Genomic DNA, 57671 nt, shown 5'->3' on the forward strand with positions numbered 1-57671 from the left:
ACCGCCGGCATGCAAAAACTGGCCCAGGCCGAAAAAGGAATCTACGGCCTCACCGTCGCCAACTCCGGCTACGAATTCACAAGCGGCCGCGACATGTTCGGCAACAAGCTGACCGAGGAACAGCGGAATAACGCCATGTGGGAAAGCTTCGGGCTAGTGGGCTCACCATTCCTTGCCCGTGGCGTGACCAAGCTCACCAGCAAACTGCCGCACAACCCGGCGTTCGTTCAGAACCAGATCAATAAGGCAAAGCAAGCCGTGCCAACCCCGTCCAACTGGGTCAGCCAGCCGCACCGGAATACGTTTGCGAAGCCTGAAGTGAAAAAGCCGGTTGTAAACAATATCGGGAAAAGAACCACTCCGAATGCTTCAGCTGTTAGTCCTCCTTCGGCAAGCATTAATAAGAGCATAGCGGATTCGGGTGCAGCTCCTGTAAACAAAGTTGAAAGCAAACCTCAGACTGGCCCTGGCCTCGGTAAGAAGGTTGATCCGGTTAAAGAGCAGGAAGTAAGGTCCCAGCCGAAAGTGGTGAATGGTAGGGATGTTCCTGTGGTAGGTCCGGTGAAGCCGGAGGTTAAGGAAGTGCCGAAAAGTTTGGGAAATGGTAAAATTGAGGTAGAGCAAGTTGTGCCTATTAAGGGTACGGGTGAAACTAGTATATCTAAGCCAGCAAGACCTAAAGCAAGTAGCGTGAAACCCGGGGTAAGAGAGAAACCTTCTGCTAGTAAAAAACAGAAGGGAAAAAGATTGTCAAATGAGCAATTAAATAATCTTGTAAAAGGCAATTTTGTTAAAGAAACCTCTAGGACTAGAACCTTTACACCAGAAACTATGCCAGGAAGTAAAGATTTTGCAAAATGGTTTAATGAATTGAGCATAGATGAATTTGAACTAGCCTGGTCTACTCCAAAATTAAGGACCATAATTGAGAGTAGGATTCGTTATCCCGGTGGCTACCATGAATGGCATCTAGTATCTCGAGCACCAATTTTTAAACGGTGGGGCGTAACGGCTGAAGATATAGCAGAAATGAGAACGTTAACGAAAGACGTTGAGTTTATAAACCCAGTAGGAAGACATGGGTTTGATGGTTCTGGAAAAGCTCATAGAGAGCTTCTTGATCTGATTGATCACTCACTTGATTATGAAACATTTAAAAGGAAATTAAGAAATTGGGCACATTATAGGTTGAAAGGCGGAATTGATTCATTACCTGAAGGGCTTAGATAATTAGAAATGGGGGATTAAGATGGAAAACCCAGGAGCTGTTTCTCTTTGGTTTGGAAATTGTAGTAATGAGGATTTGCTAAGCAAGTATGTAGAAATAAAATATGATAATGAGGGAGACAGAATTCCTTCAAGCTTTATGAATGATTTTAAAATAGACTTCCTTGAGTATAACCAAGATTTATTAGAATGTACTTACAATGAATATCCTACGTCTTCTTTGTCTGAATTACTAAAGAATGCTTCTTATTCTGACGCACTTATAAGTGAACTTAAAGACTTTTATGGTGAAAGTTTAGAAGGAAAGTACAATATTGTTATTCGGTTATATGATTTTGAATATGAGGAACTTGTTGAGGAAGCAAAACTTGATGGTAGGAACCTTAAATATATGGGGTCTGTTATTTATGAAGATTAGTAACTGAATATGATAATTAATATAGTATTTGAAGCCGCGATGCACTTTTTGTTAGTTGACAAAAGGTGCTTTTTGCATGTAAAAAGTTTGGTTGAACACAGTAAAGTATAACTTCTGTAAAATAGAGACCTCATGGAGTATCTGGTAATATTTTGTCTATCGAGAAAAGTGCGAGAACCGAACGAGATGATGTTTTATAAGGTAGGGATACTTATGATACTGAGAAGGTTTGCCTTCCACTTTGTTTACAGGAGCTGCACCCAATTCTGCTATGCTCTTCTTTATGATACATAAAGATAGTGAATAATAAAAAGTGAAGATTTATGAGTGAGACAATAAGAATGTGATTTGTTTGAGAATCGAGTTCTGACTTCAAAATGGCAGCCCAAAACTTCGGGGAATTTCTAGATATTCCTACATCAACTAGTTCTAACTTGAAGTTTTCATTTGTATCTTTTTCAATATATTGAAGGACCAATTGTTCTGCTCTTTCTCTCGATACCTTCATTATCGAATACTTATAAATTGTGTTATGTACCACGCTTTACGAATATTACTGAACTGGTCCCATAAATTCAGTAATCATAAGAATATGTTCCTTCAATTTGACTTTTTTTAAATTCTCTACTTTTTCTCCTCCACCTAAACCTAATAGTGGGGTGTAACCAAAACATTCGTCATAGTTAGGGGGGCTGTATTTACTAATCGCTTCAGGATAAGGCTGCCACATTAATTCATCGTTCATAAAGTCAGTATCTTTTAAGTCATCAAAAAAGAATTCCTAACGCCAAACGAACAATTTGATGGTTGGCATGGGGGGATTTGAAAAAAGTCTTCCAGGAAAAAGAAGTAATCCAATAAATGATATATAAGAAAGGAGAGGTTGAATTGGCTAAAATTAAAATGAAGATAGAGAGAGATGCTAATGAGATAAAGTACATTTCTATTTTAAGAAAAGAGGTTAATAAAAGTATTTCCGAAATAAAAAAATTAATTAGTAATAATGACTACATTTTATCTTATAATCTACTTGATATGGATGAAATGATAGAGATAGAAAAAATCGTAAGTTTATTATTGAAAGCTGATGCTAAAGTTCATTTATATGAAAATAATAGAGAAGTTAGTATTGAATTTCTGAATAATTTAATAGAATCTTATCAAGACACAGAAAACTACATGGAAGAAATTGATGAGCAAATGGATAAATATTAAACTTATGTTTTTGTTCAATCCTTAAGGGAAAAAGAGAATGAACTGCTTTTATAATATCAGGGACAAGGGGACAGGTCGCTTGTCCCAAGGTAACAAGAGAATGCGTGAAGCAGTGACAAAGGAAACAAAGTCCCTCCCCATTGTTTAGTTTTTAACGGGACGATGAACCTGTCTCTCTGTCTCACTAAGAAAAGCACAAATAGCGGTTTTATCCGCTATTCGTGCTTTTTTCTTTCTATTCTACCTTTATTAAGGGTCATCCGGCATATGCCTTTTTGACCTCGAATACGACATCACCACCGTCCCGGGGAAGTGACCGGTGTAAACGACATCATCCGTGCGACGACCGGAGTGGACCCGGTGACGGGTAAGAAGCTGACGGAGGCAGAGCGGGTCAAAGCTGCGGGGCTGGCCGCTGCCGGATTCATCCCAGTCGTAGGTTGGGGAGGCCGTGCAGCCAGAGGGGTATACAAAGGCGGAAAAGCGATCGAAGGCATGGTAACCGCAGACCGTGCCCTCGATGCCTACAAGACCACCGCCGGCATGCAAAAACTGGCCCAGGCCGAAAAAGGAATCTACGGCCTCACCGTCGCCAACTCCGGCTACGAATTCACAAGCGGCCGCGACATGTTCGGAAACAAACTGACCGAAGAACAGCGGAAAAACGCCATGTGGGAAAGCTTCGGCTTGGTGGGCTCACCCTTCCTTGCCCGTGGTGTGGCCAAACTCACCAGCAAACTGCCCCACAACCCGGCGTTTGTTCAGAACCAGATTAATAAGGCAAAACAAGCTGTGCCGTCGCCGGCTAACTGGGCCAGCCAGACGCACCGGAATACGGTTGCGAAGCCTGAAGTGAAGACGCCGGTGGTGGACAATATCGGGAAAAGAACCGCTCCGAATACGTCATCTGTTCAAAAAGTAGATGTCAGACCCCCTTCGGCGAGTATTAAGAGAGGCTCAGCAGACTCGGGTGCAGCTCCTGTTAACAAAGTGGAAAGCAAATCTCAGACTGGCCCTGGCCTCGGAAAGAAGGTTGATCCGGTTAAAGAGCAGGAAGTAAGGTCTCAGCCTAAAGTGGTGAATGGTGGGGGAATTCCACCTGTAAATCCAGTGAAACCGGAGGTTAAGGAAGTGCCGAAGAAGAACGGAAATGGTAAAATTGTAGGTGAGGATGTTGTAGCGGTTGGGAGTACAGGGGATAAAAAGATAGATTCTGATACAATTAAAAAATATATCAGAGATATAGAAGGCCGAACTGGCAGAGAATTACCTAAAAACCAGATAGAAAAGTTAAAGGAAGCCTTGAGAAATAAAGAGTATAAAAAAATGTCACCAATAGAAACAGCTAAACATAGGGCAGAATTTGATAAAGTTAGAAATAATGTAATTAAAGAGTGGGAAGAAAATACTGAGCAAAAGTGGCCCGTATATAATGAAAATGTTATTTCAGAAAAAACAGGTAAGATAATTAGGAAACAAGGAGATAAATATGATGCTCACCATATAATTGAAAATACTTTTGGGGGAGAACATGAATGGTGGAATATGCACCCTGCAAAATTCCCAAATGAGCATCAAGCGGGTATTCATGGAACAGGATCACCAGCAAATACACTTTTAAAAGGGAGGTAAAAAATAATGGGCTATGAATTTATCAATGCAACCGAAGAAAACAGTTTTTTTTCAGTGGCTGAAAACGAAATAAAAGAGGCTGAGAAGGAACTTGATTTGAAATTTCCTAAGGAGTTAGTTGACTTTTACATAGAGGTTGGCTATGGGTTCATTAAAGGTTCGGAGTTTAATATTAATCGTATTATGGATCCTTATTCCGTAAGAGATTTTCGGTTAAGAGTAAATGATTTTGAGTTTTATCCTGACATAGAAATATATGATGAATTTGAAAACAATAAACTAATATTTTTTGAGGGCAGTGAATCAGCTTTAATGTCAATCGAATTGACTAATAAGGATAGCAATCCAATTTATTATTATGATATTCAAATTGCGGATTCTCTTGAAGAATTTTTAAGGAAAATTGAAGAAAATGATCAATATTACTTGGAGTTACTAGTAGACTAAGATCATGTTCAAACTCATACCTTATTGGCTAAAAGCCTTTCAAAAGCATCGGGACGGGACTCATGCTTCATGAACGGAATCCGTGACATTATTTTCATTTTCTCTTTTTGATCAGTGTTGTTGTTGGGGACTATTGTAAGTTTTACTCTAAGAAAAGCACGATAAGCTGTTTTCTCCGCTATTCGTGCTTTTTTCTTACTATTTTTTCTTTATAAAGGTATAAAGGTTCATCCCCCTAGGCCTTTATGGCCCCGCTCAGCAACCTCCACCATTGACGGCACAATCCAGCCCATCAATTTCTGGAGTGACCCTCGACAACTCCGGCTACGAATTTACATCCGGCAAGTACATGTTCGGCAAAAAGGTTACCGAAGAACACCGCAATAGTACCACGGGGGAACCTTCGGCCAGGTAGGCTCTAGGTTCCTGAATAAAGCCCTCACCAAGCTCCGGCATAACCCGCCGTTTATTCAGAACCAGATTGCTTCGCAAACGTATTCCGGTAAGTGTTGGACGGGTGGGCTGGGATTGGTTTGCTGTTATTTTAAAACCGCTCAGAGAGGTCTTACAAAATATAGATAATAAAATCTCTTCTAAACGGAGATGCTTATTTCAATAATTCCATCAAATTTTTAAATCATTTTAACTTTTCTGAAAATTCTATTGTCCACCTCCTGATTGTTTGTTAGTATTGTAAGCATATTTTCTAACAATTACCGTCATTTACGGTTAGGGGGCTATATTCATGCTTACGTTTCTGGCATCGATCGCACTGCTTGTACTGGGTTATTTGGTTTATGCAAAGGTGGTGGAGCGGATTTTTGGCATCCAGCCTGAGCGGAAGACGCCTGCTTATACGAAAGAGGACGGTTTGGATTATGCTCCAATGCCCTGGTGGAAGGGGTGGCTGATTCAACTGCTGAACATTGCCGGATTGGGGCCGATCTTTGGGGCATTGATGGGGGCGCTATATGGCCCTGTTGCGTTTATCTGGATTGTGTTTGGCTGTATTTTTGCCGGAGCAGTTCATGATTACTTTTCCGGGATGATGTCTCTCCGCCACAATGGCGAGCAGTATCCTGCAATGATTGGACGGTATCTTGGGAAAAACATGAAGCATATCATCAATGTGTTTTCTCTCATTTTAATGATTCTGGTTGCAGCGGCGTTTACAGCTGGTCCTGCTCAGCTGATTGCACAAGTTACCCCTTTATCGTTCGGGGCTGCACTGGCCATCATTTTTGTCTATTTTTTAATCGCGACGATCCTTCCTGTAAATAAAGTGATCGGCAGGATTTATCCGTTATTCGGGGCGATTTTGATTTTTATGGCGGTTGCCATTGCTCTCGCCCTGCTCTTCGCCGGGAAGCAGATACCCAATCTGACTTTTGAAAATTTACATCCGAAGGAGCTCCCAATCTGGCCTCTGCTCATGGTGACCGTCTCGTGTGGAGCCATTTCCGGATTTCACTGTACACAAAGTCCGATTGTAGCAAGAACGCTTAAAAATGAAAAAGACGGCCGGAAAGTTTTTTACGGAGCAATGGTTGGGGAAGGCATCATCGCTTTAATCTGGGCCGCTGCCGGGATGACGCTTTTCAACGGCACGGACGGACTGCAGGCAGCCATTAATGCTGGCGGACCTGCGGGAGCGGTGAATGAAATCTCGACTTCTCTCTTGGGAACATTCGGTGGCATTCTTGCGATTTTAGGGGTCATCATCCTGCCGATCACGACAGGAGATACCGCCCTTCGCTCCTCGAGAATGATTCTGAGCGAAATGGCCGGGGCGAAAAAGAAAGCGGACTGGAAGCAGGCCCTTCTCTACTCCATTCCAGTCAGTATCCCGGCCCTGTATTTATCAACGATTGACTACTCATTCCTATGGAGGTATGTCGGCTGGTCCAACCAGGTCGTAGCTGCAGTTACTCTCTGGGCAGCCACGGTTTACTGTCTGCAAAAAGGAAAGTTTCATTGGATCTGCGGGATTCCGGCTATGTTCATGACAGCTGTCGTAACAGCTTATATCTTTTACGCACCGGAAGGATTCGGTTTAGATTACACACTCTCTATGACACTTGGATCTATTCTTACTGTGGCAGTCGGGATCTGGTATGTGTACCAGATCCGGCGCTATAAGCAGCCGCTGGAAACTGAGGCAGCCGCATAATGCTGAGCAGGAGCCGCTTTCAAGCGGCTCTTTTTTTGGTTTGAGAGAAATTTGCTGGAACGAAAACGCACTGCCCATCCGGCATTCATCTAATGGAGAGAGAATGCTTTTCTAGCGTACTCACAATGTGAGGCATACTTATTTTACCGGACAGGATTGGTTTGGCCAGGCATGGTTGTTCATGTGATATTGCAATAGTAATTCATACGGTATTTTCCCATTTTTACAAGAATGTGAGATGAGAGAGCGGTTTATGTATCCCCAACAGGGGTAAGGAAATAGCTGTAAGACTGTTTGGAAAATTTTTGATGAAAAAGTTAGGGTTAGTAGAGATAGTCTGCATATGGAAATGTATTTGAAAGCACAGTGTCAAGTTTAAGCTGATGGTGCAGTTCCGGGTGTGAAAATGGAGATGGCATTGAATCAGATTGATCATTCGAACTGTAACGATCCCCGGTGCTCTTTTTTGTTCAGACGATAAAAAATGAATCAAAGGAGTTAATAACTATGACTCAAGTTTTCGACAGAACTGCAGATCAGTACCTTCGCCCGCTCGGCGCGTTCGAGCGCATCATCGATCTGTATATGCATCGCAACCCTGTCCAATTCTCCCTGGCAGCTGTGCTAGCTCGTGATGTCTCTGAGAGGGAGTTGACTCAGGCGCTGCAAAAGCTGCAGCGGGTCCATCCGCTGCTCGCCGCCGAAGTCCGTCGCCCTGACCAAGAAAATCACCGAGCCATAGGCGCAGTGTTTCACTCCTCCGGCAGAGAGATTCCCGTCCGTATTGCGCGCGAAATGACGTGGGAACGCGAAGCAGCTTATGAGCAGACAACACCAATAAAGTCTTCTCCGGGCCCTCTGGCGCGTGCGGTCCTAATCCCCGCCGGGAATGGGCTTGCAGGGGCCACTATTGTGATGACGTTCGCTCATCAGATTACGGATGGACGCGGTGCCTTGCGCGCCATACAGGACCTGGCGGCAATCCTCGCAGGAGAATCCCTGCTTCCATCGGACCTTCCTATGGCGCAGGAGGATTTACTAGCCAGCCCTGCTCCAACGGCCGCCACCGTCGAGAGTGCCGCTCAAAAACCTGCGGAACCGGCCGGGGAGCAGGAAGCAATCTTATCGCCTCCGGGACGACTGCGTCCCTTCGACGGAACGATTCCGCACATTCAAGCTAAAGACCTTGGTGCTGCGGATACCAATCAGCTCATCGAGCGCTCACGTGCCGAATCTTGTACGGTGCAGGCCGCGTTATGCGCAGCGGCGGCTTTGGTGTTAGTTAAAGCGATGAAGCGAGAGCAAGTACGCATCAACGTTCCAATTGACCTCCGCCAAGCTGCCGGACCCGAAGATGTCGTCGTCCGTTTCGCTGCCACCATGGTCGTCCTCGATCATTCAACTGGCTCGGGGTTCTGGGATCTCGCGCGGAGTGCAGCCGCTCAGCTTAAGGCAGCACGTAATCCGGAGACGATTCGAGACTCAGCTCTGATGCTTGCGCAGCTTTCTCCGTCAACTGCAGATGATGCAGAGTTGGCGATGCTTGCCGCGACGAACGCAGACATTGAGATCACAAACCTTGGGGTAACGACGGGAATCGCCGAGGAGGGGGACGTGCTCGCAGTGTGGGGCCCAACGATGACGACGCAGGTCGCTGGAGAACAGATTCTTGGCGTGGTCACCCACGGTGCCGTGCTGCGTATGGTGAACGTAACCCATGACCCGATCGCAGGACTTGTCGAGAAAATCAGCCTCGAACTTGAAGCAGCCTGCCGATAACGTGAATGGCAGGCGGCTTAAAGCAAGGCCATATCAGCCACTTCAAGAAACATCGGGATCTGTATATTCAGCCTGATCCCAAGATACCTGCTTATCCTGAGGTGGATAGGCAGCCGCATAATGCTGAGCAGGAGCCGCTTTCAAGCGGCTCTGTTTTTTTGCTGAAGAGAAATTTGCTGGAACGAAAGCGCACCGCCCGTCCGGTATTCAACATTCCCCCCTCTCTTCATACACTATCCTGAGGTGAGAAAAAATGGGCAGAGTTAAATACACGGATGCCGATGTTGCCTTGATGGCAAGGATGATGAGAGCCGAGGCTGAAGGTGAAGGAAAGCAGGGCATGCTGTATGTGGGAAATGTGATTGTAAACCGGGCGAAGGTGAATTGCTCGGATTTTAAAGATGTGCGGACGATCCGGCAGGTTATTTTTCAGGTGCAGGGCGGAAATTATTCATTTGAGGCTGTGCAAAAGGGGAATGTTTTTTATAACCGGGCAAGATCCGTAGAAAAAAGACTGGCCAGAAAAAACCTGGAATTCTGGCGGGAGCATCCGGCTAAATATTCCCTATGGTATTTTAATCCTTATGCCCCGTGTCCTCCAACTTGGTACGGCCAGCCGAAAGCAGGCCAATTCAAAAAGCATTGCTACTATGAACCGAAGCCGGGCACTTGCGCCAGCGTGTATAGCGGATGAAGTGATTTAAGCCTCTCCTAACAGGAAGAGGTTCTTTAACTTATACCGACCCGGATCACCGGCTTATAATGCCCCCGGCACGTTTTCACAATCGCTTGAAGCTGGATCAGCTTTTTTAAGGAAGGGTTCAAATAGCCAGCTGCATCATAGCTTGTTTTTCCGAGCCTTTGGCCGATTTGGACCGGCTTGATGCCATACTCATCCTTCAGGATCAGGTCGAGTTCTACAATTTTGTCATATATTTGGATATCCTTTTCGGTAATTCGAATCTCCATCAGAACACCCCCGGAACGAAGTAGTTTTATTTTACCCTTTATTTCTTCGTGATGATCTAGTCTGGAGGATGGGATTATTTCTGTACATATAGTCCGGGAAAAGAGAAGCCCGCCGAAGGTAAAAGTGGCGGGCTGCAAAATCAGTTGCGGCTTTTTTCAAAATTCAGATCCCAGATGACTCCGAAGCCGTCCTCCACCTTTGCGTAGCGCGCACCCCAGAAGGTGTCCTGAAGCTCCATCAGAATGTTGCCGCGCTCACTCAGACGGCCGTAGATCGTTTCGATTTCTTCGCTGCTTTCAAGTTCAAGGGTAAGAGTGATGTTTGACCCGATTTCAACAGCCCTTCCCGGAAAAGCATCGGAAACCATAAAGAAAAGCGGGTCCTGTCTGAAACGTGCATGAAGAATCAACTCTTCAGCTTCGGGCGGTGTCGGAAAATCGGCTTGTCCATACGTCTGGACATTCGTTATTTCTCCGCCGAAAACTTCCTTGTAATACGCCAGCGCTTCTCTGGCATTGCCGTTAAACGAAAGATAGGGCACCGCATTTTGTTTCATTTCAAGCACTCCTTTTCGCAAAATGACTTCTTCTATTCCTTCGCTTCTCCCTGTTCATTTTCCTCTATTCTTACAGGCTGGTAAAAACGAAATCGAATGCCTTAGCCTTCCGGAACATAGGATAGAGTATACAAGCTGTGAGAGGAGGCTGAAGCGATGAACGGTTCCGTTCGGATCTTATCTCCATGCGGGATGCTGGGCTATGGATTCCCGGCTGCTTCTTTTTTAAAGGGGCTGGAATATGAGGTGCATGGAATTGTTGTCGATGCCGGCTCAACGGATGCAGGTCCTCATAAACTTGGAGCCGGGGTGCCGATTGTGAGCAGGAGGGCGGCGAAAAAGGATTTGGAACTTCTCCTTATCCACGGTCTTCCGAAAGGGATTCCAATCGTAATTGGCTCTGCAGGTGGAGCCGGGGCAAAGCCGCACGTGGATTGGACGCTTGAGATTATTTACGACATTTTAGAGGAGCACGATTTGTCCGCCAGACTCGCGGTTATCCCGGCAGATCTCTCTCAGGAGCTCGTTCTCCGCTCCTTCACAAAACCGCTTTCCCCTAACATTCCTCCTTTAAATGAAGAAACCGTCCTCGGGACACAATCCATTGTTGCGCAAATGGGACACGAGCCAATCGTCGAGGCGTTGAAGAATCGTGCGGAAATTATTGTGTGCGGACGGGCCTATGATCCGTCTCCTTTTGCGGCTGTCGGCCTTTTTTACGGAAAAGACCCCGGACTCAGCTATCATCTCGGGAAAATCCTGGAATGCGGAGCGCTTTGTGCCGAGCCCGGCACTACAAAAGACTGTATCCTCGGGACACTGACAGAAGACTCGTTTACTGTCGAGGCATTGAGTGAGAAAAGAAGATGTACACCGATCAGTGTAGCGGCCCACACCTTTTATGAAAAAGAGCATCCGTATTTGCTTCACGGACCTGGTTTTGTCCTGGATCTGGAGCATTGTACGTTTGAGGAAAAAGAGCTTGGAATCGTGGAGGTCCGTAACAGCCGTTTCCTGCCAGCCGAAGATTATTTTGTGAAGCTTGAAGGGGCACGTAAAGTGGCGTATCGGACCTTTGTTATTGCCGGCATCCGTGACCCGCTGCTGCTGGAGAGGCTCGAGCAGGTGGAGGAAGAGGTAAAACGGCAGACCGCTGTTTATTTTGAAGAGATTCCACAGACCGATTATACGATCCGTTTTATGAATTATGGAATGAGCGGAGTGCTTGGGGAAAAGGAACAGACCCCATTTACCGGTCATGAAGCGGCGGTGCTGTTCGAGGTCACAGCCCGGACACAGGAGCTCGCGAGCACCATCTGCGCGGCGGTCCGTTCGACCTTTCTGCATTACGGCTACGAAGGCCGGAAATCCACTGCCGGCAACCTGGCCTTTCCTTTCGCGCCCAGTGATATTGAGTTCGGACCGGTCTATGAGTTTTCCATCTATCATTTGATGAAGACATCGAGAGACCTTTTTTCGGTCCGGTATGAGGAGGTGCGGCATGGCAGGCCTTTATGAACTGGCAAAAATCATCCGGAGCAAAAATTCCGGGCCGTTCGAGCTGACGCTGGACATCTTGTTCGACTCCAGTGAAGCCTATCAGAGGGTAAAGGCATCCGGTGGAGTGACAAAAGAGAGAGTCGCAGCGCTTTATAAAATCGCACTCTCAGACATTCACCATTTTGTGTTTTTTGACCAGGCACTCGGGATCAAGATCACGATGGCGCGTCCTGTCTCATCCGGAACGCTCGGAGACAGGGATGTATACGGAGCCCAGCAGCATGCTCCGCTGTTTGCGATCGACATCGAATAGGATAGGAGGACTGGACATGGTTTCTTTTGAAAAGCGGGTAAAGGGCGCCGTATTCGGTGCAGCACTCGGTGATGCACTTGGAGCATGTGTGGAAAAACTAAGCTATGAGGAAATCAAAGAGCAGTACGGTCGGGTGGAATCACTCAAGACTGAATGGTATAAACCGGCTAAAGAGCGGCAGGGTCGGCAACGGGGGAACGGCATCGTCACAGATGACACGCTGATGATGTGTGCCTTGATGCGCGTCTATATAAAGGAAGAAAAACATCTGGATGCCTATGATCTTGCCGGAGAGTTTGTAAAAGAGATCGCTTACCGGAAAGCGTATATCCCTGAATTCGGCAGGGAGGCCTTTTTAATCGAACGGCTTTTTTACCCCGAGAAATACATTTTTACCCGGCACACCCTCGCAAACTGCGAGCCGAGGGAAGGCGGAATCGGCAATATGGTAAACTGCGGGGCAGCCATGTACATCGCCCCAGCCGGGATCGTGAATGCAGGGGATCCCCTTGGAGCCTATAACGAAGCGATTTTGTTCGCAAGCGGTCATCAGAACAGCTATGGGCTGGAAGCGGCGGGAGTGCTTGCAGCATGTGTGGCGAAGGCGTTTGAAGAAGGAGCGACGATCGAAGGGATTATGGAGACGGCCTTGTCTGTAGCGAAGGACGGTACGAAGCAGGCGATAGACGCGGTCCTTTCCGCCGCAGCCCATCTGAAGGGCGCATACATGGATGAAATCATTTTTACTCTTCAAAAGACCATCCTTCCGTTTTCGCCGATGGCCGATGATGTGCACAGGCGAATTGGAAAAGCTGGCATACCAAGCAATCACTATACCCCGAGCCGGCTGTTTTCCATAGAGGAACTGCCAATGGCATTGGCCTTCATTTATTTGAATGAGGGAGAATTTTATCCGTCCGTCTATGACGGAATCAATTCCGGGAGGGATACGGACTCCATCGGCGTGATGGCTGGGACCATCCTCGGAGCTCTATACGGGGAAGAGGCGATACGGACGGAGGACCGGATCATCCTGGAGGAGGCGAACGGCCTTCAGCTCGCTTCCCTGTCTGAAAGATTTGCTGACACAGCAAAAAAAATCATATGGAATGACCTCGATCTGCATATGGATAGAAGGAAGTACCTGACCTGACAAAAGGGAGGGATCGGCTTGCAGGAAGAGGAGTATTTAGAAAAAGTGTACGCTGGTTTCCTCGGTATGAACATCGGCATCCGGCTCGGTGCACCTGTTGAGCCAAAGGAATGGACGTATGAGCGGATCAGGGATGTTTATGGCGAGATTCATGGTTATATAAAAGATTACCGCATGTTTTCAGCTGATGATGATGCGAACGGGCCGGTTTTTTTTATCCGCGCGCTCAGCGATGATGCACGGGGGAGAGAGCTGCAGCCGCAAGATGTCGGGAGGGCGTGGCTGAACTACTGCCGCGAGGGAATTGGGATGCTATGGTGGGGAGGCGAGGAAAACAGTACCGAGCACCGGGCCTATGCGAATTTAGCCAACGGCATTCCGGCTCCGGATTCGGGTTCGGCGGAACGAAACGGAATGACGCTTGCCGAACAGATCGGCGGGCAGATTTTTATCGATACATGGGGGCTCCTTTTTCCGGGAGAGCCATCAAAGGCTGCAGACTATGCAGAGATGGCGGCGAGCGTATCCCATGACCGGAATGGACTGTACGGTGCGCGATTCATTGCGGCCTGCATCGCACAGGCGTTTGAAGCAGGAAGTATCAATGAAATCGTATCGGCGGGACTGCTCGAGATTCCGGCAGACTGTGAATATGCGAAGCTCGTATGCTCGGTTCTCAGCTTTCATAAACACCACCCGGAGGACTTCCGGCTCTGCTACCACTTTGTGGAGGAACAATGGGGTTATCACCGGTATCCTGGCGATTGCCACATCATCCCAAATGCAGGGATTTGCGTGCTGGCACTGCTTTATGGAAATGGATCAATCGACCGGACAGTTGAAATCGCTGTCATGTGCGGATGGGACACGGACTGCAACGCAGGAAATGTCGGAACGATCGCAGGTGTTTTCGCCGGACTCGCCGGAATACCGAGGCATTACCGTAAGCCGGTGAACGATACAATCGTCACCTCTAGTGTTTCCGGCTTCCTGAACATCGTTGACATTCCGAGCTTTGTTAAGGAACTCGCGGGGCTCAGGCTTGAGCGGGAAGGCAAACCCCCGCTTCCCGTTCCCCGGGGAGACATCCGCTTCGATTTTTCGCTCCCGGGTTCAACGCATGGATTTTTAACAGACAATCCATTCAAGACGATCGTAAAAGCTGCTCCTGCAGCCTTGGAAGTCCTCTTTGACCGGATGACAGCCGGAGAGAGGAGCCGGATTTTCTGGAAATCGTTTTACCGGCGGGCAGATTTTAATGATGAAAAATACAAGCCGGTCTTCTCGCCGAAAGCCTATAGTGGCCAAACCGTCCGGGCACGGATCTTTCTAGACCAGTGGCGGGGAGAACGGATCCTGCTCACCCCCTATGTGAGAGATACGTTCAGCAAAGAAGCCATTAAGCTCGCCCCCGTCGCAATTGAAAACCAGGCAGGATCGATTGCAGAGTTTACCATTCCGGATTTAAACGGCTCTTTCGCAGACGAAATCGGATTTGAACTGACAAGCCATTCCCCTTCCTATAACCGGGCATTCGGCAGGCTCCTCATCAAGGAATTTCAAATCTTCGGACCCTCGGCTTACTCCATCGACTTTCGGAAACAGGCAGCAGAATTTCAATCCGTCACCCCGTTTTCCCATCATAAAGGAAAATGGAGGCTGCAGGAGGACTGCCTCCTCAGCGAATCGGCAGGTGAAGCCTCCTCCTATACAGGCAATTACTATGAGAGGGATTACACCTTCTCAGCAGAAGTCACCCCTCTGGAAGGTGAGAGCCATCTTCTTTTATTCAGAGGACAGGGGACGCAGCGCCACTATATGGCAGGCTTCAATGGAGAAGGAAAGGTGTCCATTTTCATAAGAGATTTCGGTTTGCGGCACCTGCAAACCGCGAAATACGAGTGGCAGCATCACACTGCCTACGAGTTTAAAGCAGTGTGCATCGGAGAGGAAATTGCTTTCTCCATCAACGGTGAAAAAGTTCTAACAGCAGCCGATCCGGCATTTACACACGGAATGTACGGATTCGCCAGCCTCTCAGGCGGAAAAACAAAATACCGGGAAGTCCGATTTCAATCCGGTGCGCCAGCTGACTAAAGCAGCTGACGCACTTTTTAGTGAGTCAGCAATTAAGTTTAGAAAGTCAGCAATTAATGGCGGAAAGTCAGCAATTAATGGAGGGAAGTCCGCAATTAGTGGAGGAAAGTCAGCAATTAGTGGTAATAAGTCAGCAATTAATGAAAAAAGTCAGCAATTAATGGCGGAAAGTCAGCAAATAATGGAGGGGAGTCAGCAATTAATGGCGGAAAGTCAGCAATTAATGAAGGGAAGTCAGCAATTAAGTTTAGAAAGTCAGCAATTAATGAAGGGAAGTCAGCAATTAATGGCGGAAAGTCCGCAATTAATGAAAAAAGTCCGCAATTAGTCATGAAGAGTCAGCAATTACTTACGAAAAGGTTTCTAAAACCTGTAAAATGGTAATAAGTAGGTTAATATAAAGTGATAATTACCTGATTTAGAAGAAATTATAAACTCAATCCAGTCTCTCTAAACATCACCATGAACTTAAATCTAAAAGGAGCCCTTAATATGGACAATAGGCAGATCATACCTGTCAGATCCCAATGGATACTTGTCATTTGGATGCTTATTGCATCTTTAGGAGTTTTTCTGTTTTGCATATGGGTTATGATGGATGCTCTACAGTTTGATTCTAAATACAGCTTAATAGCTATCATGGCTAGCTTAATAGGAATAATATTTGGTCTTTACTTATTTTTGCATGCACTTCCTGGGTTTTTTAAAAAAGGAAGAGTCATCTTTGAGATTGTTACTGGTCCTGATGGCAGAATACAATCTCAGAAGAAGTCGGTATTGCTAAAGGATATTAAGGATATTACGATTGACCGAAAAGGATTTACACCAAGATCTATTTTCTTTGAAGATTTAATTATTTATACTCAGCAAAATAAAACAGTCAAGATCCCTACATATAATATGGTGAATGATGTAGTATTCCGAAAACAGATAATCGAATACATTCTCCCGTATATGTCTGTCCATGCACAAGAAAGCTACAAAGCTAAGTTTACTGACTTTCCCGGTGAGCGGGAGAACAAAATAGAGTAAGGAGAGAATTCTTTTGCAAAACACTGGCCACCCTTCAATACAAGTTAAAGCATTCCCAAAGTTTATAGGACTTTTCTTTTTTTCCTCAGCAGGAGTTTTTTTAATCTGTTTATGGGTTTTTGTTGATGCTCTCCAATTTGGGTCAAAATATAGTCTTATAGGGATTGTAGCAGGATTTGCTGGAATGATCTGTGGACTTTATGTGTTTTTACACAGTTCTCCAGGAGTTTTTAAAAACAGGAGAGTTATTTTTGAAATCATACCAGGGCCCGAAGGAAGAATTCAATCCAGCAAAAAATCAGTGGCAATAAAGGACATAAAGGATTTAGCGATTAAAAGAAGAGGGATCTCTTTAAGGTCCATCTTTTATGAAGATCTGGTTATTCAAACACATCAAGGAAAAGTTGTTCAGATGAAAACCTATAATTTGGTAAATGATTATCTATTCAACCAGCAAGTTGAAGAATACATCCTTCCTTATATGACTCCTGATGCACAGGCAGCTTATAAAAGGAAGTTTTCTCAATTTCCAGAAGAGCAAGTGAAAATCTAAAATGGTTAGGAAGGAGAATATTTTGAAGACAGAAAGCCAACCATTAATAATTGAAATAAAAGGTAATCAGAGGTTAATAACAATAGGGTTAGTTGTTTCAATAGCCGTTATACCCATCTGTGCACTGATCACATACTATGCTTTTAAATCAGGTTATACTACCAGTCTTTTGGGGGTTCTGGGAGGGGTAACAGGTCTGTTTTTTGGATGCTATTTTCTATTCCATTCTTCGCCTGTGTTCTTTAACAAAAACAAAGTTCTTCTCAGAATAATATCTGGAGCCGATGGAAGGATAGTATCTGATAAAATATCAATTCCATTTAATGAGATTAAGGATATCAATATTGAACATAAAGGACTCACTTTAAGATCCTGGCTTTATTATGATATCGTAATAAGGACAACCCAAGGTAAAAAAATTAGGATCCCTACATATAATGTGCTTGATGCAGAAGATTTTAAGCCCTACATAGAAAACTATATTCTACCTTTTAAAGCATCCAGTTCTAATTTTTCCTCATGAAACCTCCTATTCCAAAAGGAGGTTTTTTTCCTCTTAACAACTCCGGGATATAAACCAGGTTTGAGGGGGTGGCAGCAGAATATCGATACAAGGGTCAGCAAATCCCGAAGTATCCGATAAAGAGACAGGTGGCGTTAAAAAGACCGCGTTTCAACAGCGCGGTCTTTTTATGAAACTTCCGGTTTCTTCAATAATAGGCTTTTCGTTGGCGGATAAAGAGCATACTTAAATAAAATCATCACAGCCAGGATAAAAACAAATCCGCCTGCACCCATGAGAGCTCCCCATGAGAACCTTGATTCTTCAAATAGATAGTAAATCAAAAACCCAACCTGCAGCAGTAGAGTCAGGAAGGCAAATGAATAGAAAAAAAGAAAAAGTCCATTTGCAAAAATTAAGAACATATAAGGAAAAACCCCTACATCCGGCCGCCGTTCTTCTTTTCTTTCATGGGAGAGCTGTCTCATTTCTCGGAACACACCCGGATAGAAGAGGAAAAAATGTTTCATAAAACCCGTCCTTTTCTATTTTTTATATCCATTTAACAAATTATATTTAAGTTTGGGGTAGGCGTGCTTACGGATAAGAGTTAAAAACAATAGAAACAAAAACAAAGGAATGAGCAGAATATATCCGATAGGACTAAAAATACCAAAAATAATAACATAGATTCCATATAAAAACAGCACTGTGAGAACTACCAATGATAAAACGTTTAGGTAAAAAAGTGCAAACCTCTTGGATTTAAGCGACGCGCTAATACCAGGAGATTTAAATTGTGACCAGTTTTCTCTGATTTCATTGATGCTGTCCTTGAAAGCGAAGGAAAGAAAATTCATGCGTTTTTATCCGCCTTCTTATCTTGCTCCTTGATATAATTTCTTAAAGCAATCTCGCCTTCTGTTTCAAGACCTTTAAAAATAATGGTAATTATGGAAGAGTGATTAAAAAATATGTTAGTATCATTATTTAAATGTCCTTCTGGATAAGGACATGAAACATAATCCCATATTCTTTCGTTCCCTTCCTGTTTTTGCTTCCTCCCATATATCATGATTAGTTTTTCTAAGTTTTCTATCTTCACTATTGACCCAATGGGAAGTAGTTCTTTTCCTATCGGAATGTTTAGGGATTCAAAATTGTTTTCCATATCGACTACCTCAATTCAAAATTATTTTGGTTGTTCTTCAAAACTAAATCCTAATTTAATACCTATACCAGCAGAAATGTCTATGCTAGTTGACATACCAACCTTGGCTTCTCCCCCTATACTTCCGGCTGAAACCCCACCCGTAACTTTGAAATTCCAATCTTCAATTAACGGCATAGGTATAATAAAAGACCCTTCGGCTTCAGCTCCTGCTGCTTTTGCACCAATTCCCCATGAAGAACCATCTACTCCAGCATAGGCTTTTGCACTGCCAACTGTTGCATTTCCTTCTACTCCAGCCCGGCCAAAATACTTAATTTTAGAATCTAACTGACTTCTCCCCTTATAGTTAACTCCAGCAGCTTGAGCTTTGAATAAAGGAGCAGGGGCATCCCCCCAGGAATTCCCTCCCATTTTCGCTGTAACTGATGCATTGCCTATATCTACTTTAAATCGTGAGTCTACAACATCAGTATCATGTAAGCCCTCTGCATGAAAAGCCGATACAGTCGAGCTCCCCCCAAAAACAAAATCCCCATCCTTTGATCCTGAAAAATTCCAATCATGTTTGTAGTATCCAAATCCTGCAGACATTTTGACGGGTGCATCTTTTGGAGTTTCAACGCCGTGTACGTAGCCGCTTCCGTCCCTCTGTGTACCGTCAATGACCCGCATTGTCTTTTTAACTTCAGAGGAAATGTTTTTAAATTTCTTGTCCAGTTCAGGGGAAGCTGCAACGCCTCCGGAATACTTTTCGACTTTTGTGCTTGTATCTGTTATATAATCCTGGTAAATGTAGTTCTTTTTGATTTGATCGATGGAGAAGTTCGGTATGACGTTTTTTCCGCCTTTGAACATGGTTTCAATTTCAGCTAAATATTGAAGTGTGTATGTGAGTTCATCTGAGATGGTAGTAACAGCTTTCGTACGCTGCTGATCAAATTCTGTGAGGTTTACTATGGTGGTGGTGATATGTTTGTGTGCATTGGCTGCTTCTTTCCTAAATCCTGATTCGTCCAGCATCGGAAGTGAGATGATGCTGCTGACGGATTTAATAGAGGAATTGGCATTTTCTACATGATCAATTATAACCTTTAAAACGTTGAAAATTCCATCTGTAATAGACCCTTCCAAACTAACCTGGCTGATAAAGCCTGATTCATCAGGTTCCAGCGTGTTCAATGCTTTTGAGATCTGCTGAAGCTGATTTTTATATTCTTTTAACAAGACTTTAATATTTAATATAAATGGAACATGGCAGCTCTGATAGAAAGAGAGAATGGCTTCTCCCGTCTTCCCCTTTAATTCATCCTTCATAGATAGAAACTCAGTTATGGCTTTTTCAATAGAAGCCAGCTGTTCTTCCTTTTCGACAAGTTTGGCAGTTATCTTATCAATTCCAGTTTGGAGGTTCGATACATCCAGCGTTTTTTCCAATGACCATCCCTCCTTAGCTTTTTCCAATCGACGCAGCCGCTTTTTGATCTGACTCATTCAGCTGGTTTACTGCATCTCTCGTAGCTCTGCTGTTTTTACCAAGGAGGGATCTGTAAAAGGCGAGCGTTTCCTGCAATAGAACATTAATCTCATTAAGTTCAACAATTATGTCAAGCTGATTCTTTTTACCGATCTCTTGCGGTATATCACTTTCCAGTTGAATAGAAGCTGTTTCAATTTGGTTAATCGCTTCATGAACCGCAGGAAATGCAACTTTTATCTCTGCCAAAGTCTCCATTCCTCTCAAATATTAATAGGGATATAAATTTGCTGTTTTTGATTCAAGTGCTAACTTAGCCAATGCATTTTGCGAATCCTTAATTTCTTCACTTAGAGATTGAATTTTTGCACCGAGCTTTTCCAATACGCTGTTCATTTGTTTTCCTTCTATGTCTTCATACTCTTCTAAAAGGCCTTTATCCCGGATTTCATCAAATTTGTCCGCATGTTGTCCAGCCCAAGTATCATTTTCAAGCTTAGGCTCTAAGCAGAGGTGTTTAGAAGACTGAAGCCCTGAATGAATACTGTTAAGCGTGGCCTGGCATTGGATCAGCAGGGATAATTGTTCTCTTTTCTCTCTCAAAGCTTCCTGGAGAGCAGCTTCCTGAATGGCAATCAATGGAGTATCACCTCCTGTTTATTCCAAATAATAAGTCAATATGCCCTTTTAAATTCAATCCTTTAGACATATACCCTGACATTTTTACAAAATAAACCTTTAATATTATTATTTGTAAATTTACTGTGTATTGATTCTATTATTGCTGAGCACGTGTCAAAATAATTGCCGGTGCAGGAAGAGGTTCACCATCGGTTTCGCAATCAAGGTAATCCCCCTTCAGCTGCCACTTTCCTAATCGTCTGCCCTGGAACGGATTATTCTTTTTTTAATAATGGGGAAAAAGTACTGACGGTGGAATATTCAACATTCGATCATGGAATGTACGGTTTTTCCAGTTTAACAGAGGGAAAAACAGAATATCGGGAAGTCCGGTTTCAATCGGGAGCGGCAATTATATGATGCAGAGGCCGCTTTTTTTGTGGTTTCAGCATATATCCAGGATTTTCATCATAAAACAGCAATTCGTCAGCATATATCTCAGAATTTCATCATAAAGAGCTTTTAAATCAGCAATTATCCCATAAATGTCAGCAATTTCTCCAGAAAAGGTTTTTATACCCTGTAAATTGGAAATAAGTAGTTTAGTATAAAGTCATAATACATAGACAGGTGATGAAATTTGAGAAGAAAAGCCGCAATACTCTTTGGGATTTTATTTTTTCTATATATGGGATTCATCGTTTCCACGATGGGCTATCCTTTCCCGAGTTCGATTGTGTTCATGGTCTTGTTCACCAATCTTCTGGCATCGGTTGCAGCGGTTTTTATGCCGAAGCTGGTTCTGATCATTTACGAGGAAATGGTGTATCACAGCGAGCGCGGACTGAACCGGAATACGGGTAAAATGTTCGGGATTTTATTTTTTTCTATCAACTACTATGTCCAGAACATCCTCTACCGGCTGCCATGGTACATAAGCAGGCCATTGAGCCTGTTTTTCTTCCTGCTGCTCGCATTTGAGATGACCGGGCTGCATGCTCTTTACAACTATTGATTCTGAGGTGAGAAAATGAAGCAGAGGACATATTCGCTGAATGAAGTACTAACTGTGGCGAGAGCTCTTGGATTAAAGGATTTATATAAGAGCTACGCATTTTTAAACGTATTTTGGAAAGGCAGGCGCAAGATTAAGGAAGCAGCCAAGACGATTGATCTAAAGGGTGAGTACGCAGAGCTTGGCCGTTATTTAACGGTCCTGTCAGACGCTGCTGTATGGATAGAACTCGAGAAACCGGAATCGGGGGCTGCGGTTTCAACAGGATCAAGGAGAATTATGGAGTCTGTTGCAGACAGCATGTATCAATATCGGGAAATTGGCAGCCAGGAGACGGTTGAGAGCATCATCGCGGATTTCTACGATATACAACCCGATAACAGCGAAAAACTTTTGCAATCTAGTTTTCTCATAAGCGATGAGCTGTATAACGCCATCCATACGGAAGACCCGGATCCAGAACTTTTGGCAATTCTAAAAGAAGACTTGGAACCGGATACTGAAATTGACCAATTTATTGAAGACATGAATGCAAACCGCAATGAAGTAAACATGATCCAGCTTTATTTAGGGGCCGGGAATGACCGGTTTGGACTGGGATTTGTCCCGTCAAAGTATGGTGTTTGGCGGGTGGATGTGACGGCGGATGAAGAGATCCAGCTGATCCATGAATCCGAGAAGGAATTCATGGCCTATATCAGCAGCATCATCAAAAATGGACCGCCGATCAAGGTAAGTTTGAAGAAGGAAGAGGAAGTAAAAAAAGAGCCAAGGAAAGCCAGATTCGAAATCAAACCCTCTGTATTTTTATTCCGAAGCTCGCTGTTGCTGCTCGGGGTTATGGCCCTCCTGCTCATGAATGTTCAGGAATGGGTCATAAGCCGTCCGCAGACTCCCTATAAGATATGGGCAATTTTTCAAGGGCTGATTGCCGTCCTGACACTTGTGATCTGGAAGTATCCGAAGGAGAGGAAGACGGGGTGAATCCATCACCCATAGAGTTAAGGCGTCCCAAATCTTAAGCTAAACAAAGCAAAATGTACCCGCTTCCCTGTGAAAAGGCTGAAATTTAATGCAGGGAAATAAGCCTCCGCAGAAGGAGGTTTCTCTGGTTTTGTGAGGAGTGCATAATGTGGGGGGAGAGAATCCATTTGACCAACAGCAATAGTAAGACCGCTATAGAAGTGAAAGCCTCCCCAGGAATAATGGGATCCGTCTTCTTTTCGTCCATATTCATTTTTACTATTTGTTTGCTGGTATTCCTGGAAAATTTCCAAAGCGATTCAAGCATTGGAATAGCAGCAGGACTCATAGGGATGGGTGCCGCGCTTTATGTATTAGTGCATAGTGCAGCAGGGATTTTCAAAAATAAGAGCGTGATCTTTAAAATCATCCCGGGGCCGGAAGGGATTATCCAATCGGGTAAAAAAACGATTTCATTCAGAGATATCAAGAGAATTGTGATCAAGCAGAGGTGGCACATTTTCTTTGATGACCTTGTCATTTACACCCATCAGAATAAAGTTGTCAGGATGAGGACATACAATCTGATCGATATTTCCCGGCTGAATGATTTGATCCGGGTGAACATTCTTCCTTATACCGTTTCTGAACATCAGGAAGTTTTTAAAAGGAAAAATGAGTCATGATCATCCAAAACCTCCCCCTCCAAAAGGAGGTTTTTTTCATTTCCCCTCAACAACTTCCGGAACTCTCCGATATAACCTTTAGATGATTTAAACAGAGGAGTGTTTGCAGTGGAGGTCAGTTCAATTCCGGCTCACGCCATACATCGGATGCCTGAAGCGGAGGCTGTTAAGCCGGCAGCGGTCCAGGCGATGGAATCAGCTTATGAAGGAAAGGAGTCCGCTCCGGTTTCGAAGGAAAAGCTTGAGAAGATTGTGGCCAGCCTGAATGAATTTATGGCTCCTGCCAACACGCATACCCAATTTGTCCTTCATGAGAAGCTGAACGAGTATTATGTGACAGTGGTCGATGATGTGACTAAAGAGGTTGTACGGGAAATTCCCAATAGAAAAGTATTGGATATGTACGCAGCGATGACGGAATTTGTCGGGCTGTTCGTAGATGAAAAAAGCTAGAAAAGGCGGTGAGCACAGATGGTAAGAATCGGCGGTCTGGCCAGCGGAATGGATATCGATACAATGGTCAGTGATCTAATGAAAGCAGAGCGGATGGGCGTTGATAAACTGAAGCAAAAAAAACAGATCCTGGAGTGGCAGCGGGACAACTACCGGGATATGAACAAGCTGCTGAAGGAACTGGATGATATGCTCAGCCCGATTACTAAAAACTCGCTTACCCTCCAGTCTACTTTTAATAAAAAGGCAGTCAGCAGCTCAAATGATGCAGCAGTCAGTGCAAAGGCGATCAGCGCTTCAGCGAATTTCTCCTCTTCTATAGAAGTAACAGAGCTCGCGTCCTCTGCGTCCTGGAAAGGAGCACTGAATCCATCCTTGCCAGCTGGAGCGAAAGAAATGGTTTTTAAAGTAACGGATCCAGGTTCATCAACTCCTAGAGACGTCAAAATCTCTATTGCAGCAGGAGATACGATGGAGCAGGTATTGTCTAAAATTAACTCCTCCTCATTAGGGGTATCTGCCATGCAGGCAACTCTAAAAGGGGAATCACAGGCGAGAATCATTCTAACGAGCAGCAAGACAGGCGCAAGTGGTGCAATCGTTGCTGATAATGATGATGCCAAGGCCTTTATGACGACCCTTGGTTTCTCGTTTAATGCAGATAACCAAACATTGAAAAAAGATCAAACAGGTACTGATGCCATCGTAAAAGTAAACGGCTACGAAATGGTGCAGCCTTCCAACACCTTCACCATCAACGGTGTGGAGTATAACGCGAAACAAAAAACAAACGGCATTCCTGTTAACATTTCAAGCTCGACAGACGTAGACAGCATCGTGGAGTCCGTCGTGAAATTCGTAGATAAATACAATGAAATTATCGGAAAAGTGAACGGAGAGATTTCCGAGGACCGCTACCGCTCCTATCAGCCACTGACAGATGCAGAACGTGAGTCTTTGTCCGATAAGCAGATCGAGCAGTGGGAAGAAAAGGCGAAAAGCGGCCTTTTGAAAAATGATTCTGTTCTTGCTTCCGGACTCAATAAGATGAGAACGGATTTCTATTCTCCAGTCAGCGGTACCGGAACCATTGCCGGCTATACGCAGCTGGCTGATATTGGCATTAAGACGACATCAAATTATATGGAAAAAGGCAAGCTGATCATTGATGAGGCGAAGCTCCGCGAAAAAATTCAGGCGAACCCGGCCGCGGTATACGAGCTTTTTAACTCAAAAGGGACGACGCCTGAAACGACAGGACTTGCCGGCAGGCTGCGCGATACAATCAAAGATACGATCACAAAGGTCGAATCAAAAGCCGGAAACAGCCTGATGACGACTCAGAAATTTTCGATCGGCAAAAGCCTCGACAGCCTCGATACACAGATCGACCGGTTTGAAGACCGTCTCGTGCAAATCGAGGACCGCTACTGGCGCCAATTTACCGCCATGGAAAAAGCCATTCAGCGGGCGAATGAGCAATCCGCCCAGCTCATGAACTTTAACGGCGGATATTAAGAAGGAGTGAACCAGATTGGCAGTAAATAATCCATACCAGGCCTACCAGCAGAATTCTGTGACGACTGCATCTCCCGGCGAACTGACACTGATGCTGTATAACGGGTGCCTGAAGTTTATCAAACAAGCACGGACGGCTATGGACCAGAAACAAATTGAAGCAAAAAACACCAGTCTCCTGAAAGCACAAAGGATTATTCAGGAGCTGATGGTGACGCTGAATATGGAAGCAGAGGTGTCTAAAAACATGATGGCCCTCTATGAATATATGAACCGCAGATTGATGGAAGCAAACTTAGGGAACGATTCTTCTATTCTCGATGAAGTAGAGGGCTATGTGACGGAATTCCGCGACACATGGAAGCAGGTCATCCAGATGAACAGACAGGCCCAGTTCAAAGAGGGCGGAACCGCGTAATGAGCTCTGTATCTGAAGTGCATGCCCTCACGGAACAGCTGCTGAATCTTCTGAAGCAGCCGGGGGAAACGAATGAACGCGATACGTTAATCCAGCAACTCAACTCTAAGCTTGATGAACGTGAGCAGGCCATGAAGCATCTCATCCCCCCGTTTAGCAGCCGGGAAAAGCAGCTGCTGCAGGAAGTCAATGATTGGAATAAACAAGTCATCAGCTATATGAACAAAGTAAAAACCGTGATTCAGCTGGATCAGCAGCGCCTGAAGAAGACTAAAGCAGGTGCGAATAAATACGTTAACCCATACGAAGCCGTCCGGACGGATGGGATGTTTTATGATAAACGGAAATAAGACGCTCTCTGCATATATGCGGAGAGTTTTTTTAAGATTGCAGCCTGGTCCAGAATTGTATTAAAATGTAAGTTGGTAGGATCGGGTAGTAGGGAAAGAGCTTGTCGAAATCTCCCGAAAAGTCGATATCCAGGTAATTTCGCCGATATCTCCTGATTATCGCTGATATAATTTTATTTTCGTCGATATCTGAATATTATCGCCGATATATTCAAAATTTCGCCGATATCCTAAAGCACAGTAAGTTTTAGAGCCTGGAAAGCTGACCTTATGTGCTCCTTTTTACCTCTTAATCTACATATCTGCTAGTTTCACCCGGAATGTTCGCTCTGAACGCATCTATTCCGCTTTAAAACAACCATTTCAGCTCTCAGCTGCCAGGAGGACAAGATGAAAAATAATAAATATTACAATCAGCAGAAGAAAAAAAAGAAAAAGAACCAAGATGGCTGCCTGGACGGCTGTTCAGAAGGATGCTGCAGCACGGACGGCTGCCTGCCGCTGATTTTACTGCCTGTGCAAATTGGTGTTCTTGGCTATTGGATTATTGAAAAATTGATTTAGGAGATGCATTTCCAGTTTTTCAGAGAGTTTGCTATCAAATTATTTTAGCCTGTGCCGATATAAGTAATAGTATAAATTACCTATATCGAGGGTGGATAGATTGAACGCCTATGAACGCTTTGAGTTGTATCATTTTTACTACCATCTTCTGAATACGGTTCAAGATGGCTTGGATGATGTTCTGGAGAGCTTCCGCCGCCTGGAACTGAGTGAAGCAGAAAAGGTTTTTACGGACATTATGAGGGCTTTTTACCATATTGACAGTTCAAATGTGCTGATTATCGAAAAAGTCAGCGAAGATGACTGTCAGCTGATTCATGAAATCAAACGTTTCGATGAGGTCATCAATGAGCTGGATCACCTGGATTTTATGTATTTTCAGCCCCTGACTTATGAATCTTTTTTGAGAGACAAGCTTGCGCCGGTGTTTTTAGCCTGGAAAGAAGGCGTGCAGCAGAGGCTGCAGCCGTATATTTTGCAGTAAAAGGCAGGAGACCCTGCCTTTTTTCATGCTCGGCCAGCGTTCTTTTTTATTGAAGTGTCCTTGGGATGCTGTTTTGTCCCAGTTTCGTGAAAGGTTTTTTTCAAGCATATATGTGGCCATGTGAAGCATAGAATGAAACGGCTTCCTTTCCTTTTAGCCGCAATTTTCTACAAATTTCACGAAACCTTCACATTACTTTTACGTTTATGCAGGAATACTAGAGGGGAAAAGAGAAATAAGTTTACATATCCTTTACAAAGGAGGAGTTTATATGAGATACAATGTCAGAGGGGAAAACATCGAGGTGACTCCGGCACTTCGGGATTACGTGGAGAAGAAGATTGGGAAGCTTGAGAGGTATTTTCAGGAGTCCGTGGATGCAGATGTTCACGTAAATCTAAGCTATTACAGTGATAGGGAGTCAAAGGTAGAGGTTACGATCCCGATGACGAATCTCGTCCTTCGAGGCGAAGAGCATAATGAGGATATGTATGCGGCGATTGATTTGGTGACGAATAAGCTTGAGCGCCAGATCCGCAAGCATAAAACGAAAGTGAACCGCAAGTTCCGTGAACAGGATTCCGCCAAGATGATGTTTGCCAATGGCAATCCGGTTGAAACACCGACTGCTGTGCAGACGCAGGAGGAGGAAGACGAGGATAGCATGGAAGTAGTGAGGACAAAGCGGTTTACGCTGAAGCCGATGGATAGTGAAGAAGCCATACTCCAGATGAATATGCTGGGCCACAGCTTTTTCGTTTTCACCAATGCTGAAACGAATCGAACCAATGTAGTATATAAAAGAAAAGATGGCAAATACGGCGTCATTGAGCCGAACGAATAAAGCATGGACGATCAAAGAGGCGCCAGTTGTACAGGCGCCTCTTTTTTATGTGGAAATTCATAAATTGGTATTCTATACTAAAAAAAGCGATGGAAGAATTTTGTTTTGGAATAATGATAGGATTCCTGCTCTTGATATGTTAGGTTGAAGAAGATGCAAAAAAAGGAGATGAAACCATTGTATATCGTACATTCTACATTTATCGTACCAGAACATAAATCGGACGAGGTCATTTCCATTTATCAAACAAGATCAAAGATGGTCGATCAATATGAAGGCTTCCGGTCTTTCCAGCTTCTTCAGAATGAGAAGAAAAAGGGCGAACTTACAGTTCAGATTGAATGGGAAACGAAAGAGCATTATATGAAATGGGTTCAAAGCGATGCTTTCAAAAAAGTGCATGAACATGAAAAAAATTATCCGGATCAGGAGCTGGCAGCGATCATTCCTACCGTTAAAAAATACGAGGTGGTCGCCACATGACCGACGATCAGGTAAAACAAGCGATTGATCATGTCGTCTCAGGAATCTACCGGCAATATCCCGAGCTTCTTGAGAAGTACGGAGAGAGAGGGAAGGAAAAATGCCGGGAAGACAATGAGCATCACTTTAAACATTTGCGGACCGCTTATGAAGCGGATATGCCGAAAATTTTTACGGACTATGCGATCTGGCTTAATAATGTTCTGACCTCGCGGGGCATGAAAAGTGAACATTTAATCGATAATTTCGACCGTATTGCCGAAGCGATGGGTTCCATTGATGCACCGGAACGCGAGACTTATATTGGGTATTTAAAGGAAGCCAATCAAAAGCTGGCTAATTCCTGAGGAAAGGACTGCCCCTGTCAAAGGGGCAGTTTTACCCAAAACGTACTTCCTTTATCAAGTTCACTTTCAACTCCGAGTGTTCCTCCCATTTCTTCCACCAGCTGTTTCGTTAAAGAAAGTCCGACACCTGAACCTTCTACCTCCCAGTAAAAGCTTGTTGACCGGTAAAAAGGGTCGAAGATCTTTCTCTGGTCTTCCACTGAAATACCATAGCCTGTATCTTTTACTGATATAAAAGCCATTTCTTCTTTCTTTTCAACTCGTACAAAGATCGCGCCGTTTTGCCGGTTATACTTCACCGCATTTGATAAAAGGTTCAGCATGATTTGCTTTAGTCGGACTTTATTCGCTGCTGCCAGGATCTCATGCCTGGCTAATTTCTGTTCGATGGTGATGCCTTTTGTCTCTGCAAATGGCAGGATCCATTTAACGCTGTTTTTAACAATTTTATTTACCGGCGTCGCTTCTTTTTTGATGAATGGTTTTCCTTTTTCCAGCCGGACAAGATCCAAGATATCATTGATTACATGCAGCAGATGATCGCCGGCACTGGCAATCTTCTGGATTTTCTCTCTTTGCCATCCGGTTACCGGATCCTTTTTTTCATCCAGTAAAATATCGGAAAACCCCATGATCGTATGGAGCGGAGTTCGGAGTTCATGGCTCATCATGGATAAAAAATGGGATTTGGCCTTGCTCGCTTTCTCTGCTGCTTCTTTTGCTTCGGTCAGCTCCCGGTTGTTTTTCTTTAACTCAGCGATCATGCAGATTCTTTCAAGAAGGCTTGCTACCTGTTCGCAGGCTGTTTGAATAACCTCAAGCTCGAATGCCTTGAATTCAGGGCGGGTCTTTGATCCAAATGAAAGTGTTCCAAGAAGTTTGCCATGGTACACAAGCGGGTGCGATACATAAGCTTTGAGTCCGAATTTTTTAATCGTCTCTGTCCGTTTATCAAGCGAAGCATCGACATGTTCGACAAGCATTGCTTCTTTTCTTTCGGCTGCTGCCCCGCAAATGGCCTGTCCTATTTGAAGCAAGGAAATGCCGTTGGCTTCTTCCTTTGTGATACCTGAGTAATTGGACAATACGAGATGGTTCGAAGAGGGGACATACATAAAATTAATAAACACGTCCAGATCCAGGTATTCTGAAAGTTTGTTGTATAAGGTATTAAGCAGTTCTTCAGGTTTCCGGCTGCCAATCATGTCATTGGTGGTCTCACTTAAAAGCATCACTTTTTCATATTTTTCCTGAATGGCCTGCTCAAACCGGATGCTGGCGGTAATATCCTTAAATACAATGCTCAGCCCGTCGCCTGCGGGATAGATCCCAATTTCAGTAATTTTCGTTTTTTCAAAAATGCTGTATCTCAGCTTCAGTCTGCTGCTTTTTTCATTTTGCATGGCTTTTGTAAGAAGGGTTTTGAACAGGGCGGCATCTTCATGGCTTATGTAGTCCATCACGCTCCTGCCGATGCAATTTTTCCGGGTATCTCTGAAAAGCTTGGCACCTTCATCGTTAATGGATTGAATTTTCCAGGAGCTATTAAGCCGTAAATAAGCGTCCTCATTTTCAATCAGTTCATATGATTCAATATGAAAGCTCATGCTATTCACCCTTTTCCGGCAGAAGTTCATTCAGGAAAAGATGTTTTCCTGCTTCAAGTCTTTCCATGATAGAAAGCTTTATAACCGCTGATTCGGGGCTTTTAGCGATAAAGTCTGCTTTCCCTTTTTCAATTTCATCCTGAGTAAAAAATTCCTTGAAAATCAGGATAAGCAGTTTTGGATTTAATTTCTTGATTTCTTCTGTCAGTAATCTTATGGAACCTAACGAATGCGTACTGGTCACCGTAAAACATATATAGTGAATTTTCCTGCTTTCAGCCAGCTCTGTGATCAAGGCAGCAGAAGCACCGAAATGTTTATACGTTTCCCATCCGTTTGCAGAGAAATAATCCTGAAATAGCAGGGAGGGAAAGTAGTATTGCTCTTGCTCATGGAAAACGATCAGCATTTTATGGCGGGCTGGAATCAAGCTTATGTAAAATTCCCTCTTCCGATCCAGAATATAGCACAGGCAGTCGTCCGCGATGTGGAGGCTTGTCCGGCTGATGGTTTCCATTTTGAATTGGCTGCTTAATTCCATCGCTGCAGCATATAAAATGTCCCGGTAAATATCTTCGACCCTCATCCCGTCTGCAAGCTTCTCGAATGCTTCAAAGGCTGTCCTTTTCCTTCCTTCCGCCAGGGAGCTTATGAATACTGCCCAAAGCTCTTTCTTCCAATCAGATTCTTCTGCAAGAATATCTTCTGCTGTACAGGAAATCTTCAGCGAAAAATCAGAAGGAATCTCGACTTCTTCTCCTGACACCCGGGTGCTTAACCTCATCAGGCTTGGAAAATTTGCGGTATGTCCCCTGACAATTGCTTCTCTCCCGTCTGACAAAACGACCGGGGAACCAAGCGGATAGATATGAAGCATTTGCATAAACTCCTGCAGGATATACGGGTCATACAAATGAGGCTCTCTTGCAAGGCACCCTAAGGCCTCTTCAGCTGGAAGCGGACTGCGGTACATTCGCTCCAGCGTTAAAGCAGAATACACATCAACTACCATTAAAATTCGGACGGCCATACTCAGCTCCTGGGCTTGAAGTCCGTAAGGATATCCGCTGCCATCCATTCTTTCATGATGGGCAAGAGCCAGATCTGCAATATTCCCGGCGGAAGGTATACCGGTAAGGAACTTATAACCTAGAGTTGTATGCGCTTTAACAATTTCGAATTCAAGCTTTGTCAGTTTCCCTTTTTTACTAAGGATCACAGCCGGAAGCTCTGCCTTGCCGATATCATGTACAAGAGAAGCATGGCTGTGCACCTCCAGGTCCGAAAGATTCAAGCGTTTGGCAAGGAGGGTAAACAGAATGAACACATCCACTGAGTGGTTAAAGCTGAAACTGTCATGACTTTTCAGCTGCAGCATTTTTGCCATAATCACATCAGTTTGCATTAAATTTGTAAAATAGGAGGTCAGCAGATAAAAGGAATCCTCCATATTAAAAGCAATACCATACCGTTTTTCATCGGCTATTTTTAAGATGGTCTGAAAGTACAGCTCCCGGCTTCTTTGCTCGCTATATGTATGAGCCGGAGGAATGGTTTGAATAGTGGATGCGAGCTTCGGCTTTAAATTTCCGAGAGGCTGAAGTACCGGAACCTCTGTAATATCCCATCTCTTTAATTTCTTAATCAGATCATGATCAATTACGGTCCCTTTTTTAACAATTAAAGTTTGATTCGTATAAAGATCCTCTGCCAGTATAAGACCGGCAGCAAGGGGCATTATGGACGCAGTTTTCATTGTTTTCTCCTCTTGTAGTAAAAAATACCCATTTACTCTTCTTATAGTAAAAGATAGAGAAAAGTCTGTCGATTCATCCCGGGGCATAAGAGGAGCTTTATTCAGCATAACAGGCCGATTAAACTGCATTTTGAACAGCAAAGAAGACATTTTGGACACAAAAAAGCACCGGGAAACCGGATGCTCTGATTGTTTGTAGGAAAAGATGACAGCTGTTTTGCAGTTTTAAACAAACATCGATAATCTTGAATTGAATTCACTGATTTTCAGCTTGGAAATGTAAGCATGCTTTTGATAGTTTCTAAAGTGAACTTCATATGTTTCGTTTTTCGGAGTAATATGCGAAACGCAATTAAGGTTCACAACGAACGAACGGTGGGTAAGAAAGAAGGACTGGTCCAGCCGTTCGTAAAGTGTTTTAATCCCTTCATAGGTTTCATACACTTCTTTAGTGGTGTGGATCATGCATTTTCTTCCAAGCTTCTCCAAAAACAGGATGTCCTCGAACAAAATGTAGTAGGTGGAGCTTCCTGATTTTACATGCAGTTTTCTCGGCTGGACAGAATAGGGTGAAGAAGCCCTCTCCAAAAGACTGCGGGCTTTATGTAAGGCAGCAAAGAGCCTGACTGGTTTTACGGGCTTTACAATGTAATCAACGGCTGATAAATTAAACGCTTCCACTGCATATTCATCATAGCCGGTAATGAAAATAAATTTTACGTCCGGATTGATTTTCAGGCACTCTTTTATCGCGTCCATTCCATTTTTCCTCGGCATATGGATATCTGCCAAAATTAAGTCCGGGCTTGAGCACTGAATTTGTTCGATAAGCTGTTCGCCATCCCTGCATACAGCTTCAATGGAGAAGTCGTCTGATTTTTTCAGATAATGCTTCATGATTTCCAGTGAGTCCGGCTTATCATCAGCAATTACAATACGAAAAGGCTTCATGCTATCACCTCATTAATCGATCTCTATAAGAATAGTACACGAAATCCGTGCATTTTAAACTAGGTAAAAATAGGGTGATATACACGTTTAATAATAAAAAAAGAAAGTTTATTGGTACTTTTAGCTTGTTGAGGAATTAGGCAGTCTTAATCTCACACCAGAATGTTACTATCGGCCACAAAATGGGTACAGATAAGGAGAAAAAAGAGGGGGCAGATGATGAATCAACTAATCGCACCGGCTGGAACAGGAACCTTGGACGTAACATCTGAAATCGGAAAATTACGGACCGTTATGCTTCACCGGCCCGGCCGTGAAGTGGAGAATTTAACTCCTGAACTTTTGCATAAATTGCTTTTTGACGATATCCCCTATCTGCCTGTGATTCAAGAAGAGCACGATCAATTTGCTGAGACGCTGAAGGATCAGGGAGTCGAAGTTCTTTATCTGGAAAAGCTGGTGGAAGAGGCACTGCATTTTGGCCAGGTGAAAGAACAGTTTATCGATCAGATCCTGCAGGAAAGCAAATCCAATATAAATGGAGCGAGTGATAGTTTAAAAGAATTTTTACTGGACATTCCGGGAGGGCAGCTTGTCTCTAAAATTATGGCCGGCGTCCGGACTTCTGAAATCGATGAAGGCCGAAAGCGGCATTTATACGAGTTCATGACAGATCAGTATCCATTCTATCTGGATCCCATGCCGAACCTGTATTTCACAAGGGACCCGGCGGCTGTCATAGGGAACGGACTGACCATCAACCGGATGCATGAAGGGGCGCGAAGGCGGGAATCGCTGTTTATGGAGTACATCATGAAGTACCACCCGAGATTTTCGCAGGCAGACATTCCGGTCTGGCTGAACCGGGATTATGATTTTTCGGTAGAAGGAGGCGACGAGCTTGTGCTGAGCGAGGATACCCTGGCTATCGGAGTCAGTGCGAGAACCTCTGCCCGGGGCATCGAACGCCTTGCATTAAACCTGTTCCAAAAACAGGATCGAATAAAGAAAATCGTCGCCATCGAAATTCCAAAGTCCAGAGCCTTTATGCATTTGGATACCGTCTTCACCATGGTTGACTATGACAAGTTCACCATTCATCCGGCCATCCAGGGTCCTAATGGAGACATGAACATTTACATTCTTGAAAAACACCCTGACGATCCAAAGCGCGTTTCCATTTCCTCAAGAACGAACCTTATTAAAACGCTGAAAGAAGTGCTGAACCTGGAGAGTGTCACCCTGATCCCGTGCGGCGGAGGCGATGCTATCGTAGCAGCGCGGGAGCAATGGAACGACGGCTCCAACACGCTCGCTATTGCACCGGGAACGGTCGTCACTTATAACCGCAACTACGTCTCCAACCGGATCATGCGCGAGCACGGCATTGAGGTAATTGAAATTGCAAGCTCTGAGCTGTCCAGAGGAAGAGGCGGTCCCCGCTGCATGAGCATGCCGCTTGTGAGGGACAGGATTTAACAGGAAACGCCGGCTTTAATGCTGGCGTTTTTTTGTTGGACGTTGGGGAGAGAGGAGGCATAGGTAGGAGTACTTTGGAGGCTGCTGTTAAGAGCGGGGTCAGTGGTACTGCTTTAACGCAAGTGGGGGCAGAGGGATGGTGTTCTGAATCCTTGTGGCAGAAGGGATTAGAGAGACGGTGCCGGAGCTTTAGTCCGGTAGAGAATGTGGGGACTGGCACGGTGCCAGTCCCCTGTTGCTTTAACGTAAGTGGGGACAGAGGCCCACCCCTTCACCCCCTTGTGCCCCAAGGGATCGAAGGGGGGGTGCCAGAGCTTTAGCCCTTTAGCAGAGTGAGGGACTGACACCCGGCTCCATATTCGGACCACCCCAACACAGAAGCCCACCCACCTCACCAAACCGCCCCTCTTCCAAATCTTTACTAACTCCCCTCTGCTATGTTGTCCATAGACATGAATAGTGTTAAAATTAACGATAGTTCTATGTGTTTTCAAAAAAATGTTAGAGAACATTTAACAGCAGAGGAGCGTTTTTAAATGCTTGGAATCTTGAATAAAGTGTTCGACCCTAATAAACGTAACGTTAACCGCTATGAAAAAATAGCAAATGAAATAGATGCCCTCGGGCCTCAGATGGAAAAGTTGTCCGATGAAGCGCTGCAGGCGAAGACTGAAGAATTTAAGCAGCGGATTGAGAAGGGTGAAAGCCTGGACAAGCTTCTGAATGAAGCATTTGCAGTTGTCCGCGAAGGGTCCCGCCGTGTGACCGGAATGTATCCTTTTAAAGTGCAGCTTATGGGGGGGATCGCCCTTCATGAAGGAAATATCGCAGAGATGAAAACCGGGGAAGGAAAAACTTTGACTTCCACCATGCCGGTTTATTTGAATGCACTCAGCGGCGAAGGGGTTCATGTTGTAACGGTGAACGAATACCTGGCGAGCCGTGATGCAGTGGAGATGGGCCGTATCTTCGAATTTCTCGGTCTGACGGTTGGGCTTAATTTAAACCATTTAACGAAAGAGGAAAAACGCGCGGCGTACGCGGCAGATGTAACGTATTCCACAAATAATGAGCTGGGGTTTGATTACCTGCGTGATAACATGGTCCTTTATAAGGAAGAAATGGTACAGCGTCCGCTTAACTATGCCATCATTGATGAGGTCGATTCCATTCTTGTCGATGAAGCGCGTACCCCGCTGATCATTTCCGGACAGGCTGCGAAATCCACCAAGCTGTACATGCAGGCCAATACCTTTGTCCGCATGCTGAAGCTTGATGACGATTATACATTAGATGTGAAAACCAAAGGCGTTCAGCTGACAGAGGACGGGATCACGAAAGCCGAGCGGGCATTCGGGATTGAGAACCTGTTTGATATTTCGCATGTCACGCTGAATCATCATATTAATCAGGCGCTGAAAGCGCACGTGATCATGCAGAATGATGTGGATTACGTCGTTCAGGATGGCGAGGTTGTCATCGTTGACTCCTTTACCGGCCGTCTGATGAAAGGGCGCCGCTACAGTGAAGGCCTCCACCAGGCGATTGAAGCGAAGGAAGGCCTGGACATACAGAATGAGAGCATGACGCTTGCAACCATAACGTTCCAAAACTACTTCCGTATGTATAATAAGCTTTCCGGGATGACCGGTACGGCGAAAACAGAGGAAGAGGAATTCCGAAACATTTATAACATGCACGTCGTGGCCATTCCTACCAACCGTGATATCGTGCGTGATGACCGCGCCGATCTTGTTTACCGTTCCATGCAGGGGAAATTCCTGGCTGTTGTAGAGGAAGTATCCCAGCGCCATGCCGTGGGGCAGCCGGTTCTTGTCGGTACAGTTGCGGTTGAGACATCTGAACTCATTTCCCAGCTTCTTAAGAAAAAAGGAGTCCCGCACAACGTTCTGAATGCGAAAAACCATGTGAGCGAGGCGGAAATCATCGAGCTCGCCGGCCAAAAAGGTGCAGTCACGATTGCAACGAATATGGCTGGACGCGGAACAGATATTAAGCTTGGAGAAGGTGTTGTAGATCTTGGCGGACTGGCAGTAGTCGGTACAGAGCGCCATGAATCACGGCGGATCGATAATCAGCTGCGCGGACGTTCCGGACGTCAGGGAGATCCGGGTATCACCCAATTCTATCTTTCAATGGAAGATGAATTGATGAGACGCTTCGGATCGGAAAATATGATGAATATGATGGACCGACTTGGCATGGACGATACCCAGCCGATCCAAAGCAAGATGGTTTCAAGAGCAGTAGAATCCGCACAGAAAAGGGTGGAGGGCAACAACTTTGATGCCCGTAAGCAGCTTCTTCAATATGATGATGTGCTCCGCCAGCAGCGTGAGGTTATTTATAAGCAGCGCTTTGATGTTCTGGACTCCGATAATCTGCGCGGCATTGTAGAGGAAATGATCAAATCAACGGTAACCCGCCTTGTTGCCCTTTATACTCCGAATGAAGTGGTGGAGGAAGAGTGGGATCTGGAAGGTCTGGTTGAGTACATTAATCTGAACATGCTGGAAGAGGGATCACTGGAACTGAATGAGATCCGCGGCAAGGATCAAGAGGAAATGGAAGAAGCCATTCTTGCTAAGCTGAAAGCGAAATACGATGCGAAGGAAGAGGCATTTGGAACGGAGCAGATGCGTGAATTTGAGAAAGTAATTGTTCTGCGTGCTGTTGATTCTAAATGGATGGATCATATTGATGCCATGGACCACCTCCGTCAGGGAATCCATCTTCGCGCTTACGGTCAAAACGATCCGCTTCGCGAGTACCAAATGGAAGGGTTTGCGATGTTTGAAGCGATGATTGCATCCATTGAAGAGGACGTTGCCAAATATATCATGAAAGCAGAAATCCGCAGCAACCTTCAACGTGAAGAGGTGGCGAAAGGCCAGACAGCTGTTCACCCGAAAGAAGGCGACGGAGAGGCCCCAAAGAAAAAGCCGACCCGCAAAGTCGTGGAAATCGGACGCAATGAACAATGTGAATGCGGCAGCGGGAAAAAATACAAAAACTGCTGCGGCAGATAAAAGAAAAGACCTTTTCCTTTTGGGAATGGGTCTTTTTTTGATACTTGACCTGGAATTCCTTTTTCTTGTGTCGAATAATGGAAAAAATAAAAGAAATATTGTATAATAAAAGTCTTTACAATGCCGATATAAACGAATGAAAAAATAGATGATTACTAGAATATCAGAAAGGATAATGTGTAAGTGGAACAGCAGGCAGTACTTCCGATTAAGCAAAAAGCAAACCCGTGGAGACGGGCGGCTTACATCGGATCAGGATTAGGACTAGTTGCAGCGAATGCATTTTACGGATTAAGTTCATATATTATTTGGAGAGCGATGCATCCGCCTAAAATCGCTTTGAAAAAGCACCCGGAGAATTATGGAATCAAAACGGAGGAAGTCCATTTTCCGAGCTCGGATGGTTTGACATTAAAGGGCTGGTGGATGCCGGTTGAAGGCAGCAGGAAAACGGTTATATTCTCGCACGCCTACGGACTCAACCGCTACAATATGCCGTTTCCGATTTTTGACCTCGTGAAGGTGTTTCAGTCTCAAGGATACAGTGTACTCATGTACGACTTTAGAAATGCCGGCGAATCGGATGGCAATGAAACGACAATTGCCCTTAAAGAGCAGCTCGATTTAAACGGGGCCATCGATTTTGTGAAAAATGAGAAAGAGATGGATCATATTGTACTGATGGGCTGGTCCATGGGGGCGAGCACTTCCCTGCTTGCCGGCTGTATGCATGAAGACATTAAAGGCATTATCGCCGACAGCCCGTTTGCGAGCCTGGATACGTACGTTATGGATTCTTTCCAGTATTGGACGAAGCTTCCGAGATTTATCGGAAGGGTTTCCTCCTATGTAACCAAGCTTAACTTCCTCGGCTTCAAGCCGCATCTCGTCAAACCGATTGAGATGGTGCGTCAGGCTGAGGATAAAAAGATCCTTATCATCCATGCCAAAAACGACCCGGCCATTTCCTGTACGGAGAGCGAGCGGATGAAGCAGGCAAATGACTGCATCCATCTTTGGCAGCCGGAAATGGGCGGGCATATTGAAGCGTACCGGCTGAATAAAAAGGAGTATGAAGACCGTCTCGTGTCTTTTTTGAGTGAATGCCGGTGAATTCAGGGGAACTGGACTTTTCCGCCCCTGTGGTTTATGTTTAACAGTAGCGTAAAAATCTTCCCCCGAGGTGAATGGAATGGATTTAGTAGAAATTCGTCAGGAATTAGATAAAACAGCTAAGCGATTAGCGGACTTTAGGGGGTCTCTTTGACCTCGATGCAAAGGAAGCAAGAATACAGGAATTAGATGAAGAAATGGCTCATCCGGCGTTTTGGAACGACCAAAATGCGGCACAGACCGTTATTAATGAAGCGAACGGCTTAAAGGATGTAGTCAATCAGTTTTATGCAATGGATGAAAGCTACGAAAACCTGCAGGTGACACTGGAGCTTCTTAAAGAAGAACCGGACGAGGAGCTGCAGGATGAGCTGGGCTCTGAAATGAAAGAGCTGACCGGCCAGATGAATGACTTCGAGCTGCAGCTGCTTCTCAGTGAACCGTATGATAAGAGCAATGCCATCCTTGAGCTGCATCCTGGTGCCGGCGGTACTGAATCCCAGGACTGGGGTTCCATGCTGCTCCGCATGTACACCAGATGGGCTGAGAAAAAAGGCTTCAAGGTGGAAACGATGGACTACCTTCCGGGCGATGAAGCCGGAATCAAATCCGTCACACTTTTGATTAAAGGCCATAATGCTTATGGCTATTTGAAGGCTGAAAAAGGGGTGCACCGCCTCGTCCGCATCTCACCGTTCGATTCTTCAGGACGCCGTCACACATCGTTCGTATCTTGCGAGATCATGCCGGAATTTAATGAAGAAATCGAAATTGAAATCCGAACCGAGGATCTAAAGGTCGACACATACCGTGCAAGCGGCGCCGGCGGCCAGCATATCAACACGACAGACTCCGCTGTCCGGATCACCCACCTTCCAACGAATGTGGTCGTGTCCTGCCAGACGGAACGTTCTCAGATCAAAAACCGTGAGCACGCCATGAAGATGCTGAAAGCAAAGCTTTACCAAAAACGGATTGAAGAACAGGAAGCACAGCTTGCTGAAATCCGCGGTGAGCAAAAGGACATCGGCTGGGGAAGCCAGATCCGTTCCTACGTTTTCCATCCATACTCCATGGTCAAAGACCACAGAACAAGCACAGAGATCGGGAACGTTCACTCCGTTATGGACGGGGAACTGGATCCGTTTATTGACTCTTACCTGCGATCTAAATTGTAAAAGGAAAAACCGGCCTCTTTATAGAGGGGGCAAACGTGTAAAGAACAAGTCAAGACGCACAGTATTTCATGATGAAATCACTGTGCGTTTTTTTGTAGTCTATTTAAATCCGATCTACAGCAGAGAAACGGATAAGACCCAGCAGCAGCCATATGTATCATTAATACTTTAAAGCAGTTTGTGGAGATTTTTCTAAAGATCCTGTTTGAATGAAAAATGCATGGGATTTTATGTTAAAGTGGATAGGGGATTTCTCATCAAGAAACAGCAAAGAGCAGGAACCGAGAATATCTGCATTAATACACTGAGGTAAATGAGGGGAAATTATGGCGAATAGGGAGTACAACACACAAAGAACTTGTGGAGTATGGTTGATTTACATTGGCGTTATTATCATAGTTTCAGCAGTTAATGGCGGTAACTTGTTAATACAGCCTTTCATTTTTGGATTCGGCTATGCAGTTGGTTTTTTGCTAATATACGTGCTCCCCTTTTTGAATCGAAAACTAGCTTACGGGAAAAACACGAAATTTCAAGATAAAATGGATAATATCACGTTAACTGTCACGGTTATTTTATGTACCATTTGTGGCATGTTTATTGGATTTGAGAATGTAAGATTGGTTTGGCTCTCTATCTTAATCGTTGTTGGAGCTCATTTTTTTGGTTTTTATTTTTCTCAGGGAAAACTCATGATTCTTTTAGGTACATTAACGGTTGTTAACGGATTATTAGGTCTCCTGATACCCAGCATTCCTTTTCTGGCTGTTGCATGGATCGATGGAGCATTGAAAATGATGATAGGCGTTAAAATGCTATTTAATCGGAGGCATACCTATTCAGAAAATGATTCCTTGCATTTGTAACAGCAGGATTTTCTATACAAAAGACTGTCTTAAAGCCAGTCTTTTTTTCGTGACTTAAATAGTGATTTATTATGCAATAGTTTACAGGATCGCCTTTTAAAGGGGTGAAAAGGCAGGGCTAGATTTACTCTGACCCTCACTGCTTTAAAGGAACGGGGGAACAAGCGGCCCTTCTCCAATCCCTTGGGCGATAAGCATTTCTGCAGACAAGGGGACGGAGGTTTAACGCTTTAGCGAAAGTGGGGTCAGTGCACTGCTCTGACCCTCACTGCTTTAAAGGATCAGGGGAACAAGCGGCCCTTCTCCAATCCCTTGTGCTATAAGCCTGTCTGTAGACTGGGGACGGAGGTTTAATGCTTTAGCGAAAGTGGGGTCAGAGCACCAGAACACCAGCCGTCCGTAAAAAAGACTTGGTTTACAAAAATAAACCAAGGGGAAAAGATTTTCGGATTAACAAATAAAACCAAAAAAGGAGGAGGGATTAAAGTGGGATGCTTAACTGTTCCATTTCGTATTATTTTCTCGTTAATTTTGATAGCAGGCGGGGCAGGGTCGATCTTCCAAACGACAGAGCCGCTTTTCTTTCTTTTCTGCCTCGCATTGATTCTTTTCGGCTTAGGCTTCCTGATCAATACATGGGGGGATGGCGGTACGCTGCTGGAACTGCTTGGTGCTGCAATAGGAACGGGTGTAGCGGCTGTTGAAGGCTTCAGACAGGAGAGCTACGTGGCAGGGGTATTGATCAGCATCGTTTCCGTTGCGTTCTTCCTGATCTCGCTCGCGGTTATTCGGGGTTATTTTCACAGTGACAGCTCTGCTCAGTAGAAGTGTGCGGATTTTGCGTTTTTTCCTGCCGGGAAAAGGGGTATTACATCTATAAATCGGTACCCGGGAGGTGAATGGGATGGGATCTGTTTTAAAAGGGGCTGCATCGGTACTCTTGTTTTTTGTTTTTTTGTTTGGGATAAGCAGTATGTTCCTTGCTGATCATTCTGAGGGCGTTTCGTTTGGTGCGGCCATCGTTCTTGGGGCAGGCGGACTGTTTTTTATGATCTGGTCGAAGCGTACGGTCTATTTGTGGGGAGTGACTTTGCTGGCAGCAAGCGGCACCCTGATTTTCAGTGTGATTGCGTACCGCTGTTTCCGCGATAATCAAATGGCGATGGGAATCGGATTTCTTTGTGTGGATGCAGGAATGATCCTTCTGGCATTTTTCACCCTGTTTGCCTGCCTGCGCGGAAAATCACCGCGTAAGGCTTGAGAGAAAAGCGCGGAAAAGCAGAACTTTATTTAAATTGGATTCTTACCTGTTCAGGCGGCAGAAATCTCTGAAAGGGATTGGCCGCATCGAAATGAAAAAAATGGTGCTCAACTTCTATTTCCCTCACGTGCATCAAAACTCCCAAAACCCCATTTATTCGACAAACCCCTTCTTTCCTGCAATTCAGCGAACAACTGTTCATACACTTTATCTGTCTGCCGGCTGGCTGGCTGGAGGATGAGCCTTCCCTGCTCCGGGTATACTAAGTCTGCGCTTTATCCCTTTAACACGTTATTTCAGCCTCGTTTACACCGTGATGTCTGCGGTGCTATACTCTTGTCTGGTTAAGTATTCCATTGGAGGGCAAGCAGATGAAACAGCGGAGACAATCAATTACGCATGTGCCGGCAGTAGCAAAAGTGCTGGAGTATGTCTACATATTGGCAGGATCAGCCATTGTAGCAATCGCCTTTAATTTATTCCTCCTGCCAAACCGGGTGGCTTCCGGAGGTGTCAGCGGCATCAGCACCATTCTGAACGATGCGTTTGGCTTTGAGCCGGCTTATGTACAGTGGGCCTTTAATATTCCGCTGTTTATTGCAGGGGTACTCCTGCTCGGTAAACAGTTTGGATTTAAAACCTTAATTGGGACAGTGTTTTTGCCGTTTGTTGTGTTTTTGACAAAGGATATGGAAGCGGTGACGATGGATCCCCTTCTCGGAGCACTATTTGGAGGGATCGGGGTTGGTCTCGGGCTCGGTCTGGTATTCAGGGGAAAGGCCTCTACTGGCGGAACAGATCTTGCTGCCCAGATTATACATAAATTTACGGGTCTCACATTAGGAACGTGTGTAGCCATCATTGATGGGATGATTGTTTTGGCGGCTACTTTTGCATTTGACATCGAAGGAGGCCTTTATGCACTGATCGGACTGTATGTGACAAGCAAAACCATTGATATTGTCCAGATTGGTCTTGGCAGGTCCAAGATGGCTATGGTCATTACCAGTCATGAAGAAGAAGTGAAGCAGGCGATTTTGAAAAAAATAGACCGCGGTGTTACGAAGGTATCAGCATTTGGCGGCTATACAGATTTGGAAAAGCCGATTTTAATGTGTGTGGTGGACCAGACCGAATTCACAAAACTGAAACAATTGGTCAGAGTGATTGATCCGTCTGCATTTGTAGTCGTTATGGACGCTTCTGAGGTTCTTGGGGAGGGTTTCAAGCGGGCGTGACTAGGTTATACTATTTTTATAGAATTTAGATAAGGGGGATATCCGCTTTGAAAAGAAAAGCACTAGCGGTCCTGTTTACGGCATCGGCATTACTTGCCGGGTGCGGGGGAGGCGGAGATGCCCCGGCGAACCAGGGAGCTTCAGCCGGAGAACCGGAACAGCTGTTTAAGCAAAATTGTGCAAGCTGCCATGGCGTAGACCTGAAGGGAAGCTCCGGTCCGGATTTGACACGTGTCGGCGCAGAGCATGATGCTGCCGAGATTGAAAGCATTATCATCAATGGAAAAGGCAACATGCCTCCTGGCATCCTTGAAGGTGAAGAGGCGAAAAAAGTAGCCGAGTGGCTGGCAGAGAAAAAATAAGGTTCCCTACGGAATCTTTTTTTTATGGGAAAATGTCTGAAAAGCAACATGCCGAAAAAGAGAACAGACTATTTTATATACCCATTATGCCCATCAAACATTACTGATTTTACACGAGTGAAATGAAAATGTAATAAAAATACGTCTATTCATGGCGAATGATGGTGTTATAATGAACGTTGTGAGAAAAGATTTGGTAATAGGACTATGTTTATACAATTGACAACTTCCAACAATATTCGCACTTGATATAAATAATATAAAAAACTAGTTTTGGGTGATTGCATGATTGAAATGGAAAAAGTTTATAAGACTTACCCGAACGGTGTAGTCGCAATTAACGGCATCGATGTCAAGATTAACCAGGGTGAGTTTGTTTATGTGGTAGGGCCGAGCGGAGCAGGTAAATCGACATTCATTAAAATGATGTACCGGGAAGAAAAGCCCAGCTCGGGGAAAATTGTAATCAACGGTGTAAATCTTGCCAAGCTTAAAGAAAGCAAGGTGCCGCACCTGAGAAGAAGCATCGGGGTTGTATTCCAGGACTTTAAGCTTTTGCCGAGGTTAACAGTCTATGAGAACGTGGCATTCGCTATGGAAGTAATCGGGGAAAACAGCCGGAATATTAAAAAACGTGTGATGGAAGTACTGGACCTTGTCCAGCTCAAACATAAGGCGAGAAGCTTTCCGGATGAACTTTCCGGGGGAGAGCAGCAGAGGATTTCGCTTGCACGTTCAATTGTGAACAATCCGGGAGTAGTAATTGCGGATGAGCCGACCGGAAATCTTGATCCGGATACATCATGGGAAATCATGAATGTGTTTGAAGAGATCAACAACCGCGGCACAACCGTTGTCATGGCTACTCATAACAGAGAGATTGTCAACACGATGAAGAAGCGGGTCATCGCAGTCGAAGATGGAAAGATTGTGCGTGACGAGGCCAGAGGGGAGTACGGTTTGTATGAATAACTTTGGCCGTCATATCCGCGAAAGCCTTAAGTCACTGGGCAGAAATGCCTGGATGTCCTTCGCATCAGTAAGCGCGGTAGCTGTTACACTCGTCCTTGTCGGAACGTTTCTCGTGATCATGATGAACCTTAACCACTTTGCAGACAACATAGAAAATGATGTAGTCATTAAGGTTCTGGTTGATGAAACAGCAAGTCAGGAAGAACAGGCGAAGCTTGAGCAGGATATTAAAGGAATCAGCGGCATTGCCAGTACAGAGTTCTCTTCGAAGGAAGACGAATTAGAGAAAATGCAGCAGAACTTCGGGGAAGAGGGGGAAGCCCTCGAACTGAAGGATCAGGGGAATCCTCTGAGAGATGTGTTTGTTGTAAGGGCAAAAGAGCCGCAGGACACCGCTAAAATCGCTGCTCAGATCGAAGAGTTTGATAGTGCATACAAAGTCAATTATGGAAAAGAAGAAGTGAAAAAGCTGTTCAGCGGTTTAAACATCGCGAGAAACATAGGAATCGGCCTGATCATCGGATTGATTTTTACGGCAATGTTCCTGATTTCCAATACGATCAAAATTACGATTTTTGCCCGCAGGCATGAGATTGAGATTATGAAGCTCGTAGGGGCCACCAACTGGTTTATCAGATGGCCGTTTTTCCTGGAAGGGCTCATGCTAGGAGTGTTCGGGGCCTTCGTTCCTATTATCATCTTAATCTTTGGATACAACAGCCTGTATACATGGGCTGCGCCTCAGGTGGCAGATTCTTATGCTGAACTGCTCCCGTTCAATCCGTTTGTATGGCAGGTTTCTATAATCCTTCTTCTGATCGGTGCACTGATCGGAGTATGGGGAAGCCTGATGTCCGTTAGAAAATTCTTGAGAGTCTAGTGTATAAGGCGCAAAGGGACAGGCCGGATGAGAGCCGGCCTGCAGGGCCTTACATAGAAAGAGAAGAATCAGGGGAGGAAAACAAATTGAAAAGAAAGCTTTTAACATTTGGGGTCGCAGCGGTAATCAGTGTTAACGGTGTGCTTATCCCGTTGACCGGCAATCAGGCCTCGGCTGAAACATTAGAAGAGAAGCAGCGCAGCATCCAGGAGCAGAAGTCCGGTGTTCAGAATGACCTGACAGGCAAGCAGAAGCAGATTGAAGAGCTTACCAAAAAACAGGATGAACTGAACAGCGAAATTAAGAGACTGGATTCAGACATTTCTGCAGCAAATGCAAAGATCCGTGAAAAACAGGATGAAATCAGCGCGGCAAAAAAAGACATTGAAAACCTGAAAAAAGAAATTAAGACCGTTAAAGAGAGAATAAAAGAACGGAATGAAATTGTAAGAGACCGTGCGCGTGCCCTTCAGGAAAGCGGCGGAATGGGGAGCTATTTAGATGTGCTTCTTGGTGCTCAGGACTTTGGTGACTTTATTTCAAGAATCGGCGCTGTTTCCACAATCATTGGAGCAGATAAAGATATTCTAAAGGCACACGATGATGATAAAAAGCTGCTTGAGCAAAAAGAAGCGGAACTAAATCAAACCCTTCAGGGACTTCAGAGTTCATTGACAGAACTTGAATCCATTAAAGAGGGACTGAACAAGAAATCAGCAGAGAAAAACGCAGTGATGCAGCAGGTGATGCAGCAGAACAAGGATGCTGAAGCAGAAATGTTCAAGCTTGAGGACGAGGCAGCGTTCCTTAAAGAACAGGAAGCAGCTGTTCAGCAGGAAATGGTTCGTGCCAAAGAAGAAGAAGAGAAGCGCAAGCGTGAAGCGGCCGAAGCAGCTGCCCGTGCTGCAGAGCAGAAAGAGAAGCAAAAAGCAGAGGAAGCGCGCCAAAGCACTCCTCCGGCGAGCAGCTCTTCATCAGGCAGCGGCACTACAGCTACACCAGCGCCAGCACCTGCTCCAACCGGAAATGCAATCTTTATCTGGCCGGCTTCTGGAAGACATTCCTCTGAGTTTGGAATGCGGACGCATCCAATCACAGGCCAGCAAAAGCTGCATGGCGGCATAGACATTGCGAATGGGAACGTACCGGTTCACGCTGCAGCTTCCGGACGAGTTGTGCGTGCAGGCGTAGCAAGCGGCTGGGGTAATGTAGTATTTATTACACACGTAATCAATGGTAAAACCTACACGACAATCTATGGCCACCTTGATTCTATAAACGTATCAAGCGGACAGACTGTTTCACAGGGTCAGCAAATCGGAATCATGGGTACAACCGGAGCATCTACCGGCATACATCTTCACTTTGAAGTTCATCCTGGTGGATACTCAGGAAAAGGCAGTGCCGACAACCCTAGAAAATACCTTCCATAATAAGAAACGGGCAGCCCTGAAGCGGGGCTGCCTTTTTTACCGTTTTACACATTCCCAGTTATTACATGTTTTGTACAAGCCCGGCATATACTACTGTTAGCCATGAATTTCAAACGGCAATCAATCGTTTGTTTAAGGGCAGACAGAAGGAGGAGCTTGATGAACCAAAAGATAACGGCCCTTATGCTTGCCGGAGCCATGATGGCTGGAGCGCTCAGCATGTATGCCGGGATGGAATGGGCGGTCTCGGAGCAGCAACCCGGGATTTCTGCCGTGAGCAAGATGGAGGCGCAGGAGGCATCATCTGTCCCCGCTTCTTCAGAATCTGCAGAAGCCGCTAAGGGAATGGATAAAGTAAAAAAAGCCTATGAATTAATTTCAAAGAAATACGTGGAAAAAGTTGATCAGGAAGAGCTCATGGAAGGAGCCATTGAAGGCATGCTCGCCAAGCTCGAGGATCCTTATTCCGTTTATATGGATGAAGAAACCGCCCGACAGTTTTCAGATTCTCTGGATTCCTCATTTGAAGGCATCGGTGCAGAGGTAGGGAAAAGAGATGAGCGGATCATTATCGTTTCCCCCTTCAAAGGGTCGCCAGCCTCAAAAGCAGGCCTTCAGCCGAATGATGAAATCATCCGAATTGACGGCACTTCCATTAAAGGACTGGACTTAAATGAAACCGTACTGAAAATTCGCGGTAAGCGAGGGACGAACGTTATTATTGAAGTGGCCCGTCCCGGAACACGCGGAACCCTCACTTTTTCCGTAAAACGGGATACGATCCCGGTTCAGACTGTTTTCAGCGAAATCAAGAAGTATGGGACTAAGAAAATCGGCTACATTGAAATCACTTCTTTTGCAGAAAAAACAGCGGAGGATTTTAAAAAGAGCCTGACAGATCTTGAAAAGCAGGGAATTCAAGGGCTTGTTCTGGATGTGAGAGGGAATCCCGGCGGCTATTTGCAAAGTGTGGAAGAGATCTTAAAGCAGTTTGTCACGAAACAGCATCCTTATATTCAAATCGCTGAAAGAAGCGGGGAGAAAACCGAGTATTTCTCAACATTAAAAAAGGAGAAATCCTATCCTGTCAGTGTTCTGATTGATAAGGGCAGCGCTTCAGCATCGGAGATCCTTGCAGGTGCGCTAAAGGAAGCGAATCACTATCCAATCGTTGGAGAGACTTCATTCGGAAAAGGAACAGTTCAGCAGGCAGTACCAATGGGTGACGGCAGCAATATTAAGCTCACGCTGTATAAGTGGCTGACGCCTAATGGGAACTGGATACACAAAAAAGGGGTAACGCCAACCCTTGAGGTCAGGCAGCCTGAATATTATTATGCAGCCCCTATCCAGTCAGATGAGACCCTTTCTCCTGATACAAATGGGGAGCAGGTCAAAGCGGCACAGGAGCTTCTAAAGGCCATAGGCTATGATCCGGGAAGGACCGACGGATATTATAATGCCTCCACGAAAGCGGCGGTCAAAGCATTTCAGCAAAAGAACGAGTTAGCCCCTTCCGGAATCATGGATGGGAAAACCATATCTAAAATTAATGAGCTGGCTGCAGAAAAAAGATTCAGCAAAGAAGAAGACCGACAGCTTCAAGCTGCGATAAAAGTTTTGTTTTAAGGACCAATTATATGATTATGCTGCAAATAAGAACCTCCGCTGCCGGGAATGACTGGCTGCGGAGGTTTTATTTTCGTTTAAAAACGGATAGGAATTGAAGACTATTTACTAAGTCTTAATACTTCGGCGATCTAGAAGGATTTATAATAAAAGAAGAAACGGTATGATACAGTCCGAGGTTTCTTAAGACCTGCAATTGATGTAAAAACCGTAAAAAATGTCATACTTCAGAAACATAATTCCTTTTAATCGCTTTTATAATCCAAAATTTCCTAGTTACATATGCCTTCTTCCTGTTTTCTGGGGGGGAATCACATAAAAAATGAATCTTTAGGAAGTTGCTGTTAGTTCCTATTGTATTTACTATTAAGAGAGACACTGTTCTACAACACACTTTATATTGGGGGTTAACAAACAATTGAAAAGGGCTAGTGTGATGAGAGAACAAATATACCGCAAGCTGATGGGAGAGTTAAAAAGCCAGCTTCAGCCATCGCTTGTATCAAATGCAAAGACATCGAAGTATCTGCACCTGTTTTGCATGTATCTGGCGAATTATACGGAAATAAAGGATAGGGGAGCGATCAGCGAGGAAATCATCCAGGAGTATTTTTCCTATTTGACCTCGAACTATAAAAGGCTGTCGCTCGGTCTCAGTGACATTAAGCGTTCCATGCAGCTGCTTGAGGAAACACTTCACATTAAAATTGACGCTCCGCTACTGGACTTTTCTTTATCAAATTCTTCTTTATGGGGAAATCTTAAATAATCAATCCAAAACCGGCAAAGCTCCATATTCATTCTTTCTGACTTTTGATAGAATGGAGAAAAGCAAATGAACGGATCCGACTGGACAAACAGTTCAGTCTTTCCGGCCGGGATGGTGAAAAGATTTGGCCTGGATACAGGAGCTACTCGAGGGCGTGCTGCGTTTTTTTATGCATCCTCTCGTTTATTATTTTGTTCTTTATTCTTTGTGTATCGGTTTTATCCGGATTAAAAAAGAGAGGGAATCCTTCTATACGAAGACAGAACCTTTATATGAAGAGGTCTGGTTTACTTATTTAAAAGGATTGCCTGCTGGATTGGCTGTATCAGCACCAGTTATTGCTGCCGGCATATCCATTCCGTTCGAAGCGCTTATTCTAATCGCTGCTTCAACCTTCCTTCTCAGTCTTGCGTTTTCCCTGCAGCTGCTGTCCGCGGCTTTCACAATTGGGACTGCAATGCTTGGGGCCTATGTCATTCCACTTTTAGCAAAAGAAGGGCCGTTTGCAGATTGGAATCAGCCCGATCCGGCAGCCTTTGCTGTATTGATTGGATTGCTGCTGGCCGCGGAAGGGATCCTTATCTATAAAACTGGACACCATCGGACTTCTCCTTCTATTATAAAAAGCAGCAGGGGTTTGCCAATCGGCAGACACACCGCTCGCAGATTATGGATGCTTCCGGTTGTGTTATTTGTTCCGGGCGGTACACTTGCTTCCGTTTTCAGCTGGTGGCCGGTATTTGAAATGAACGGGCAAAGCTTTTCCCTATTCATTATTCCTTTCTTCGTCGGCTTCAGCCAGTCGGTTCAAGGTTCATTGCCAAAGGCCAGCATCCAGGCATCCGGAAAAAGAATCGTATGGCTTGCCTGCATCGTCTTACTGCTTGGTGCAGCTGGTCTATGGTGGACGCCTCTATCCTATTTTTCTGCAGCAGCTGCCGCTGCCGGCAGAATCTTTTTGCTGATCAGGCAAAAAAGAAACGATCGTTCAGCTGCGTACTTTTTTTCTAAGAAGGACACAGGACTGATTGTGCTCGGTTTGCTGCCGAATTCACCTTCTGAAAAAATGGGGATTCAGGTAGGAGAGACGATATCAAAGGTAAATGGAACGTCCGTAAAGACAACAGAAGAATTTTACAAGGCCCTGCAGAAAAACCGGGCTTTGTGCAAGCTTGAAATATATGGACATAACGGAGAAATCCGTTATGTCCAGCGGGCTACCTATGAAGGTGATCACCATGAACTTGGCCTGCTTTTCGTGGAGCAGCCAAAGAAAAAAGGGATCAGGGCAGGGTAATGAAAGGACACTGAAGCGGTCCTTTCATTTTTTTCGACTGGGCTGCTAAAATCTATTTTGAAATGAAAGCAGGAGAAGACAATGAGTATTGCCGTAATCCATGGAGGCACAAGGGCAGAGGGGAATACCGAGCATCTGACAATGCGTGCGATGAAGGATTTGAATGTGGAGAATATCTATTTAAAAGATGCCCGCATCAAACCGATTGAGGATATGCGCCATGCACCTGAGGGCTTTCAGGATGCAGGAGATGACTACCACGCAATCATCAGCAAGGTGCTGCAGCATGATGTCCTGGTTTTCTCAACTCCAATCTACTGGTACAGTATGTCAGGAACGATGAAGAACTTTATTGACCGGTGGTCCCAGTCTATGAGAGATCCAAAGATCGGGAATTTCAAAGAGCAGATGTCACGAAAGAAAGCCTATGTAATCGCTGTGGGGGGAGATCAGCCTTCGATCAAAGGGCTTCCGATGATCCAGCAATTTGTTCATATTTTTGGCTTTATGGGCACCTCGTTTGAAGGGTATATAATTGGAGAAGCGAACCAGCCCGGGGAGATCGAGCAAGATCAGGAAGCTGTTTTTGCTGCAGATCGGTTGAATGAAAAGTTAAAGAACGAAACGGTCTAAGGAAAGTAAAATCCGGGACGCTCCCAGAGCATTCCGGATTTTTTGCTGCTTGGTTTTCTACTTGCTTAATAGACGGACACCTTGTAAAGCCTTTTCTATTTCTGCATCTTTTCCAAGGGCATCCAGCAGAACCATTCCCTCCACGGCAGCCAGGGCGAATGCCGCGAGCTGTTCGATATCTTCCTCTTGTTCCGCATAAATCGCTCGTTTGAAAAACGCATACAGACCATCACAAATTTTCCTTGCAATAGAATAATACGGTTCTTCCTTTTTGGAAGCAATACCGATAAAACCGAGCCAAAGCTGAAGGTAGGGCCTGATCAGAGGATCCTTGACCGTTTTAGACAGAAAAGGAACGAGCTCATTAAAGGGCATCCTTTCGGTACGGGAGCTTTCAATAATCGAGATCAGTTCATCTGATAAAAAGGTAAGTACCTCTGAAAGAAGCTCATCTTTATCCTTAAAATAGTGCAGCAGCATTCGATCACTTGTATTTGCTGCGCGTGCAAGATTTCTTAAGCTGGCAGACTGAAGACCATTTTCCAAGATGTAATTAGCAAGCTCTTTCGTAATCATCTGTTTTTTAATGTCGCTCTTTTTCATAGAAATTCCTCATTGCTTTTTTTATGTAGTATATGCTACATTTTATTTATGTAGCAAACGCTACATAAATGGTAAATGGAGGATGACACATGAATACTCAATTAACAAAAGCTGCTGAAAGGAATTCTCTTCCCGCTAATCCCGGCCTTCTATCTCTCTCCCAAATGGCATCTGTTACCTTTCTTGGCATCCTGTTTTGGTTTGCAGGAGCAATGATTGTAAGGATTGGGACTCCATTGAACTTCTTTGGTCAGGAACCAGGCCTGCTTTCTTTTCTGGCAGCTATTCCTCTTTCCTGGGTCTCGGTCCTTTTAATTGCTCAACTAGCAAAGCTTAGAAACCCGCAGCTTGTCCCAGGAGTCAGCATGGGACTGGCAGCAGCTACTTTTTTTGATGGCATTGCCATCACCTGGTTACCTTGGATTTATGGGGCAGACCACTCGGAAATAGGTTTGGGAGCTGCCTGGATCCTATGGGGAGCCTTCACTTTTCTAGGAGCAGCCTTCGTTGAAACGTACAGAAGAAGTGTAAAGAGAAAATAGATGATACAGAGCCGGTCCTATAGAGGATTGGCTTTTTTAATTGAAAAATGCGGAAAAAGAGCAAAGTCTACCCTGTTTACATAATCCTGCTTGCCATTCCTACCTCAGCACCTCAATAAATAGACTCGTAACGAGACAGGCTGCCGCAGTCAGAATAGGATGCAAGGAACGGGAATTCCGAAAAAGAAGAGCTGATTGTTCCTGAAATTGGGCACGGAGAAAGCTAAGCATTTTTCAGGATATAGCTTGCAGATAGAAGACAGGAGGAAGATGAGAAGAATGGCAATTTTAACAACAGGACCTATCGAAAATAATGCAATAGCCGGACTGCGGCCATCCAGGCAAGCAACGGTAAAGATCAGCAATGGAAGTTTTACAAGTTCAGCAGATGTGCTGATTCTCGGTTACTACGCACTTAATGGAATCAGAACATTGTATGTAAGTGAACTCATTACAGTAAGCCCGGGACAGTCCATCACCAAAAATTACTTTGCAGATCTGGACGAATTTGATTATGTCTTTAATGTAACCGGAGATGCAGAGGATTTTCTTGAAGTGTCTTTCTGGGGGAAAAATGAAGCAGGCCAGATTGTTACAGCACACCGTCTTACGTTCAGTGAGCTGGAAAACATTGAGTTTGAACCCATTCCTGAACCGGGCCCAAGAGGAGCAACGGGCAGCATAGGGTCAACCGGTCCTCAAGGCGAACCTGGCCTGCAAGGTCCAACGGGTCCACAGGGTCCAGCAGGTCCGCAGGGTGAAATAGGTCTTCAAGGTCCAGCCGGTCCACAAGGAGAGCCAGGTCTTCAAGGTCCAGCCGGTCCACAGGGAGAGCCAGGTGTTCAAGGCCCAGACGGTCCGCAGGGTGAGCCAGGCCTTCAAGGTCCAGCCGGTCCACAGGGAGAGCCAGGTGTTCAAGGCCCAGCCGGTCCGCAGGGAGAGCCAGGTCTTCAAGGTCCAGCCGGTCCACAAGGAGAGCCAGGTCTTCAAGGCCCAATCGGTCCACAAGGAGAGCCAGGCCTTCAAGGTCCAGCCGGTCCACAGGGTGAGCCGGGTCTTCAAGGTCCAGCCGGTCCACAGGGTGAGCCAGGTCTTCAAGGTCCAGCCGGTCCTCAAGGAGAGCCAGGTCTTCAAGGCCCAATCGGTCTACAAGGAGAGCCAGGTCTTCAAGGTCCAGCCGGTCCGCAGGGAGAGCCAGGTCTTCAAGGCCCAGCCGGTCCAGCCGGAGAAGTCGGAGCAACCGGTCCAGCCGGAGAAGTCGGAGCAACCGGTCCAGCCGGAGAAGTCGGAGCAACCGGCCCAGCCGGAGAACTAGGAGCAACCGGTCCAGCGGGAGAACTAGGAGCAACCGGTCCAGCGGGAGAAGTCGGAGCAACTGGTCCAGCGGGAGAAGTAGGAGCAACTGGTCCAGCGGGAGAAGTAGGAGCAACTGGTCCAGCCGGAGAAGTTGGAGTAACCGGTCCAGCCGGAGAAGTAGGAGCAACCGGTCCAGCGGGAGAAGTAGGAGCAACTGGTCCAGCCGGAGAAGTAGGAGCAACCGGTCCAGCCGGAGAAGTAGGAGCAACCGGTCCAGCGGGAGAAGTAGGAGCAACTGGTCCAGCGGGAGAAGTAGGAGCAACTGGTCCAGCCGGAGAAGTAGGAGCAACCGGTCCAGCGGGAGAAGTAGGAGCAACTGGTCCAGCAGGAGAAGTCGGAGTAACCGGCCCAGCCGGAGAAGTTGGAGCAACTGGTCCAGCCGGAGCAACAGGGGCTACAGGTGCAGCTGGAGAAGCAGGAGTAACGGGAGCAACTGGTCCAGTTTTAACTGCTACGTCTATGTATGCTGCCAATACTTCCGGAAGCACAATTGCCGTTGTGCTGGGAGGTACGAACGTTCCGCTTCCAGATAATCAGGACCTCGATGGATTTACGGCTAATGGGGCAAGTGACACATTTACGGTTCCGGAAACCGGACGTTACCGCTTGTCGTACAGTATCAATACGACAGCAGGCCTGCTTGCAAATTCAAGACTGCTGCTGAATGAAGCAGCCCCAATACCTGGTTCGATCAATTCACCTGCAGTTGCTGTTTCGAGTTACCGAAACGAATTGATTTTCCCTCTCTCTGCAGGCGACACAGTTACCCTTCAATTGTTTGGGCTTTTAGGAGCTGCAGTGCTGACCGGCGGCGGTTCTACTGGTGCCTCACTGACTATTGTCCGTTTGAGTTAAGATGAATAGAGTATGCGGGTAACCGCATACTTTTTTGTCTTTACAAAAACGGGAATCAAGATGTTATAAAGTGGTAAACGGTGGGTAGATAGATAGAGAATAAAAATTAAAGGAGAACTGAGATGAACAGACTTGAAATTTATGAAAACAAAACAAAGCTTTGGATGCTGATGGGTTTAATTGCCCTGGTGGGAATTGGATTTCTAATTCCGATCGTTCTCTATCTCACAGGCTCTAATGAAATTAGCCTCTTCTTCTTTTTGCTGTCTATTGCAATTGAGGGTCTGCTTATATGGGTAGCATCTAAATGGGCTGCGCGAATCCGTACGAAGTCACCTTGTCTGATCGTTGAAGAAGACTCCATCACGATTTTTCCCAATCCCGGAAATGGGATTAACCTGCTGAAAACAGAAATTGATGGAGCGATCCCTTACAGTATTAATGGGCAAAAGTTTATCGGACTCGCTCTAAGAAATGAAGAAGAGAAACTTGAAGAGCTGCCTCCAGCGGTAAAAAGGACAGTCAGCTTGAACAAAAAAACAGGCTTTCCGATTTTTAACGTGCATTTGAATTACATATCCAATAAAGATTTACAGGCAGTATTGCAGCAATTTGAAGCGATCGGGCTGCCGCTTGGTACAGAGCCGAAGAACCAAAGGGATAATGAAGTGCGTATGTAAAGTAAAGTAAAGTAAAGTAAAGACCCGCTCATCAGCGGGTTTTTTGTTTGGAAGGCTTTATTTTTTAACTATTCAAAATTTTAATCGGATGGTATAATATAAAACAGAAACCGCATTCACACATCAGAATTCCTTCTGCCAAGTGGGATCCTCTGCTGGATCTGGATGTGCTCCGAAGGGAATGTTTCCGTTGTTTCATGAAGAAACCGTTTATTTAATAGGAGATGCGCAAATCTCTCAAAATAATCCCATCTCCAAAAAGTTCAGCCAGTTCTTTGTTGGAGTGGTTGTTGACCGGTCAACCGGAAGAATTGTGGACGCCGAATGTTCAGCGACCATAGAATTAACCGTAAGATTCGTCCAATCATTGCTTGTGGGAAAACGGATCGACGATGAAGAGGTTATTGCCTGTATTCAAAACAGGTATTTTGGGGCTTCTCAAAAGGCATTAATCGCTGCCATTCGGGACGCCCAAAGAAAATACAAACAGCAATTCGCTGCTTTGTCTACATAATCCTAGACAAAATCCAGCCTGATGATCCAATCATTGGGCTGGTTTTTTTATTTTACTTACAGGGGGATGCCGATGATTCAGGATGGATTTATGTATGTAAGTGTATTGACTGCTTTTGCTGCTCTTATGGTAGGACTGGAGAGGAAATTCAAGCATCTGAAATTTTTTAAGTTTATTCCGGGAATCGTGCTGATTTATATTGGAGCAGCTCTCATGCAGACATTTGGATTGTTTGCAGATAACGAATCTACTGGTGCTGCCTATGATCAGCTGCGCGGTGCCCTGCTTCCGGCCATGCTTTTTCTTATGCTTTTAAAATGCGATATCCGGAGCGTTATTCAGCTCGGACCGCGGATGCTTGGCGGCTTTTTTGCAGCCGTTGTCAGCATTGCGCTCGGTTTTATCATCGTTTATTTTCTCCTGCAGTCTTTCTATGTAGAGGATACATGGAAGGCATTCGGAGCACTATCCGGAAGCTGGACAGGCGGATCTGCGAACATGGTGGCTCTGCAAGGGATTCTGGAAGTGCCGGAGAACATTTTCGGCTACGCTTTAATGATGGACACAATCAATTACGCGGTGTGGGTCATGCTCATGTTCTGGCTTGTTCCTTTTGCAGACCGGTTTAACAAGTGGACAAAAGCAGATACCGGCGCTCTTCAAAAAGGAATGGCGGAGAGTGCTGCCGCTGCAGAGGAAGTTGAAAAACCGGTGAAATTCGAGCATATGCTATACCTGCTTGGGATTGGCCTCCTTGTTTCTTCGCTATCTACGCTTGCAGGAAACAACCTTCCGGCAGTCGGGGATGTCATTAATGCGACAAGCTGGACGATTATGATTGCTTCTGTTGCCGGATTGATTTTTGCCCTCACGCCGGCAGCTAAAATTCCTGGCGCGCTGGACGTATCCAATGTCATGCTGTATATCATCATTGCGATGATCGCTTCCCACTCTGATTTTTCGGATATTGCCCAGGCGCCGATCTACTTGATTTCCGGCTTCGCGATTATGGGGATCCATCTTGTTATCATGATTCTTCTCGGGAAATGGTTCCGCTATGATTTATTCACACTGGGGGTTGCAAGCCTTGCGAACATCGGAGGGATGGCCTCTGCCCCTATGCTTGCTGCTGCATACAGCAGAGCATTGATCCCAGTTGGGGTGATTATGGCTTTGATGGGCTCATTTTTAGGGACGTACTTCGGGATGCTGATCGCCAAAATTTTATCAGCATTGTGAAAAGAAAGGAAGGACAGCATGCGCATTCAAAAAATAGACGTCTTTACAAGGAAGGTACCATTATTGGCGGCGTTTAAAACAGCGCTGCGCACGGTGACGGAAGTGGAGATCATTGATGCTGTGATCCATTTCGAGAACGGGATGAAAGGCAGAGGCTCAGCAGCTCCTTCTTATGTGATCACCGGGGATTCTGCGGAAAGCATTAAGGCTGCTCTGCTTGGTCCGATTCAGGAGGCCATTTCAGGGAAGAACCTGTTTGATTTTCAAAAAACGCTTTCAGCCGTGCAGTCCTGCTGTGCCGGCAATCCGAGTGCGAAGGCTGCTGCGGATATCGCCCTCCACGATGCATTCAGCCGCTCACTGGAGATTCCGTTATGGAAGCTGCTTGGAGGCAGGAAACCGCTCACTACGTGTATGACAATCAGTGCAGACCGGCCGGAAAAGATGGCT

At 45.2% G+C, this 57671-nt stretch carries 59 protein-coding genes and 4 pseudogenes (1 of these 63 running past the window's edge); 51 read left to right on the top strand and 12 right to left on the bottom strand.

Going from position 1 to position 57671, the window contains the following annotated elements; translation table 11 throughout:
- Positions 1 to 1230 (top strand): annotated as a pseudogene (locus tag GKZ89_RS20885) (hypothetical protein); the annotation flags it as partial.
- 19 nt (positions 1231 to 1249) lie between these two features.
- Positions 1250 to 1645, top strand: coding sequence for an immunity 22 family protein (locus GKZ89_RS09725; RefSeq protein WP_155112215.1), 396 nt, complete (start codon positions 1250 to 1252; stop codon positions 1643 to 1645).
- Positions 1646 to 2198: 553 nt separating this feature from the next.
- On the opposite strand, the pseudogene GKZ89_RS09730 reads toward GKZ89_RS09725, so the two are convergent.
- Positions 2199 to 2423 (bottom strand): annotated as a pseudogene (locus tag GKZ89_RS09730) (T6SS immunity protein Tdi1 domain-containing protein); the annotation flags it as partial.
- 110 nt (positions 2424 to 2533) lie between these two features.
- Between GKZ89_RS09730 and GKZ89_RS09735 the strand changes: the two are divergent.
- The 7 genes and pseudogenes from GKZ89_RS09735 to GKZ89_RS09760 all read left to right on the top strand — a co-directional run bounded on the left by GKZ89_RS09735 (position 2534) and on the right by GKZ89_RS09760 (position 9582).
- Positions 2534 to 2860 carry a hypothetical protein gene (locus tag GKZ89_RS09735; protein WP_155112216.1) on the top strand — a complete coding sequence of 109 codons (327 nt, stop codon included), beginning with the start codon at positions 2534 to 2536 and terminating at the stop codon, positions 2858 to 2860.
- A gap of 312 nt (positions 2861 to 3172) precedes the next feature.
- A pseudogene (locus tag GKZ89_RS21590) lies at positions 3173 to 3331 on the top strand (pre-toxin TG domain-containing protein); the annotation flags it as partial.
- A gap of 648 nt (positions 3332 to 3979) precedes the next feature.
- Positions 3980 to 4492, top strand: a pseudogene (locus GKZ89_RS21595) (LXG family T7SS effector ribonuclease toxin YxiD); the annotation flags it as partial.
- A 6-nt stretch (positions 4493 to 4498) separates the two neighbouring features.
- Positions 4499 to 4939 carry an SMI1/KNR4 family protein gene (locus tag GKZ89_RS09745; RefSeq protein ID WP_155112218.1) on the top strand — a complete coding sequence of 147 codons (441 nt, stop codon included), beginning with the start codon at positions 4499 to 4501 and terminating at the stop codon, positions 4937 to 4939.
- 745 nt (positions 4940 to 5684) lie between these two features.
- Positions 5685 to 7109 carry a carbon starvation CstA family protein gene (locus tag GKZ89_RS09750; RefSeq protein ID WP_155112219.1) on the top strand — a complete coding sequence of 475 codons (1425 nt, stop codon included), beginning with the start codon at positions 5685 to 5687 and terminating at the stop codon, positions 7107 to 7109.
- Between the two features lie 507 nt (positions 7110 to 7616).
- Positions 7617 to 8888 carry a peptide synthetase gene (locus GKZ89_RS09755; RefSeq protein ID WP_155112220.1) on the top strand — a complete coding sequence of 424 codons (1272 nt, stop codon included), beginning with the start codon at positions 7617 to 7619 and terminating at the stop codon, positions 8886 to 8888.
- A gap of 253 nt (positions 8889 to 9141) precedes the next feature.
- The gene (locus GKZ89_RS09760; RefSeq protein WP_155112221.1) at positions 9142 to 9582 is read left to right on the top strand and encodes a cell wall hydrolase; all 441 of its coding nucleotides are present in this window, start codon (positions 9142 to 9144) and stop codon (positions 9580 to 9582) included.
- Positions 9583 to 9617: 35 nt separating this feature from the next.
- Here GKZ89_RS09760 and GKZ89_RS09765 read toward each other — a convergent pair whose 3' ends face one another.
- Both GKZ89_RS09765 and GKZ89_RS09770 read right to left on the bottom strand, forming a co-directional pair.
- Complete coding sequence (locus GKZ89_RS09765) at positions 9618 to 9857, bottom strand: hypothetical protein (protein ID WP_155112222.1); 240 nt, start codon at positions 9855 to 9857, stop codon at positions 9618 to 9620.
- Between the two features lie 140 nt (positions 9858 to 9997).
- Positions 9998 to 10414, bottom strand: a complete 417-nt coding sequence (locus tag GKZ89_RS09770; protein WP_155112223.1) for a VOC family protein — start codon at positions 10412 to 10414, stop codon at positions 9998 to 10000.
- Between the two features lie 156 nt (positions 10415 to 10570).
- On the opposite strand from GKZ89_RS09770, the gene GKZ89_RS09775 reads away from it, so the two are divergent.
- From GKZ89_RS09775 to GKZ89_RS09810, 8 genes are all read left to right on the top strand, one after another.
- The gene (locus GKZ89_RS09775; protein WP_155112224.1) at positions 10571 to 11932 is read left to right on the top strand and encodes an acyclic terpene utilization AtuA family protein; all 1362 of its coding nucleotides are present in this window, start codon (positions 10571 to 10573) and stop codon (positions 11930 to 11932) included.
- Positions 11916 to 12227: a DUF4387 domain-containing protein gene (locus GKZ89_RS09780; RefSeq protein WP_155112225.1), complete on the top strand. Its 312-nt coding sequence runs from the start codon at positions 11916 to 11918 to the stop codon at positions 12225 to 12227. Before GKZ89_RS09775 ends, GKZ89_RS09780 begins: the two co-directional genes overlap by 17 nt.
- Before the next feature lie 16 nt (positions 12228 to 12243).
- Complete coding sequence (locus GKZ89_RS09785; RefSeq protein WP_155112226.1) at positions 12244 to 13380, top strand: ADP-ribosylglycohydrolase family protein; 1137 nt, start codon at positions 12244 to 12246, stop codon at positions 13378 to 13380.
- Positions 13381 to 13398: 18 nt separating this feature from the next.
- The gene (locus GKZ89_RS09790; RefSeq protein WP_155112227.1) at positions 13399 to 15477 is read left to right on the top strand and encodes an ADP-ribosylglycohydrolase family protein; all 2079 of its coding nucleotides are present in this window, start codon (positions 13399 to 13401) and stop codon (positions 15475 to 15477) included.
- On the top strand, positions 15461 to 15805 hold the full coding sequence (locus tag GKZ89_RS09795) for a hypothetical protein (RefSeq protein ID WP_155112228.1): 345 nt from the start codon (positions 15461 to 15463) through the stop codon (positions 15803 to 15805). The genes GKZ89_RS09790 and GKZ89_RS09795 overlap by 17 nt, the downstream gene beginning before the upstream one ends.
- Positions 15806 to 15969: 164 nt before the next feature.
- A complete protein-coding gene (locus tag GKZ89_RS09800; protein ID WP_155112229.1) occupies positions 15970 to 16509 on the top strand; it encodes a DUF5381 family protein in 540 nt (179 codons plus the stop codon).
- Between the two features lie 13 nt (positions 16510 to 16522).
- Positions 16523 to 17062 carry a DUF5381 family protein gene (locus GKZ89_RS09805; RefSeq protein ID WP_155112230.1) on the top strand — a complete coding sequence of 180 codons (540 nt, stop codon included), beginning with the start codon at positions 16523 to 16525 and terminating at the stop codon, positions 17060 to 17062.
- 22 nt (positions 17063 to 17084) lie between these two features.
- A complete protein-coding gene (locus tag GKZ89_RS09810; protein WP_155112231.1) occupies positions 17085 to 17585 on the top strand; it encodes a DUF5381 family protein in 501 nt (166 codons plus the stop codon).
- Positions 17586 to 17752: 167 nt separating this feature from the next.
- Here the strand turns inward: GKZ89_RS09810 and GKZ89_RS09815 are convergent, their stop codons facing one another.
- From GKZ89_RS09815 to GKZ89_RS09835, 5 genes are all read right to left on the bottom strand, one after another.
- On the bottom strand, positions 17753 to 18094 hold the full coding sequence (locus GKZ89_RS09815) for a hypothetical protein (RefSeq protein WP_155112232.1): 342 nt from the start codon (positions 18092 to 18094) through the stop codon (positions 17753 to 17755).
- Positions 18095 to 18420: 326 nt separating this feature from the next.
- Positions 18421 to 18735, bottom strand: a complete 315-nt coding sequence (locus tag GKZ89_RS09820) for a DUF4176 domain-containing protein (RefSeq protein WP_155112233.1) — start codon at positions 18733 to 18735, stop codon at positions 18421 to 18423.
- A 21-nt stretch (positions 18736 to 18756) separates the two neighbouring features.
- Positions 18757 to 20172, bottom strand: a complete 1416-nt coding sequence (locus GKZ89_RS09825) for an LXG domain-containing protein (protein ID WP_162356680.1) — start codon at positions 20170 to 20172, stop codon at positions 18757 to 18759.
- A gap of 13 nt (positions 20173 to 20185) precedes the next feature.
- Positions 20186 to 20461 carry a DUF5344 family protein gene (locus tag GKZ89_RS09830; protein ID WP_155112235.1) on the bottom strand — a complete coding sequence of 92 codons (276 nt, stop codon included), beginning with the start codon at positions 20459 to 20461 and terminating at the stop codon, positions 20186 to 20188.
- 21 nt (positions 20462 to 20482) lie between these two features.
- Entirely contained in the window at positions 20483 to 20851 is a 369-nt protein-coding gene (locus GKZ89_RS09835; protein ID WP_155112236.1) for a hypothetical protein, read from the bottom strand.
- A 622-nt stretch (positions 20852 to 21473) separates the two neighbouring features.
- Here GKZ89_RS09835 and GKZ89_RS09840 point away from each other — a divergent pair.
- From GKZ89_RS09840 to GKZ89_RS09895, 12 genes are all read left to right on the top strand, one after another.
- Positions 21474 to 21848 carry a hypothetical protein gene (locus tag GKZ89_RS09840; protein WP_155112237.1) on the top strand — a complete coding sequence of 125 codons (375 nt, stop codon included), beginning with the start codon at positions 21474 to 21476 and terminating at the stop codon, positions 21846 to 21848.
- 15 nt (positions 21849 to 21863) lie between these two features.
- Positions 21864 to 22832, top strand: a complete 969-nt coding sequence (locus GKZ89_RS09845; protein ID WP_155112238.1) for a hypothetical protein — start codon at positions 21864 to 21866, stop codon at positions 22830 to 22832.
- 146 nt (positions 22833 to 22978) lie between these two features.
- Entirely contained in the window at positions 22979 to 23497 is a 519-nt protein-coding gene (locus GKZ89_RS09850) for a DUF5381 family protein (protein ID WP_277753219.1), read from the top strand.
- Positions 23498 to 23605: 108 nt separating this feature from the next.
- Positions 23606 to 23950 carry a flagellar protein FlaG gene (flaG, locus tag GKZ89_RS09855; RefSeq protein WP_338324915.1) on the top strand — a complete coding sequence of 115 codons (345 nt, stop codon included), beginning with the start codon at positions 23606 to 23608 and terminating at the stop codon, positions 23948 to 23950.
- A gap of 18 nt (positions 23951 to 23968) precedes the next feature.
- Positions 23969 to 25468: a flagellar hook-associated protein 2 gene (locus GKZ89_RS09860; protein ID WP_155112240.1), complete on the top strand. Its 1500-nt coding sequence runs from the start codon at positions 23969 to 23971 to the stop codon at positions 25466 to 25468.
- A 16-nt stretch (positions 25469 to 25484) separates the two neighbouring features.
- A complete protein-coding gene (gene fliS / locus GKZ89_RS09865; protein ID WP_155112241.1) occupies positions 25485 to 25886 on the top strand; it encodes a flagellar export chaperone FliS in 402 nt (133 codons plus the stop codon).
- Positions 25886 to 26236, top strand: a complete 351-nt coding sequence (gene fliT / locus GKZ89_RS09870) for a flagellar protein FliT (protein WP_155112242.1) — start codon at positions 25886 to 25888, stop codon at positions 26234 to 26236. Before fliS ends, fliT begins: the two co-directional genes overlap by 1 nt.
- A 390-nt stretch (positions 26237 to 26626) precedes the next feature.
- Entirely contained in the window at positions 26627 to 26800 is a 174-nt protein-coding gene (locus GKZ89_RS09875) for a hypothetical protein (RefSeq protein ID WP_155112243.1), read from the top strand.
- Positions 26801 to 26900: 100 nt separating this feature from the next.
- Positions 26901 to 27284 (top strand): DUF8042 domain-containing protein, encoded by a 384-nt coding sequence (locus GKZ89_RS09880; protein WP_155112244.1) that lies wholly within the window; start codon positions 26901 to 26903, stop codon positions 27282 to 27284.
- A 271-nt stretch (positions 27285 to 27555) separates the two neighbouring features.
- Positions 27556 to 28128, top strand: a complete 573-nt coding sequence (hpf, locus tag GKZ89_RS09885; protein WP_155112245.1) for a ribosome hibernation-promoting factor, HPF/YfiA family — start codon at positions 27556 to 27558, stop codon at positions 28126 to 28128.
- A gap of 177 nt (positions 28129 to 28305) precedes the next feature.
- Positions 28306 to 28611: an antibiotic biosynthesis monooxygenase family protein gene (locus GKZ89_RS09890; protein ID WP_155112246.1), complete on the top strand. Its 306-nt coding sequence runs from the start codon at positions 28306 to 28308 to the stop codon at positions 28609 to 28611.
- A complete protein-coding gene (locus GKZ89_RS09895; protein ID WP_155112247.1) occupies positions 28608 to 28958 on the top strand; it encodes a hypothetical protein in 351 nt (116 codons plus the stop codon). The genes GKZ89_RS09890 and GKZ89_RS09895 overlap by 4 nt, the downstream gene beginning before the upstream one ends.
- Before the next feature lie 17 nt (positions 28959 to 28975).
- On the opposite strand, the gene GKZ89_RS09900 is transcribed toward GKZ89_RS09895, so the two are convergent.
- From GKZ89_RS09900 to GKZ89_RS09910, 3 genes are all read right to left on the bottom strand, one after another.
- Positions 28976 to 30565, bottom strand: a complete 1590-nt coding sequence (locus GKZ89_RS09900) for a PAS domain-containing sensor histidine kinase (protein WP_162356685.1) — start codon at positions 30563 to 30565, stop codon at positions 28976 to 28978.
- Between the two features lies 1 nt (position 30566).
- On the bottom strand, positions 30567 to 32321 hold the full coding sequence (locus tag GKZ89_RS09905; RefSeq protein WP_162356687.1) for an HD domain-containing phosphohydrolase: 1755 nt from the start codon (positions 32319 to 32321) through the stop codon (positions 30567 to 30569).
- 225 nt (positions 32322 to 32546) lie between these two features.
- Positions 32547 to 33272 carry a LytR/AlgR family response regulator transcription factor gene (locus tag GKZ89_RS09910; protein WP_155112250.1) on the bottom strand — a complete coding sequence of 242 codons (726 nt, stop codon included), beginning with the start codon at positions 33270 to 33272 and terminating at the stop codon, positions 32547 to 32549.
- Between the two features lie 219 nt (positions 33273 to 33491).
- On the opposite strand from GKZ89_RS09910, the gene arcA reads away from it, so the two are divergent.
- The 16 genes from arcA to GKZ89_RS09990 all read left to right on the top strand — a co-directional run bounded on the left by arcA (position 33492) and on the right by GKZ89_RS09990 (position 51432).
- A complete protein-coding gene (gene arcA / locus GKZ89_RS09915; RefSeq protein ID WP_155112251.1) occupies positions 33492 to 34751 on the top strand; it encodes an arginine deiminase in 1260 nt (419 codons plus the stop codon).
- A 536-nt stretch (positions 34752 to 35287) separates the two neighbouring features.
- Positions 35288 to 37801: a preprotein translocase subunit SecA gene (gene secA / locus GKZ89_RS09920; RefSeq protein WP_155112252.1), complete on the top strand. Its 2514-nt coding sequence runs from the start codon at positions 35288 to 35290 to the stop codon at positions 37799 to 37801.
- A gap of 183 nt (positions 37802 to 37984) precedes the next feature.
- The gene (locus GKZ89_RS09925) at positions 37985 to 38914 is read left to right on the top strand and encodes an alpha/beta fold hydrolase (protein WP_155112253.1); all 930 of its coding nucleotides are present in this window, start codon (positions 37985 to 37987) and stop codon (positions 38912 to 38914) included.
- A 79-nt stretch (positions 38915 to 38993) separates the two neighbouring features.
- Positions 38994 to 40092, top strand: a protein-coding gene (gene prfB / locus GKZ89_RS09930; protein WP_241680199.1) for a peptide chain release factor 2 whose coding sequence is annotated in 2 segments (ribosomal slippage) — positions 38994 to 39056 and positions 39058 to 40092 — 1098 coding nt in all. Because the reading frame shifts where the segments join, the coding sequence is not laid out codon by codon here.
- 326 nt (positions 40093 to 40418) lie between these two features.
- Positions 40419 to 40958, top strand: coding sequence for a DUF6609 family protein (locus GKZ89_RS09935; RefSeq protein WP_155112255.1), 540 nt, complete (start codon positions 40419 to 40421; stop codon positions 40956 to 40958).
- A 486-nt stretch (positions 40959 to 41444) separates the two neighbouring features.
- Complete coding sequence (locus tag GKZ89_RS09940; RefSeq protein WP_155112256.1) at positions 41445 to 41783, top strand: hypothetical protein; 339 nt, start codon at positions 41445 to 41447, stop codon at positions 41781 to 41783.
- 79 nt (positions 41784 to 41862) lie between these two features.
- Entirely contained in the window at positions 41863 to 42219 is a 357-nt protein-coding gene (locus GKZ89_RS09945; protein WP_155112257.1) for a hypothetical protein, read from the top strand.
- 371 nt (positions 42220 to 42590) lie between these two features.
- Entirely contained in the window at positions 42591 to 43457 is an 867-nt protein-coding gene (locus GKZ89_RS09950) for a YitT family protein (RefSeq protein ID WP_155112258.1), read from the top strand.
- Positions 43458 to 43504: 47 nt separating this feature from the next.
- Entirely contained in the window at positions 43505 to 43819 is a 315-nt protein-coding gene (gene cccB / locus GKZ89_RS09955; protein ID WP_155112259.1) for a cytochrome c551, read from the top strand.
- Positions 43820 to 44104: 285 nt separating this feature from the next.
- Positions 44105 to 44791, top strand: a complete 687-nt coding sequence (ftsE, locus tag GKZ89_RS09960) for a cell division ATP-binding protein FtsE (RefSeq protein ID WP_155112260.1) — start codon at positions 44105 to 44107, stop codon at positions 44789 to 44791.
- Complete coding sequence (gene ftsX, locus GKZ89_RS09965) at positions 44784 to 45671, top strand: permease-like cell division protein FtsX (RefSeq protein ID WP_155112261.1); 888 nt, start codon at positions 44784 to 44786, stop codon at positions 45669 to 45671. The genes ftsE and ftsX overlap by 8 nt, the downstream gene beginning before the upstream one ends.
- Before the next feature lie 86 nt (positions 45672 to 45757).
- Complete coding sequence (locus tag GKZ89_RS09970) at positions 45758 to 47104, top strand: murein hydrolase activator EnvC family protein (protein ID WP_155112262.1); 1347 nt, start codon at positions 45758 to 45760, stop codon at positions 47102 to 47104.
- 159 nt (positions 47105 to 47263) lie between these two features.
- A complete protein-coding gene (locus tag GKZ89_RS09975; RefSeq protein WP_155112263.1) occupies positions 47264 to 48733 on the top strand; it encodes a S41 family peptidase in 1470 nt (489 codons plus the stop codon).
- A 418-nt stretch (positions 48734 to 49151) separates the two neighbouring features.
- Positions 49152 to 49502 carry a swarming motility protein SwrAA gene (locus tag GKZ89_RS09980; protein WP_277753220.1) on the top strand — a complete coding sequence of 117 codons (351 nt, stop codon included), beginning with the start codon at positions 49152 to 49154 and terminating at the stop codon, positions 49500 to 49502.
- Positions 49503 to 49656: 154 nt separating this feature from the next.
- Positions 49657 to 50799, top strand: a complete 1143-nt coding sequence (locus GKZ89_RS09985; RefSeq protein ID WP_430697087.1) for a PDZ domain-containing protein — start codon at positions 49657 to 49659, stop codon at positions 50797 to 50799.
- An 81-nt stretch (positions 50800 to 50880) separates the two neighbouring features.
- Complete coding sequence (locus tag GKZ89_RS09990; RefSeq protein WP_155112265.1) at positions 50881 to 51432, top strand: flavodoxin family protein; 552 nt, start codon at positions 50881 to 50883, stop codon at positions 51430 to 51432.
- Between the two features lie 57 nt (positions 51433 to 51489).
- Here GKZ89_RS09990 and GKZ89_RS09995 read toward each other — a convergent pair whose 3' ends face one another.
- On the bottom strand, positions 51490 to 52035 hold the full coding sequence (locus GKZ89_RS09995) for a TetR/AcrR family transcriptional regulator (protein WP_155112266.1): 546 nt from the start codon (positions 52033 to 52035) through the stop codon (positions 51490 to 51492).
- A gap of 89 nt (positions 52036 to 52124) precedes the next feature.
- Here GKZ89_RS09995 and GKZ89_RS10000 point away from each other — a divergent pair, with 89 nt between their 5' ends.
- The 6 genes from GKZ89_RS10000 to GKZ89_RS10025 all read left to right on the top strand — a co-directional run.
- Positions 52125 to 52577 (top strand): hypothetical protein, encoded by a 453-nt coding sequence (locus tag GKZ89_RS10000; protein WP_155112267.1) that lies wholly within the window; start codon positions 52125 to 52127, stop codon positions 52575 to 52577.
- Positions 52578 to 52856: 279 nt separating this feature from the next.
- On the top strand, positions 52857 to 54788 hold the full coding sequence (locus GKZ89_RS10005; RefSeq protein WP_162356689.1) for a BclA C-terminal domain-containing protein: 1932 nt from the start codon (positions 52857 to 52859) through the stop codon (positions 54786 to 54788).
- A gap of 122 nt (positions 54789 to 54910) precedes the next feature.
- Positions 54911 to 55468, top strand: coding sequence for an STM3941 family protein (locus GKZ89_RS10010; RefSeq protein WP_155112269.1), 558 nt, complete (start codon positions 54911 to 54913; stop codon positions 55466 to 55468).
- Positions 55469 to 55658: 190 nt separating this feature from the next.
- Positions 55659 to 55982, top strand: coding sequence for a DUF3870 domain-containing protein (locus GKZ89_RS10015; RefSeq protein WP_155112270.1), 324 nt, complete (start codon positions 55659 to 55661; stop codon positions 55980 to 55982).
- Between the two features lie 72 nt (positions 55983 to 56054).
- The gene (locus tag GKZ89_RS10020; protein ID WP_155112271.1) at positions 56055 to 57221 is read left to right on the top strand and encodes a DUF819 family protein; all 1167 of its coding nucleotides are present in this window, start codon (positions 56055 to 56057) and stop codon (positions 57219 to 57221) included.
- A gap of 18 nt (positions 57222 to 57239) precedes the next feature.
- A protein-coding gene (locus tag GKZ89_RS10025) for a dipeptide epimerase (RefSeq protein WP_155112272.1) crosses the window boundary here: on the top strand, positions 57240 to 57671 show its 5' portion. Its footprint extends 642 nt past the window's final position; 432 of the gene's 1074 nt are visible here — the first part of the coding sequence; the start codon lies at positions 57240 to 57242; the stop codon falls past the right edge of the window.

The organism is Metabacillus mangrovi (genome assembly GCF_009711125.1).
In the GTDB taxonomy this organism is placed as follows: Bacteria; Bacillota; Bacilli; order Bacillales; family Bacillaceae; genus Metabacillus_B; species Metabacillus_B mangrovi.

Bases quoted from the DNA above. Each gene is read 5' to 3' on its own strand.
- GKZ89_RS09725 (WP_155112215.1), top strand. From the start codon at position 1,250: ATGGAAAACCCAGGAGCTGTTTCTCTTTGGTTTGGAAATTGTAGTAAT.
- GKZ89_RS09745 (WP_155112218.1), top strand. From the start codon at position 4,499: ATGGGCTATGAATTTATCAATGCAACCGAAGAAAACAGTTTTTTTTCA.
- GKZ89_RS09750 (WP_155112219.1), top strand. From the start codon at position 5,685: ATGCTTACGTTTCTGGCATCGATCGCACTGCTTGTACTGGGTTATTTG.
- GKZ89_RS09755 (WP_155112220.1), top strand. From the start codon at position 7,617: ATGACTCAAGTTTTCGACAGAACTGCAGATCAGTACCTTCGCCCGCTC.
- GKZ89_RS09760 (WP_155112221.1), top strand. From the start codon at position 9,142: ATGGGCAGAGTTAAATACACGGATGCCGATGTTGCCTTGATGGCAAGG.
- GKZ89_RS09765 (WP_155112222.1), bottom strand. From the start codon at position 9,857: ATGGAGATTCGAATTACCGAAAAGGATATCCAAATATATGACAAAATT.
- GKZ89_RS09770 (WP_155112223.1), bottom strand. From the start codon at position 10,414: ATGAAACAAAATGCGGTGCCCTATCTTTCGTTTAACGGCAATGCCAGA.
- GKZ89_RS09775 (WP_155112224.1), top strand. From the start codon at position 10,571: ATGAACGGTTCCGTTCGGATCTTATCTCCATGCGGGATGCTGGGCTAT.
- GKZ89_RS09780 (WP_155112225.1), top strand. From the start codon at position 11,916: ATGGCAGGCCTTTATGAACTGGCAAAAATCATCCGGAGCAAAAATTCC.
- GKZ89_RS09785 (WP_155112226.1), top strand. From the start codon at position 12,244: ATGGTTTCTTTTGAAAAGCGGGTAAAGGGCGCCGTATTCGGTGCAGCA.
- GKZ89_RS09800 (WP_155112229.1), top strand. From the start codon at position 15,970: ATGGACAATAGGCAGATCATACCTGTCAGATCCCAATGGATACTTGTC.
- GKZ89_RS09815 (WP_155112232.1), bottom strand. From the start codon at position 18,094: ATGAAACATTTTTTCCTCTTCTATCCGGGTGTGTTCCGAGAAATGAGA.
- GKZ89_RS09820 (WP_155112233.1), bottom strand. From the start codon at position 18,735: ATGGAAAACAATTTTGAATCCCTAAACATTCCGATAGGAAAAGAACTA.
- GKZ89_RS09845 (WP_155112238.1), top strand. From the start codon at position 21,864: ATGAAGCAGAGGACATATTCGCTGAATGAAGTACTAACTGTGGCGAGA.
- GKZ89_RS09850 (WP_277753219.1), top strand. From the start codon at position 22,979: ATGTGGGGGGAGAGAATCCATTTGACCAACAGCAATAGTAAGACCGCT.
- GKZ89_RS09860 (WP_155112240.1), top strand. From the start codon at position 23,969: ATGGTAAGAATCGGCGGTCTGGCCAGCGGAATGGATATCGATACAATG.
- fliT (WP_155112242.1), top strand. From the start codon at position 25,886: ATGAGCTCTGTATCTGAAGTGCATGCCCTCACGGAACAGCTGCTGAAT.
- GKZ89_RS09875 (WP_155112243.1), top strand. From the start codon at position 26,627: ATGAAAAATAATAAATATTACAATCAGCAGAAGAAAAAAAAGAAAAAG.
- hpf (WP_155112245.1), top strand. From the start codon at position 27,556: ATGAGATACAATGTCAGAGGGGAAAACATCGAGGTGACTCCGGCACTT.
- GKZ89_RS09895 (WP_155112247.1), top strand. From the start codon at position 28,608: ATGACCGACGATCAGGTAAAACAAGCGATTGATCATGTCGTCTCAGGA.
- GKZ89_RS09900 (WP_162356685.1), bottom strand. From the start codon at position 30,565: ATGAGCTTTCATATTGAATCATATGAACTGATTGAAAATGAGGACGCT.
- GKZ89_RS09905 (WP_162356687.1), bottom strand. From the start codon at position 32,321: ATGAAAACTGCGTCCATAATGCCCCTTGCTGCCGGTCTTATACTGGCA.
- GKZ89_RS09910 (WP_155112250.1), bottom strand. From the start codon at position 33,272: ATGAAGCCTTTTCGTATTGTAATTGCTGATGATAAGCCGGACTCACTG.
- arcA (WP_155112251.1), top strand. From the start codon at position 33,492: ATGAATCAACTAATCGCACCGGCTGGAACAGGAACCTTGGACGTAACA.
- secA (WP_155112252.1), top strand. From the start codon at position 35,288: ATGCTTGGAATCTTGAATAAAGTGTTCGACCCTAATAAACGTAACGTT.
- GKZ89_RS09935 (WP_155112255.1), top strand. From the start codon at position 40,419: ATGGCGAATAGGGAGTACAACACACAAAGAACTTGTGGAGTATGGTTG.
- GKZ89_RS09945 (WP_155112257.1), top strand. From the start codon at position 41,863: ATGGGATCTGTTTTAAAAGGGGCTGCATCGGTACTCTTGTTTTTTGTT.
- GKZ89_RS09950 (WP_155112258.1), top strand. From the start codon at position 42,591: ATGAAACAGCGGAGACAATCAATTACGCATGTGCCGGCAGTAGCAAAA.
- ftsE (WP_155112260.1), top strand. From the start codon at position 44,105: ATGATTGAAATGGAAAAAGTTTATAAGACTTACCCGAACGGTGTAGTC.
- ftsX (WP_155112261.1), top strand. From the start codon at position 44,784: ATGAATAACTTTGGCCGTCATATCCGCGAAAGCCTTAAGTCACTGGGC.
- GKZ89_RS09975 (WP_155112263.1), top strand. From the start codon at position 47,264: ATGAACCAAAAGATAACGGCCCTTATGCTTGCCGGAGCCATGATGGCT.
- GKZ89_RS09990 (WP_155112265.1), top strand. From the start codon at position 50,881: ATGAGTATTGCCGTAATCCATGGAGGCACAAGGGCAGAGGGGAATACC.
- GKZ89_RS09995 (WP_155112266.1), bottom strand. From the start codon at position 52,035: ATGAAAAAGAGCGACATTAAAAAACAGATGATTACGAAAGAGCTTGCT.
- GKZ89_RS10000 (WP_155112267.1), top strand. From the start codon at position 52,125: ATGAATACTCAATTAACAAAAGCTGCTGAAAGGAATTCTCTTCCCGCT.
- GKZ89_RS10005 (WP_162356689.1), top strand. From the start codon at position 52,857: ATGGCAATTTTAACAACAGGACCTATCGAAAATAATGCAATAGCCGGA.
- GKZ89_RS10010 (WP_155112269.1), top strand. From the start codon at position 54,911: ATGAACAGACTTGAAATTTATGAAAACAAAACAAAGCTTTGGATGCTG.
- GKZ89_RS10020 (WP_155112271.1), top strand. From the start codon at position 56,055: ATGATTCAGGATGGATTTATGTATGTAAGTGTATTGACTGCTTTTGCT.